This window comes from Pseudomonas siliginis (assembly GCF_019145195.1).
GTDB lineage: Bacteria > Pseudomonadota > Gammaproteobacteria > Pseudomonadales > Pseudomonadaceae > Aquipseudomonas > Aquipseudomonas siliginis.
In genome coordinates this window covers 112684-167757 of the sequence record NZ_JAHSTW010000003.1, presented here as the reverse complement: position 1 = coordinate 167757, position 55074 = coordinate 112684, and the positions used below count along the sequence as shown (strand labels likewise).

General features: G+C 59.5%; 59 protein-coding genes and 1 pseudogene (1 of these 60 only partly in view). 28 read left to right on the top strand and 32 right to left on the bottom strand.

From position 1 onward, the window contains the following. The first annotated feature begins 55 nt into the window (after positions 1 to 55). The 9 genes from xylG (at position 56) to KVG87_RS08150 (ending at position 10561) form a co-directional block, all read left to right on the top strand. Positions 56 to 1612, top strand: coding sequence for a D-xylose ABC transporter ATP-binding protein (gene xylG / locus KVG87_RS08190; protein WP_110599153.1), 1557 nt, complete (start codon positions 56 to 58; stop codon positions 1610 to 1612). Beyond that, on the top strand, positions 1613 to 2749 hold the full coding sequence (locus KVG87_RS08185; protein ID WP_076563313.1) for a sugar ABC transporter permease: 1137 nt from the start codon (positions 1613 to 1615) through the stop codon (positions 2747 to 2749). Positions 2750 to 2956: 207 nt separating this feature from the next. After that, the gene (locus tag KVG87_RS08180) at positions 2957 to 3883 is read left to right on the top strand and encodes a DMT family transporter (RefSeq protein ID WP_217850128.1); all 927 of its coding nucleotides are present in this window, start codon (positions 2957 to 2959) and stop codon (positions 3881 to 3883) included. A gap of 167 nt (positions 3884 to 4050) precedes the next feature. Next, positions 4051 to 5046, top strand: a complete 996-nt coding sequence (gene dctP, locus KVG87_RS08175; RefSeq protein WP_110599143.1) for a C4-dicarboxylate TRAP substrate-binding protein DctP — start codon at positions 4051 to 4053, stop codon at positions 5044 to 5046. Between the two features lie 62 nt (positions 5047 to 5108). Then, positions 5109 to 5741, top strand: coding sequence for a TRAP transporter small permease (locus KVG87_RS08170; protein WP_024012587.1), 633 nt, complete (start codon positions 5109 to 5111; stop codon positions 5739 to 5741). Then, entirely contained in the window at positions 5738 to 7021 is a 1284-nt protein-coding gene (gene dctM, locus KVG87_RS08165; protein WP_041480541.1) for a C4-dicarboxylate TRAP transporter large permease protein DctM, read from the top strand. Before KVG87_RS08170 ends, dctM begins: the two co-directional genes overlap by 4 nt. A gap of 83 nt (positions 7022 to 7104) precedes the next feature. Continuing rightward, a complete protein-coding gene (locus KVG87_RS08160) occupies positions 7105 to 8055 on the top strand; it encodes a TAXI family TRAP transporter solute-binding subunit (RefSeq protein ID WP_217850126.1) in 951 nt (316 codons plus the stop codon). A gap of 71 nt (positions 8056 to 8126) precedes the next feature. Then, positions 8127 to 10154 (top strand): TRAP transporter permease, encoded by a 2028-nt coding sequence (locus tag KVG87_RS08155; protein ID WP_217850124.1) that lies wholly within the window; start codon positions 8127 to 8129, stop codon positions 10152 to 10154. Continuing rightward, the gene (locus KVG87_RS08150; RefSeq protein ID WP_217850122.1) at positions 10151 to 10561 is read left to right on the top strand and encodes a DUF1850 domain-containing protein; all 411 of its coding nucleotides are present in this window, start codon (positions 10151 to 10153) and stop codon (positions 10559 to 10561) included. Before KVG87_RS08155 ends, KVG87_RS08150 begins: the two co-directional genes overlap by 4 nt. Positions 10562 to 10608: 47 nt before the next feature. Here KVG87_RS08150 and dctA read toward each other — a convergent pair whose 3' ends face one another. Next, positions 10609 to 11916 (bottom strand): C4-dicarboxylate transporter DctA, encoded by a 1308-nt coding sequence (gene dctA, locus KVG87_RS08145; protein WP_125926098.1) that lies wholly within the window; start codon positions 11914 to 11916, stop codon positions 10609 to 10611. A 102-nt stretch (positions 11917 to 12018) separates the two neighbouring features. Beyond that, positions 12019 to 13188, bottom strand: a complete 1170-nt coding sequence (locus KVG87_RS08140) for a mandelate racemase/muconate lactonizing enzyme family protein (protein WP_024012582.1) — start codon at positions 13186 to 13188, stop codon at positions 12019 to 12021. A gap of 98 nt (positions 13189 to 13286) precedes the next feature. Between KVG87_RS08140 and KVG87_RS08135 the strand changes: the two genes are divergently transcribed. After that, a complete protein-coding gene (locus KVG87_RS08135) occupies positions 13287 to 14162 on the top strand; it encodes a LysR family transcriptional regulator (protein WP_041480547.1) in 876 nt (291 codons plus the stop codon). 54 nt (positions 14163 to 14216) lie between these two features. Here KVG87_RS08135 and KVG87_RS08130 read toward each other — a convergent pair whose 3' ends face one another. Then, on the bottom strand, positions 14217 to 15185 hold the full coding sequence (locus KVG87_RS08130) for an oxidoreductase (RefSeq protein WP_217850120.1): 969 nt from the start codon (positions 15183 to 15185) through the stop codon (positions 14217 to 14219). 88 nt (positions 15186 to 15273) lie between these two features. Here KVG87_RS08130 and KVG87_RS26105 point away from each other — a divergent pair, with 88 nt between their 5' ends. Together KVG87_RS26105 and KVG87_RS08120 are read left to right on the top strand one after the other, a co-directional pair. Continuing rightward, the gene (locus KVG87_RS26105; protein WP_367616677.1) at positions 15274 to 16194 is read left to right on the top strand and encodes an AraC family transcriptional regulator; all 921 of its coding nucleotides are present in this window, start codon (positions 15274 to 15276) and stop codon (positions 16192 to 16194) included. Positions 16195 to 16245: 51 nt separating this feature from the next. After that, on the top strand, positions 16246 to 16698 hold the full coding sequence (locus KVG87_RS08120; RefSeq protein ID WP_217850118.1) for a thiol-disulfide oxidoreductase DCC family protein: 453 nt from the start codon (positions 16246 to 16248) through the stop codon (positions 16696 to 16698). On the opposite strand, the gene KVG87_RS08115 is transcribed toward KVG87_RS08120, so the two are convergent. Together KVG87_RS08115 and KVG87_RS08110 are read right to left on the bottom strand one after the other, a co-directional pair. Next, positions 16681 to 17178 (bottom strand): DUF2269 family protein, encoded by a 498-nt coding sequence (locus tag KVG87_RS08115; RefSeq protein WP_217850116.1) that lies wholly within the window; start codon positions 17176 to 17178, stop codon positions 16681 to 16683. The genes KVG87_RS08120 and KVG87_RS08115 overlap by 18 nt on opposite strands. Before the next feature lies 1 nt (position 17179). Next, a complete protein-coding gene (locus KVG87_RS08110; RefSeq protein ID WP_217850114.1) occupies positions 17180 to 18307 on the bottom strand; it encodes a saccharopine dehydrogenase family protein in 1128 nt (375 codons plus the stop codon). A 171-nt stretch (positions 18308 to 18478) separates the two neighbouring features. Here KVG87_RS08110 and KVG87_RS08105 point away from each other — a divergent pair, with 171 nt between their 5' ends. Further along, the gene (locus KVG87_RS08105; protein WP_016774306.1) at positions 18479 to 18694 is read left to right on the top strand and encodes a PLD nuclease N-terminal domain-containing protein; all 216 of its coding nucleotides are present in this window, start codon (positions 18479 to 18481) and stop codon (positions 18692 to 18694) included. A 254-nt stretch (positions 18695 to 18948) separates the two neighbouring features. Continuing rightward, complete coding sequence (locus tag KVG87_RS08100; protein WP_217850113.1) at positions 18949 to 19425, top strand: PA2171 family ribosome-binding persister protein; 477 nt, start codon at positions 18949 to 18951, stop codon at positions 19423 to 19425. A 372-nt stretch (positions 19426 to 19797) separates the two neighbouring features. On the opposite strand, the gene KVG87_RS08095 is transcribed toward KVG87_RS08100, so the two are convergent. The 3 genes from KVG87_RS08095 to KVG87_RS08085 form a co-directional block, all read right to left on the bottom strand. Beyond that, a complete protein-coding gene (locus KVG87_RS08095) occupies positions 19798 to 20724 on the bottom strand; it encodes a LysR family transcriptional regulator (RefSeq protein ID WP_217850111.1) in 927 nt (308 codons plus the stop codon). Then, the gene (locus tag KVG87_RS08090; protein WP_217850109.1) at positions 20721 to 21695 is read right to left on the bottom strand and encodes a quinone oxidoreductase family protein; all 975 of its coding nucleotides are present in this window, start codon (positions 21693 to 21695) and stop codon (positions 20721 to 20723) included. Before KVG87_RS08090 ends, KVG87_RS08095 begins: the two co-directional genes overlap by 4 nt. Positions 21696 to 21848: 153 nt before the next feature. Beyond that, entirely contained in the window at positions 21849 to 22337 is a 489-nt protein-coding gene (locus KVG87_RS08085) for an anti-virulence regulator CigR family protein (protein ID WP_217850107.1), read from the bottom strand. Between the two features lie 128 nt (positions 22338 to 22465). On the opposite strand from KVG87_RS08085, the gene KVG87_RS08080 reads away from it, so the two are divergent. Further along, positions 22466 to 22624: a DUF2986 domain-containing protein gene (locus KVG87_RS08080; protein ID WP_024012572.1), complete on the top strand. Its 159-nt coding sequence runs from the start codon at positions 22466 to 22468 to the stop codon at positions 22622 to 22624. A 1-nt stretch (position 22625) separates the two neighbouring features. Here the strand turns inward: KVG87_RS08080 and KVG87_RS08075 are convergent, their stop codons facing one another. After that, complete coding sequence (locus KVG87_RS08075) at positions 22626 to 23837, bottom strand: MFS transporter (RefSeq protein ID WP_437180891.1); 1212 nt, start codon at positions 23835 to 23837, stop codon at positions 22626 to 22628. 131 nt (positions 23838 to 23968) lie between these two features. On the opposite strand from KVG87_RS08075, the gene KVG87_RS08070 reads away from it, so the two are divergent. After that, positions 23969 to 24862 (top strand): LysR family transcriptional regulator, encoded by an 894-nt coding sequence (locus tag KVG87_RS08070; RefSeq protein WP_217850105.1) that lies wholly within the window; start codon positions 23969 to 23971, stop codon positions 24860 to 24862. Positions 24863 to 25769: 907 nt separating this feature from the next. Beyond that, positions 25770 to 26876 carry a M28 family peptidase gene (locus tag KVG87_RS08065; RefSeq protein ID WP_217850103.1) on the top strand — a complete coding sequence of 369 codons (1107 nt, stop codon included), beginning with the start codon at positions 25770 to 25772 and terminating at the stop codon, positions 26874 to 26876. 54 nt (positions 26877 to 26930) lie between these two features. On the opposite strand, the gene KVG87_RS08060 is transcribed toward KVG87_RS08065, so the two are convergent. The 3 genes from KVG87_RS08060 to KVG87_RS08050 are packed head-to-tail and all read right to left on the bottom strand — an operon-like array spanning position 26931 to position 28818. Next, complete coding sequence (locus KVG87_RS08060) at positions 26931 to 27743, bottom strand: DUF3618 domain-containing protein (RefSeq protein WP_217850101.1); 813 nt, start codon at positions 27741 to 27743, stop codon at positions 26931 to 26933. Then, positions 27740 to 28168: a phage holin family protein gene (locus KVG87_RS08055; RefSeq protein ID WP_052392217.1), complete on the bottom strand. Its 429-nt coding sequence runs from the start codon at positions 28166 to 28168 to the stop codon at positions 27740 to 27742. Before KVG87_RS08055 ends, KVG87_RS08060 begins: the two co-directional genes overlap by 4 nt. Continuing rightward, positions 28168 to 28818: a hypothetical protein gene (locus KVG87_RS08050; protein ID WP_217850099.1), complete on the bottom strand. Its 651-nt coding sequence runs from the start codon at positions 28816 to 28818 to the stop codon at positions 28168 to 28170. Before KVG87_RS08050 ends, KVG87_RS08055 begins: the two co-directional genes overlap by 1 nt. Before the next feature lie 298 nt (positions 28819 to 29116). On the opposite strand from KVG87_RS08050, the gene KVG87_RS08045 reads away from it, so the two are divergent. Further along, on the top strand, positions 29117 to 30973 hold the full coding sequence (locus KVG87_RS08045) for an ABC transporter ATP-binding protein (protein WP_056784851.1): 1857 nt from the start codon (positions 29117 to 29119) through the stop codon (positions 30971 to 30973). A gap of 41 nt (positions 30974 to 31014) precedes the next feature. Here KVG87_RS08045 and KVG87_RS08040 read toward each other — a convergent pair whose 3' ends face one another. The 9 genes from KVG87_RS08040 to KVG87_RS08000 form a co-directional block, all read right to left on the bottom strand. Further along, positions 31015 to 32160, bottom strand: a complete 1146-nt coding sequence (locus KVG87_RS08040; RefSeq protein ID WP_217850096.1) for a sensor histidine kinase — start codon at positions 32158 to 32160, stop codon at positions 31015 to 31017. Positions 32161 to 32434: 274 nt separating this feature from the next. Further along, entirely contained in the window at positions 32435 to 33136 is a 702-nt protein-coding gene (locus KVG87_RS08035; RefSeq protein WP_217850094.1) for a DUF695 domain-containing protein, read from the bottom strand. A gap of 164 nt (positions 33137 to 33300) precedes the next feature. Further along, positions 33301 to 33642 (bottom strand): antibiotic biosynthesis monooxygenase family protein, encoded by a 342-nt coding sequence (locus tag KVG87_RS08030; protein WP_217850092.1) that lies wholly within the window; start codon positions 33640 to 33642, stop codon positions 33301 to 33303. 28 nt (positions 33643 to 33670) lie between these two features. Continuing rightward, positions 33671 to 34645: a zinc-dependent alcohol dehydrogenase family protein gene (locus KVG87_RS08025; protein WP_217850091.1), complete on the bottom strand. Its 975-nt coding sequence runs from the start codon at positions 34643 to 34645 to the stop codon at positions 33671 to 33673. Positions 34646 to 34708: 63 nt separating this feature from the next. Further along, positions 34709 to 35011 carry an ArsR/SmtB family transcription factor gene (locus KVG87_RS08020; protein WP_024012559.1) on the bottom strand — a complete coding sequence of 101 codons (303 nt, stop codon included), beginning with the start codon at positions 35009 to 35011 and terminating at the stop codon, positions 34709 to 34711. Between the two features lie 57 nt (positions 35012 to 35068). Beyond that, the gene (locus KVG87_RS08015; RefSeq protein WP_217850090.1) at positions 35069 to 36652 is read right to left on the bottom strand and encodes an EAL domain-containing protein; all 1584 of its coding nucleotides are present in this window, start codon (positions 36650 to 36652) and stop codon (positions 35069 to 35071) included. A 154-nt stretch (positions 36653 to 36806) separates the two neighbouring features. Beyond that, the gene (locus tag KVG87_RS08010; RefSeq protein ID WP_217850089.1) at positions 36807 to 38447 is read right to left on the bottom strand and encodes a sensor domain-containing diguanylate cyclase; all 1641 of its coding nucleotides are present in this window, start codon (positions 38445 to 38447) and stop codon (positions 36807 to 36809) included. 200 nt (positions 38448 to 38647) lie between these two features. Further along, positions 38648 to 39244 (bottom strand): NADPH-dependent F420 reductase, encoded by a 597-nt coding sequence (locus KVG87_RS08005; protein WP_217850455.1) that lies wholly within the window; start codon positions 39242 to 39244, stop codon positions 38648 to 38650. A gap of 7 nt (positions 39245 to 39251) precedes the next feature. Next, positions 39252 to 40004: a 3-oxoacyl-ACP reductase family protein gene (locus KVG87_RS08000; RefSeq protein WP_076563338.1), complete on the bottom strand. Its 753-nt coding sequence runs from the start codon at positions 40002 to 40004 to the stop codon at positions 39252 to 39254. 112 nt (positions 40005 to 40116) lie between these two features. On the opposite strand from KVG87_RS08000, the gene KVG87_RS07995 reads away from it, so the two are divergent. Further along, entirely contained in the window at positions 40117 to 41043 is a 927-nt protein-coding gene (locus KVG87_RS07995; protein ID WP_217850088.1) for a LysR family transcriptional regulator, read from the top strand. A 168-nt stretch (positions 41044 to 41211) separates the two neighbouring features. After that, entirely contained in the window at positions 41212 to 42171 is a 960-nt protein-coding gene (locus tag KVG87_RS07990; protein ID WP_217850087.1) for an EamA family transporter, read from the top strand. A 210-nt stretch (positions 42172 to 42381) separates the two neighbouring features. On the opposite strand, the pseudogene KVG87_RS26200 reads toward KVG87_RS07990, so the two are convergent. The 6 genes and pseudogenes from KVG87_RS26200 to KVG87_RS07965 all read right to left on the bottom strand — a co-directional run. Then, a pseudogene (locus KVG87_RS26200) lies at positions 42382 to 42542 on the bottom strand (DUF2931 family protein); the annotation flags it as partial. 183 nt (positions 42543 to 42725) lie between these two features. Next, positions 42726 to 43085, bottom strand: coding sequence for a DUF6124 family protein (locus KVG87_RS07985; protein WP_217850085.1), 360 nt, complete (start codon positions 43083 to 43085; stop codon positions 42726 to 42728). A 441-nt stretch (positions 43086 to 43526) separates the two neighbouring features. After that, positions 43527 to 43934: a hypothetical protein gene (locus KVG87_RS07980; protein ID WP_217850083.1), complete on the bottom strand. Its 408-nt coding sequence runs from the start codon at positions 43932 to 43934 to the stop codon at positions 43527 to 43529. Further along, positions 43898 to 44377 (bottom strand): NUDIX hydrolase, encoded by a 480-nt coding sequence (locus KVG87_RS07975; protein WP_217850081.1) that lies wholly within the window; start codon positions 44375 to 44377, stop codon positions 43898 to 43900. Before KVG87_RS07975 ends, KVG87_RS07980 begins: the two co-directional genes overlap by 37 nt. Before the next feature lie 41 nt (positions 44378 to 44418). Continuing rightward, a complete protein-coding gene (locus KVG87_RS07970; RefSeq protein ID WP_217850079.1) occupies positions 44419 to 44979 on the bottom strand; it encodes a nucleotidyltransferase family protein in 561 nt (186 codons plus the stop codon). 124 nt (positions 44980 to 45103) lie between these two features. After that, positions 45104 to 45970, bottom strand: coding sequence for a LysR family transcriptional regulator (locus KVG87_RS07965; protein ID WP_217850077.1), 867 nt, complete (start codon positions 45968 to 45970; stop codon positions 45104 to 45106). 143 nt (positions 45971 to 46113) lie between these two features. Between KVG87_RS07965 and KVG87_RS07960 the strand changes: the two genes are divergently transcribed. From KVG87_RS07960 to KVG87_RS07955, 3 genes are all read left to right on the top strand, one after another. After that, positions 46114 to 46581, top strand: coding sequence for a hypothetical protein (locus KVG87_RS07960; protein WP_225930806.1), 468 nt, complete (start codon positions 46114 to 46116; stop codon positions 46579 to 46581). 32 nt (positions 46582 to 46613) lie between these two features. After that, on the top strand, positions 46614 to 46775 hold the full coding sequence (locus tag KVG87_RS25860; protein WP_225930805.1) for a hypothetical protein: 162 nt from the start codon (positions 46614 to 46616) through the stop codon (positions 46773 to 46775). A gap of 143 nt (positions 46776 to 46918) precedes the next feature. Further along, positions 46919 to 47686 (top strand): sulfite exporter TauE/SafE family protein, encoded by a 768-nt coding sequence (locus tag KVG87_RS07955; RefSeq protein WP_217850076.1) that lies wholly within the window; start codon positions 46919 to 46921, stop codon positions 47684 to 47686. Positions 47687 to 47698: 12 nt separating this feature from the next. Here the strand turns inward: KVG87_RS07955 and KVG87_RS07950 are convergent, their stop codons facing one another. After that, positions 47699 to 48643 (bottom strand): GlxA family transcriptional regulator, encoded by a 945-nt coding sequence (locus KVG87_RS07950; RefSeq protein ID WP_056784807.1) that lies wholly within the window; start codon positions 48641 to 48643, stop codon positions 47699 to 47701. Positions 48644 to 48759: 116 nt separating this feature from the next. Here KVG87_RS07950 and KVG87_RS07945 point away from each other — a divergent pair, with 116 nt between their 5' ends. The 3 genes from KVG87_RS07945 (at position 48760) to KVG87_RS07935 (ending at position 50240) form a co-directional block, all read left to right on the top strand. Beyond that, complete coding sequence (locus tag KVG87_RS07945) at positions 48760 to 49524, top strand: SDR family oxidoreductase (RefSeq protein WP_217850075.1); 765 nt, start codon at positions 48760 to 48762, stop codon at positions 49522 to 49524. Positions 49525 to 49700: 176 nt separating this feature from the next. After that, positions 49701 to 49907, top strand: coding sequence for a hypothetical protein (locus KVG87_RS07940; protein WP_400502970.1), 207 nt, complete (start codon positions 49701 to 49703; stop codon positions 49905 to 49907). Positions 49908 to 49991: 84 nt separating this feature from the next. Beyond that, entirely contained in the window at positions 49992 to 50240 is a 249-nt protein-coding gene (locus KVG87_RS07935; protein ID WP_041480580.1) for a DUF6555 family protein, read from the top strand. A 169-nt stretch (positions 50241 to 50409) separates the two neighbouring features. Here KVG87_RS07935 and KVG87_RS07930 read toward each other — a convergent pair whose 3' ends face one another. Together KVG87_RS07930 and KVG87_RS07925 are read right to left on the bottom strand one after the other, a co-directional pair. Then, positions 50410 to 50919: a nucleoside deaminase gene (locus KVG87_RS07930; RefSeq protein ID WP_095179608.1), complete on the bottom strand. Its 510-nt coding sequence runs from the start codon at positions 50917 to 50919 to the stop codon at positions 50410 to 50412. Between the two features lie 33 nt (positions 50920 to 50952). Next, the gene (locus KVG87_RS07925) at positions 50953 to 52293 is read right to left on the bottom strand and encodes a nucleobase:cation symporter-2 family protein (protein WP_217850073.1); all 1341 of its coding nucleotides are present in this window, start codon (positions 52291 to 52293) and stop codon (positions 50953 to 50955) included. Between the two features lie 202 nt (positions 52294 to 52495). Between KVG87_RS07925 and KVG87_RS07920 the strand changes: the two genes are divergently transcribed. Next, positions 52496 to 53410, top strand: coding sequence for a LysR family transcriptional regulator (locus KVG87_RS07920; RefSeq protein ID WP_217850071.1), 915 nt, complete (start codon positions 52496 to 52498; stop codon positions 53408 to 53410). Here KVG87_RS07920 and KVG87_RS07915 read toward each other — a convergent pair whose 3' ends face one another. Together KVG87_RS07915 and KVG87_RS07910 are read right to left on the bottom strand one after the other, a co-directional pair. Continuing rightward, positions 53411 to 53836, bottom strand: a complete 426-nt coding sequence (locus KVG87_RS07915) for a VOC family protein (RefSeq protein ID WP_217850069.1) — start codon at positions 53834 to 53836, stop codon at positions 53411 to 53413. It abuts the gene before it with no gap. Between the two features lie 167 nt (positions 53837 to 54003). Continuing rightward, positions 54004 to 54456, bottom strand: coding sequence for a winged helix-turn-helix transcriptional regulator (locus KVG87_RS07910; RefSeq protein ID WP_217850067.1), 453 nt, complete (start codon positions 54454 to 54456; stop codon positions 54004 to 54006). Positions 54457 to 54563: 107 nt separating this feature from the next. Between KVG87_RS07910 and KVG87_RS07905 the strand changes: the two genes are divergently transcribed. Further along, positions 54564 to 55074 carry the 5' portion of an MFS transporter gene (locus tag KVG87_RS07905; RefSeq protein ID WP_217850065.1) on the top strand. The gene runs 713 nt beyond the window's last position, so the window shows 511 of its 1224 coding nt (coding positions 1-511); it begins with the start codon at positions 54564 to 54566; its stop codon lies off the right edge, out of view.

Here is a 55074-nt window from a genome sequence, read left to right as displayed (position 1 = left end):
CTCGCTCCCACACAGGTTCAGTGGTGTTTGAGTTCCTGGTATACGAGCCTTTTCCATGTCCGACTATCTGCTGCAAATGAACGGCATCGTCAAAACCTTCGGCGGTGTCAAAGCGCTCAACGGCATCGACATCAAGGTCCGGCCCGGTGAATGCGTGGGCCTGTGCGGCGAGAATGGTGCTGGCAAGTCGACGCTGATGAAGATCCTCTCGGCGGTCTATCCCCATGGCACCTGGGACGGCGAAATCCTCTGGGACGGGCAACCGCTTCGGGCGCAATCGATCAGCGAAACCGAGGCCGCCGGCATCGTCATCATCCATCAGGAACTGACCCTGGTGCCGGACCTGTCGGTGGCTGAAAACATCTTCATGGGCCATGAGCTGACGCTGCCCGGCGGGCGCATGAACTACCCGGCGATGATCCATCGCGCCGAAGCGTTGATGCGTGAATTGAAAGTGCCGGATATGAACGTGTCGCTGCCGGTTTCGCAGTACGGCGGCGGTTATCAGCAACTGGTGGAAATCGCCAAGGCCCTGAACAAACAGGCGCGTCTGCTGATCCTCGACGAACCCTCCTCGGCCCTGAGCCGCTCGGAAATCGAAGTGCTGCTGGACATCATCCGTGACCTCAAAGCCAAGGGCGTCGCCTGCGTCTACATCTCGCACAAACTTGATGAAGTCGCCGCCGTGTGCGACACCATTTCGGTGATCCGCGACGGCAAACACATCGCCACCACCGCCATGGCCGACATGGACATTCCGCAGATCATCACGCAGATGGTCGGGCGCGAAATGAGCAACCTCTACCCCAGCGAGCCGCATGAAATTGGCGAGGTGATTTTCGAGGCGCGCCACATCACTTGCTACGACGTCGACAACCCCAAGCGCAAACGGGTCGACGACATTTCCTTCAGCCTCAAGCGCGGCGAGATTCTCGGCATTGCCGGGCTGGTCGGCGCCGGCCGCACCGAACTGGTCACCGCACTGTTCGGCGCCTACCCCGGACGCCACGAGGGCGAAGTCTGGCTGGACGGCCGACCGATCGACACGCGCACGCCGCTGAAAGCGATCCGCGCCGGCCTGTGCCTGGTGCCCGAAGATCGCAAGCGTCAGGGCATCATTCCCGATCTCGGTGTCGGTCAGAACATCACCCTCGCCGTGCTCGAGAGCTATTCGAAAATGACCCGCATCGATGCCGAAGCCGAGCTGGGCTGCATCGACCGGGAAATCTCCCGTCTGCATCTGAAAACCGCAAGTCCCTCCCTGCCGATCACCAGCCTGTCGGGCGGTAACCAGCAGAAAGCCGTGCTGGCGAAAATGCTGCTTGCCAAACCGCGCGTGCTGATTCTCGACGAACCGACCCGAGGCGTGGACGTCGGCGCCAAGTACGAGATCTACAAATTGATGGGCGCGCTGGCCGCCGAAGGCGTGTCGATCATCATGGTTTCATCGGAACTGGCCGAAGTGCTCGGCGTCTCCGACCGCGTGCTGGTGATCGGCGAAGGCCAGTTGCGCGGCGACTTCGTCAACCATGAACTGACCCAGGAACAGGTACTCGCCGCCGCCCTCAGCCAGCCGGGCAGCCATAACAATAATGATCGGAAAACCGCGTAAATGAATCAGGTCAAACAACTGTTCACCCGCTACAAAATGCTCGCGCTGGTATTTGCCGTGGTGCTGATCTGGCTGTTCTTCAGCTGGCAGACCGAAGGCGGTTTCCTCACCCCGCGCAATCTTTCCAACCTGCTGCGGCAGATGTCGATCACCGGAATCCTCGCCTGCGGTATGGTGCTGGTGATCATCAGCGGCGAGATCGATTTGTCGGTGGGTTCATTGCTCGGCCTGCTCGGCGGCCTCGCGGCGATACTCGACGTGGTCTATCACATTCCGCTGCTGGCGAATCTGAGTCTGGTCGCCCTGTGCGGTCTGGTCATCGGGCTTGCCAACGGCTACATGGCGGCGTACTTGCGCATACCGTCATTTATCGTCGGGCTCGGTGGCATGTTGGCGTTTCGCGGCATTTTGCTGGGGATCACCGGCGGCACCACCATTGCCCCGGTATCGCCGGAGCTGGTCTACGTCGGCCAGGGTTATCTGCCCCACGCGATCGGCACCGGCCTGGGTGTGCTGCTGTTTGTGCTGACGGTGTTCCTGACCTGGAAACAACGACGCAATCGCGCCCTGCATGGCCTGGCGGCGCATTCGCTGGTGCGTGATGTTGTGCGCGTGCTGGTGATCGGCGCGGTGCTGGCCGGTTTTGTTCAGACCCTCAACAGCTATGACGGCATTCCCGTGCCGGTGCTGCTGTTGCTGATTCTGCTCGGCGTGTTCAGCTACGTCACCAGCCAGACCGTGTTCGGCCGCCGGGTCTATTCGGTCGGCAGCAACATGGAAGCGACCCGCCTGTCCGGCATCAATGTGCAAGCGGTCAAGCTGTGGATCTTCGGCATCATGGGCGTGATGTGCGCACTCGCCGGCGTGGTCAACACCGCACGCCTCGCCGCCGGCTCACCGTCCGCCGGCAGCATGGGCGAACTCGACGCCATCGCCGCCTGCTTCATCGGCGGCACCTCCATGCGCGGCGGCTCCGGCACCGTCTACGGCGCCCTCCTCGGCGCACTGGTGATTACCAGCCTCGATAACGGCATGTCCATGCTCGACGTGGATAGCTACTGGCAGATGATCGTCAAGGGCAGCATTCTGGTGTTGGCGGTCTGGGTGGATGTGAGTACGCGAACGGCGCGGCGTTGAACGCGGGGCCAATCTGGAGGATTCCAACGGTTTTGTTCGGGAAGTCGCTGTTCGAGAGCTTTGCAGGCAGCAGTCCGGCGAGGCGTTGTCGCTGTTGATCCAACCACTGAAAGATGGAGTTCCCCTGGTTCGCGAATTGACAGCGGCGGGCATCAAGCATTACTTGTCACAGGATCGCAATTCACTGACGGAACAGGAGCACGGTGCGTGAGCAAGCACAATGCGAGCAGCGACAGCGTTTCCAAGGGCATAGTGCTGATCAGCGCTGCTGTCTTTCTGCTCTCGCTGGCCGATGCAGGGGTCAAATACTTCAGCGCACGCCTACCGCTCTGGCAGCTGTTCCTCCTGGTGTCTTGTCTGTCGGTTCCCGCCCTTGGAGTCTGGCTCGGCAGGCGCATCAGATCGGGCCGCCAGGGGATTGCTTCGGTGTACTGGGTGACCGTCCGGAGCATCCTGCTGTTGTTGATGTGGGTGACGTATTACGCGGCATTACCGCTGATTCCATTATCAGTCGCTGCCGTGGCGATCTATACGACGCCCCTGTTCATTGCGCTTTTTTCCACCCTTTATGGCGGTGAACCGTTATCACTGCGTGGCTGGATGGCGATAGGAACAGGCTTTGCGGGTGTCGCAACGGTGTTACGTCCAGGCTCGGACATCTTCGTTCTCGCAACGCTGCTGCCCGTCATCGCTGCTGTGTTCTACGCGCTTGCGATGGTAGTGACGCGCCGACATTGTCGCAGTGAACATCCACTGGTATTGGCTCTGGGATTGAATACTGCTTTTCTCGTCGCCGCCAGCATCGGCGGTATCGCTTCGCTGATGGTCAGTGACGCGGCTGCCACAAGTGGCGGTTTTCTACTCTCCCCATGGCAAACGCTTGATTGGCAAGTGACGCTGTTCATCTTCTGTTACGCCTGCGCTCTGATCTTCATCAACACCGCTACCGCCAAGGCTTATCAAATCGCGCCCGCGGCACTTATCGGAACGTTTGATTACGCCTACCTGGTTTTTGCCTGTCTTTGGGGTTACGTGCTGTTCCACGAGGTCCCGGATATTTTTACATGGGCAGGAATGGCGTTGATTTTGATTGCCGGCTTGCTGGTAATCCGCGCCGAAAAAGATGGCCAGTAACTTTACCTGAGAAAGTTGGCAGTCCGGCCTTCTGACAGTGTTTTGCCCTTTCTCGTCAATTCCCCGGCAAATCAGATATTTCTGCCTAGACTTGAACATGTCCCGGCACTTGAACGCGTTCAGCGCGTCGAGCGGTCATCACAATAAAAACAAGAGGAATCACCCAGATGCTCAGATCTCTGTTCAGCGCACTTGCCTGCGCTTTGGCGGTAAGCAGCATGAACCCGGCCATGGCGGCAGACCCGGTGATCATCAAGTTCTCGCATGTGGTCGCTGACCAGACGCCCAAGGGGCAAGGTGCGTTGCTGTTCAAGAAACTGGTCGAGGAACGCTTGCCGGGCAAGGTCAAGGTCGAGGTGTATCCCAACTCCTCGCTTTTTGGTGACGGCAAGGAAATGGAAGCCCTGTTGCTCGGCGATGTGCAGATGATTGCGCCATCGCTGGCCAAGTTCGAGCAGTACACCAAGTCCGTGCAGCTGTTCGACCTGCCCTTCCTCTTCAATGACATCAACGCTGTCGACCGCTTTCAACTGAGCCCGCAGGGTCAGGGCCTGCTCAAATCCATGGAAAGCAAAAACATCACCGGCCTGGCTTATTGGCACAACGGCATGAAACAACTGTCGGCCAACAAACCACTGCGTGTACCGGCGGATGCGCGCGGCCTGAAGTTCCGGGTGCAGGCCTCGGCCGTACTGGAGGAGCAGTTCAAGGCGGTGCGCGCCAATCCGCGCAAGATGAGTTTTGCCGAGGTATACCAAGGCCTGCAGACCGGTGTGGTCAACGGGGCGGAGAATCCTTACTCGAACATCTACAGCCAGAAGATGCATGAAGTGCAGAAGTACATCACCGAATCCAACCACGGTGTACTGGACTACATGCTGATCACCAACACCAAGTTCTGGAACGGCCTGCCGCCCGACGTGCGCAGCGAACTGGACAAGATCGTCGTGGAAGTCACCACCCACGTGAACAAGGAAGCCCAGCAACTGAACGAGGGGGACAAGCAGCGCATCCTTGCCGCCAAAACCACGGAAATCATCACGCTTACGCCAGAAGAACGTGGGCAATGGCGCGATGCGATGAAACCGGTGTGGAAGAAATTCGAAGGCGAAATCGGCGCTGAGCTGATCTCTGCCGCCGAAGCCGCAAACCAGGCGCAATAATCCCAAGGCAGGCGCCGCTGCGTCGGCGCCTGCCCGTCTTCACTCGACGTGAGATGCCATCCATGAAAGCGCTTCGGCGAATCTGGGAACACTTCGAGGAAGGCTTCATCGTCTTCCTTCTGGCGGCCATGACCCTCGTCACGTTTGTCTACGTGATCCTCAATAACTTCTACAGCCTGTTTTACTGGCTCGCCGATCATTGGCCGGCAGCGAGTGTCCCGTTGTTCGCCGTTGGCGATCAGATCATGGGCATGGCGCAGGCCATGACCTGGAGCACTGCCCTGACCAAAGCGCTGTTCGGCTGGCTGATTTTTTTCGGCCTGGCTTATGGCGTGCGCACCGCCGGGCATATCGGTGTCGACGCACTGGTCAAACTGGCGCGCAGATCGGTACAGCGCTACATCGGCATTTTGGCCTGCCTGTGCTGTCTGGCCTACGCGGGGCTGCTCGCCGTCGCCAGCTTCGAATGGATTGAAACCTTGATGAACGCCGGTATCGGTGCCGAGGATCTCGGCCATTTCGGCGTCATGCAGTGGCATATCGGGTTGATCGTGCCGCTGGGCTTCGCGCTGGTGTTCATCCGCTTCGCTGAAATTCTCCTGCGCATCCTGCTTAACCGTCAGACCGGCCTCGGGCTGGCCGATGAAGCGGCCGACGCGCTGAAACTTGCCGAACACGAGGATGACAAGCCATGACCATTGCCTTCCTGTTCGTGGCCCTGTTCGCCTTGATGTTCATCGGCGTGCCGATCGCCATTTCGCTGGGCCTGGCCGGCTCCTTGACGATCATTTTCTTCAGTCCCGACTCGGTGCGCTCGCTGGCGATCAAACTGTTCGAGACCTCGGAACACTACACGCTGCTGGCCATTCCGTTTTTCCTGCTGGCCGGGGCCTTCATGACCACTGGCGGCGTCGCCCGCCGGCTGATCGACTTCGCCAACGCCTGTGTCGGGCATATTCGCGGCGGCCTGGCCATCGCGGCGGTGCTGGCCTGCATGCTGTTCGCCGCCCTCTCCGGTTCAAGTCCCGCCACGGTCGCTGCGGTGGGCTCGATTGCGATTGCCGGGATGGTCCGTTCCGGCTACCCGCAGGCGTTCGGCGCAGGGATCATCTGCAACGCCGGTACGCTGGGCATCCTGATCCCGCCGTCGATTGTGATGGTGGTTTACGCCGCTGCTACAGAAACCTCCGTGGGCAAGCTGTTCATGGCCGGCGTGGTGCCTGGCCTGCTGCTGGGCACGGCATTGATGGTGGCGATCTACATCGTCGCGGTGAAGAAAAATCTCCCCGCCTTGCCGCGTGCGACGCTTCGCGAGTTTCTGAGTACGGCACGCCAGGCAATATGGGGCCTGTTGCTGATGGTGATCATCCTCGGCGGCATCTATTCGGGCATGTTCACCCCGACCGAAGCTGCCGCAGTGGCAGCCGTCTATTCGGCCTTCATCGCTTTGTTCGTCTATAAGGATCTGACCTTTCGCGAGACCCCCAAGGTTCTGCTCGACTCGGCCAAGCTGAGCATCATGCTGATGTTCATCATTGCCAACGCCATGCTGTTCGCCCACGTGCTGACCACCGAACAGTTACCTCAACAAATCACTGCCTGGGTGATCGACGCCGGCCTGACGCCGGTGACGTTCCTGCTGGTGGTCAACATTGTGCTGTTGATTGCCGGCGCGTTCATGGAACCGTCAGCGATCATCCTGATCCTGGCGCCCATCCTGTTTCCCATCGCGATGAAACTGGGCATCGATCCGATTCACCTCGGCATCATCATGGTGGTCAACCTTGAGATCGGCCTGATCACGCCACCGGTGGGCCTGAACCTGTTCGTGACCTCGGCGGTGACCGGCATGTCCTTGCCCGCCACAGTCAAAGCCGCGATGCCCTGGTTGTCGATTCTGCTGTTGTTCCTGATCCTGATTACTTACGTGCCATGGATCTCACTGGTGCTGCCGAACTGGCTGGGGATGAACTGACGTCGTGACGATCACGTTCAGCCGGGAACGGCTAGAGTGCAATCACTCTGCTTAAAACCATAACAAGACGGAGAAGTGCCCCCATGCGAGTCAAAACACGTTTTGCCCTGCTGGCCGCCGCCACGCTGACCCTTAGCAGTGCTGCGCAGGCCGCGCCCGTGTTCATCAATATCCTCACCGGCGGAACCAGCGGGGTTTACTACCCGATCGGGGTCGGTCTATCGCAAATCTACAGCGACGGTATTGCCGGTTCGAAGACATCGGTGCAGGCCACCAAAGCGTCGGTAGAAAACCTCAACCTGCTACAGGCCGGTCGCGGCGAATTGGCCCTGGCTTTGGGCGACTCAGTGGCCGACGCCAAAAACGGCGTGGAAGACGCCGGTTTCAAAGCGCCGCTGACCAAATTGCGCGCCTTGGGCGGTGCCTATCCCAATTACATTCAAATCGTCGCCAGCCAAGAGTCGGGGATCAAAACCCTCGCCGATCTCAGGGGCAAGACCATCTCGGTCGGCGCCCCCAAATCCGGCACCGAACTGAATGCGCGGGCGATATTCAAGGCGGCCGGTCTGACCTACGAGGACATGGGCAAGGTGCAATATCTGCCGTTTGCCGAATCGGTGGAATTGATCAAGAACCGGCAACTGGATGCCACCCTGCAATCGTCGGGACTGGGCATGGCCGCCATTCGCGACCTGTCGTCGGTGATGCCGCTGAACTACGTGGCTATCCCGAGTGAAGTGGTGGCAAAAATCGGCAATCCGGCCTACCAGAGCGCAATGATTCCGGCCAACACCTACGACGGACAGGCCGAAGCCGTGCCCACCGTGGCAATCACCAATATTCTGGTGACCCGCGCCGACCTGCCGGATGACGTCGTCTATGACATGACCCGCCTGCTGTTCGACAACCTGGGGCGCTTGGGTAACTCCCATTCGGCGGCCAAGGACATCAAGCTGGAAGCGGCCGCGAAAAACCTGCCGATCGCGCTGCACCCCGGCGCCGAGCGCTACTACAAGGAAAAAGACGCTTTATAAGCGCTTGTGCGCAGTGGCGTGACGGCCACTGCAGCGTCGATTCCTTTGCGTGTTCATGAGGAAGGCAGCCAATGAGTGACGAGCATCACGGTATTTCCGCGAACCCACGGGACTGGCCGAAAACCCTGTTTTACGTAGCGTTGCTGTTCTCGATTTTCCAGATCATCACCGCAGCCTTTTCCCCCCTCTCCAGCCAGGTGCTGCGTGCGGTCCACGTCGGCTTCCTGCTGTGGGTGGTGTTTCTAAGTTATCCGGCACACGGCACAGACCGTCCGTGGCAACCGCTGGCCTGGCTGCTGAGCCTGGCCGCCATCGCTACCGCGCTGTATCAATGGGTGTTCGAGGCCGACCTGATCCAGCGCTCCGGTGACCTCACCTCGGCCGACCTGATGATCGGCATCGTATTGATTGCCCTGGTCTTCGAAGCTGCGCGACGGGTCATGGGCATTGCGCTGCCGGTGATTTGCGGGCTGTTCCTGGCGTACGGCCTGTTCGGGGAATACCTACCCGGCGAACTGGCCCATCGCGGCTACGGTTTCGACCAGATCATCAATCAGCTGTCGTTCGGCACCGAAGGGCTGTACGGCACGCCGACCTATGTGTCGGCGACCTACATTTTCCTGTTTATCCTGTTTGGCGCATTCCTCGAGCAGGCCGGCATGATCAAATTGTTTACCGACTTCGCCATGGGCTTGTTCGGTCACAAGCTGGGAGGCCCGGCAAAAGTGGCCGTGGCCTCGTCGGCGCTGATGGGGACGATCACCGGCTCCGGGATCGCCAACGTCGTGACCACCGGGCAATTTACCATTCCGCTGATGAAGCGCTTTGGTTATCGCGCCGCGTTCGCCGGCGGCGTGGAAGCCACCTCCAGCATGGGTAGCCAGATCATGCCTCCAGTGATGGGCGCGGTCGCCTTCATCATGGCTGAAACCATCAATGTGCCCTTCGTCGAAATCGCCAAGGCGGCGCTGATTCCGGCCCTGCTGTATTTCGGCTCAGTGTTCTGGATGGTCCATCTGGAAGCCAAGCGCTCCAACCTCAAGGGCTTGCCCAAAGACCAATGCCCCAGCGCTTGGGGCGCGGTAAAAGCCCGCTGGTATTTACTGATTCCTCTGCTGGTTCTGGTGTACCTGCTGTTTTCCGGGCGCACACCGCTGTTCTCCGGCATGGTCGGCCTGGCATTGACTGCCATCGTGATTCTCGGCTCGGCGATCATTTTCCGGGTGCACAGCTTTGGCCTGCGCTGCGCGTTCTGGATTGCCCTGGGCGTGCTCTGCACAGGTTTTTTCCAGCTTGGCATCGCGGTGATTTTCGCGGTCATTGCCGTCCTGGTGCTGGTCTGCGCTTTCATCAAGGGCGGTCGCGAAACGCTGCTGATCTGCCTGCACGCGCTGGTCGAGGGCGCCCGCCACGCGGTACCGGTGGGCATCGCCTGCGCACTGGTCGGCGTCATTATCGGCATCGTTTCACTCACTGGCGTCGCTTCGACGTTCGCTGGCTACATTCTCGCCATCGGCCGCGACAACCTGCTGCTGTCACTGATCCTGACGATGATCACCTGCCTGGTGCTGGGGATGGGCATTCCGACCATTCCCAACTACATCATCACCAGCTCGATCGCCGCGCCTGCCCTGCTGGAACTGGGCGTGCCACTGATCGTGTCGCACATGTTCGTGTTCTACTTCGGCATCCTCGCCGACCTGACCCCGCCGGTCGCCCTCGCCTGTTTTGCCGCCGCGCCGATTGCCAAGGAAAGCGGCTTCAAGATCAGCCTGTGGGCCGTGCGCATTGCGCTGGCCGGTTTCGTCATCCCGTTCATGGCGGTCTACAACCCGGCGCTGATGCTGCAAGGCGACAACTTGTGGGCGACTGCCTACATGCTGATCAAGACTCTTCTGGCGGTTGGTCTCTGGGGCATGGCGTCGACCGGTTTTCTGCAACAGAAAATGCTGCTTTGGGAACGTTTGCTCAGTCTCGGTGCGGGCGCCCTGCTGATCGTGGCACTGCCCGTGACCGATGAAATCGGCTTCGCACTCGGGATTCTGGTAATCGTGCAACACGTCTGGCGCTCGCGGCGCGCCGCAGCGGCCAATGCATGATCGGCTTGTGCCTGGGTCTGGCCGGCAGCATTTGGGCACAGTTGCCGGTAGCGAACTTCACCCTGGCATGGAACCACAGCATCGAAAAGATCCGCTGGGAGGAAGACTACCGCGTCACGGCCCAAGGTCTGGTTCTTGAACAGGCCAGGGTTCGCGGCAACGGCGCAGGCATGGAGATACCCGACGATGCCCGGCTGGAGAACGGTAGTTGGCATTTCCGACGCCACTTGCCGCCGCTGCAACCACTGCAATTAGGCCGAACCCCGGAGGCCGGTGATTACCAGTTATGCATGGATGGCAGGTGCGAACTGGTCAGCCGATGGGTTGGGCCGGCCAATATCAGCCAGCCGTTTTTGCAGTTGTGGAGTTGCGAAATGACTTCGCTATCGCCATCGCATGATGGTTAGCCAGGAAGCCGTGGCGAGCTGTCGCCAACATCGCCACGTTTCGCGGATTACTTGTGCGCCAGCAACGATTTACGTTCGGCCTTGGCGTGCTTCATGGCAGCGATTTCCCGCTCGCACGCTTCGACATCGAAGGAGTTGTCCCACTTGGCAATGGCAATGGTGCCGATGCCGTTGCCAATCAGATTAGTCACCGCCCGAGCTTCATTGAGGAAGCGGTCGATGCCCAACAGCAACACCAGGCCCACCAGAGGTATCGAGTGAATGGTGGTGAGCGTGGCCGCCAAGGTCACGAATCCTGCCCCCGCCACACCGGCCGAGCCCTTGGAGGTCAGGAGGAACACGCCGAGCAGAATCATCTGATCCATGAAGGTCAGCGGCGTGTTGGTCGCCTGGGCGATGAAGATCGCTGCCATGGTCAGGTAGATGCAGGTGCCGTCCGCGTTGAAGGTGTAGCCCGTCGGCAGGACCATGCCGACCACGGATTTCTTGCAGCCGAGCTTTTCCAGTTTGACCATCATTCGCGGCAGCACCGCTTCGGTCGAGCAGGTACCCAGGGTGATCAGGATTTCATCCTTGAAGTAGCGCAGGAACTGCATCAGCGGCATGCCCGACCATCGCGCCACCGCGCCCAGTACCACGACGATGAAGATCAGCGTGGTGATGTACAGCGCGACCAGCAACTGCCCCAGCGACAGTAAGGTGCCGATGCCGTATTTACCGATAGTGAACGCCATGCCGGCCCCCGCGCCCAGCGGCGCCAAACGCATGACCATCGCGACGATTTTGAACAGGCCTTGCAGGAACAGATCGATGGTGTTGATCAGCGGTTTGCTGGTTTCGCCCATTTGCACCAAGGCGACGCCCATCAGCACCGACAACAGAATCACCTGCAGCATCACGCCGTTGGAGAAGGCGCCGAGGAAGGTATGCGGGATGATATTGAGGAAGAATTCGACGAGGCCGCCCTGCTCGCTCGCCGCCTGGCTGTATTTGTTGACAGCGCTGCCATCAAGGGTGCCGGCGTTGATGTTCATGCCGGCGCCGGGCTTGACCACGTTGACTACGATCAGGCCGACCACCAGTGCGATGGTGGAAAGAATCTCGAAGTAGATCAGCGCTTTCACACCGATGCGGCCGACCTCCTTGATGCTGCCCATCTTGGCGATACCGACCACTACCGTGCCGAAGATGATCGGCGCCAGCAGCATCTTGATCAGCTTGATGAAACCGTCGGCAAACGGCTGCAGCTTGGCGCCGATGTCCGGCACGAAGTAACCGATGGCAGCGCCAATGACGATGCCGATCAGCACTTGCACATAGAGCTGGCTGTACCAGCGCGATTTTGAAGTTTCCACGGAAGCACCTCATTTTATTGTTGTGGTGGGCATGTGGCTTTGGCGTCGAGGATGACGCCTGAAGGTGCGGCCTCGGAAATCGAGGCCGCAGATAAAACCGAATCAGCCCTCGCCCAGTTCGCGCATGACGGCATACAGCGCAGATTTGGCTTCGAAGCCGACGCCCGGAATATCCGGCAGCCCGACGTAGCCGTTTTCTACGCGGATGCCATCGGCAAAACCGCCGAAGGGCTGGAACACGTCCGGATACGATTCGTTGCCGCCCAGGTGCAGACCAGCGGCGATGTTCAGCGACATCTGGTGACCACCATGTGGCACCACGCGGCGCGAAGACCAACCCAGCTCTTCCATCACTTTCAAGGTGCGCATGTACTCAACGAGCCCGTAGGACAGCGCGCAGTCGAATTGCAGGTAATCGCGGTCAGGGCGCATGCCGCCGTGGCGCAACAGGTTGCGGGCGTCCTGGTGAGAGAACAGGTTTTCGCCGGTGGCCATCGGCAGTTCGTAGTGATTGGCCAACTCGGCCTGGAGCGCATAATCCAGCGGATCGCCGACTTCTTCGTACCAGAACAGGTTGTACTTCTTGATCGCTTCGGCGTAGGCGATACCGGTCTGCAGATCGAAACGGCCGTTGGCGTCGACCGCCAGGCGCTGGCCGTCGCCCACCACTTCGAGCACCGCTTCGATGCGGCGGATATCTTCGTCCAGCGGCACCGCGCCAATCTTCATCTTGACTACGTCGTAGCCACGATCCAGGTAGCTCTGCATTTCCGCCTTGAGCTTGCTCTGGTCCTTGCCCGGGTAGTAATAACCACCGGCCGCATACACCCAGACTTTGTCATCGGCCACACCGTTGCGATAACGATCGGCAAGCAGGCGATACAGTGGCTTGCCTTCGATCTTCGCCACCGCGTCCCACACCGCCATATCGATGGTGCCGACCGCTACTGAACGCTCGCCATGCCCGCCCGGTTTTTCGTTGGTCATCAGGGTTTTCCAGATGGCGAACGGATCGAGGTTATTGTTCTCGTGATCGATCAGGGTTTCCGGGTCGGCCTCGGTGATCCGCGCCAGAAAGCGATCGCGCATCAACGCGCCCTGGCCGTAGCGACCGTTGGAGTTGAAGCCGTAACCGATGACCGGTTTGCCGTCGCGAATCACGTCGGTAATGACCGCGACGACCGAGCAGGTCATCTTCGAAAAATCGATGTAGGCATTGGCGATCGGGGAAGCAATGGAGACGGTTTTTTCACGGATATCGACGATACGCATGACGGGTTCCTCTTGTTGTGGTGACCCAACGTTATGCGTTGCGACGACACCCGCCCAATGCTATTAATGCCGCGCCCTATGCACAGGAGGCATTGCCCTTGGAACTGGTTTGGCTTGAGGATTTTTCAGCGCTGGCCGAATACGGCAGCTTCGTCCGGGCCGCTGAAGCGCGCCATGTAACGCAGCCGGCATTCAGTCGTCGGGTGCGTTCACTGGAGAACTGGATGGGCGTGGAATTGTTCGTGCGCACTCCGCAGGGCGCGACGCTGACCGAGGCCGGCAGGCAGATTTTGCCCAGCGCTCAGGAAGCGGCCAGACGCCTTTACCGCATGCGCTCCGAGGCTCAGGAAGTGGCCGGCATGGCGGCGAAAACCTTGCAGTTTGCTGCCACTCACTCGCTGTCATTCACCTTCTTCCCACGCTGGTTGCGCAGCGCCGAAAGTGGCGCGCCGATCGATGCGGTTCGCCTGCATTCCGACAGCATGGCCGTGTGCGAACAGATGCTGATTCATGGCCAGGTGCAGTTCCTGCTGTGCCATCGCCATCCTGACGTTCCGCCGTTGCTGGCGCCTGATCAGTTCATTGGCAAGAAGGTCGGCGAGGACGTCCTTGTGCCGCTGGCGAGTGCTTCCGCCCAGTTCGGCACGTCGCCTGAAACCCTGCCCTATCTGGCCTACACCCACGAATCCGGCTTGGGCCGAATCGTCGCCCACAGGTTGCATGGCAAGGCTGATTATCTGCACCTGAAACCGCTGTTCAGCAGCCACTTGGCCGCAGTGCTGATGTCGATGGCGCTGGAAAGCAAAGGCGTGGCCTGGCTGCCGAAAAGCCTGACCGAACAGGAAATGGCTGACGGGCGTCTGGTCAGGGCACTGGATGAAAGTTGGGATATTCCACTGGAAATACACCTGACTCGCCCGACCGCACCGATCAGCCCTTCGGCGGAGGAATTCTGGGCGAAGCTGGGTGGGTGATGTTGACTCAGGCTAGTGTGAGGGGCTTTCGACTGTTGAGCTTTTTATTTCCAGTCATGCCACGGTCAGCCCCGTCCATAGCTCCGAAACCGCCCAAAGTCGCTCAGCCAGCTCAGCATCCGCCGCCCATTGCGCAACGCCCTTGCGGTCCGCTTCAGGTTGATTGATCGGCGCAACATTGCAATCTTCGCAATACACACCACCCAAATCCGCAAGCAATGCACTGGTCGCACACCACAACCCCGTCGCCGCGCCTTGCTCGACAGTTTTCAGTCCATTGTGCGCATCCAGCCGTGGCCGACCATGCTCATCCAGCGCGTCGAACGCGGCAAGTTCCGCCGTGCTCAAGTGCCGTGCCAGATCCGTCAGAATCTGCCCCGGATGCAATGAGAACGCACGAACGCCGTGGCCACGCCCACGCTGATCCAGTGCAATCGCGAACAAGGCATTGGCTGTTTTCGACTGGCCATAGGCGACCCATTTGTCATACGGCCGCTGCGAGAAATCAATGTCGTCAAAGTCGATCCCGGCAATCTGATGCCCGCGCGAGGACACTGACAGCACCCGCGCCTGCCCGGCCTTGACCAGCGCCGGCCAGAGGCCGCACGTCAGGCGATAGTGGCCCAAGTGATTGGTCGCGAACTGGCCTTCATGGCCATCGGCATCGCGCAGCAACGGCGCGGCCATGATTCCGGCGCAGTTGATCAGCAATGACACTGGCTGACCCGCGCTGACCACGCTGTGGCTGAACGCCGCCACCGATTCAGCCTGCATGAGGTCCATGGGCATCACGCTGACTCCGTCAACACCGGCCAATGCCGACTCTGCCCGTGCCGTATCTCTGGCCGGCACCATGACCTGCGCTCCTGCCGCAGCGAGGCTTTTTACCGTCAGCAGACCGAGGCCGGAATAGCCGCCGGTGACCACAGCGAGCTGCCCGCGCAGATCAATGCCGGCCATGACTTCAGCCGCTGTGCTGGCGGCGTTGAACGGTGATTGCACAGGTTGTTGAGGCATGGTCATGAGCGTTAATCCTGAGTGAGCTATCGAAGGCTTTCATTCTTGGCTAAGCTCTCGGGACGAACCAGTCTGATAAATCCAGGTTTCTGTCGTGATCATCCAAAATCCTGCTGGCGATCCCCTCTCTGCGGTGTTGGCGCTCTCCGAGTTGCAAGCTGCCTGCTCGGTGCGTTTGCAAGCGGGCGGTGTCTGGGCGCTGCGTTTCCAACCCATCGAACTGAAATTCAACGTGGTGCGACGAGGCGAATGCTGGTTGCGCATGCAGGGTATGCCGGCGCGCCTGTTGCAGGCCGGCGACTGTTTTGTGGTATCGCGCACGCCGTTCATTCTGGCCAGCGGCCCCGACGTCGAGGCGGTGAATGCAGCGGAGGTTTTCGCCCAGGACGGAACCTCGGCGACCTTTGGCGTCGGCGAGGAAGTCGAGCTGCTTGGAGGCAGCGTGTCGCTGTCGGGACCCGGCGCAACTGAACTGCTCGACGTGCTGCCGACCTCGCTGATCATTCGTGCCGAAACCGCAGGCGCTTCGTCGTTCGGCTGGCTACTGGATGAACTGGACCGCGAGTGGCCGTCGCATCAGCCTGGCTCGCAGGCGATGTGCAACGACCTGCTGCGGCTGATCTTCATCCATGCGCTGCGCCATCACATCAACAGTGCCGATGCCGAACAACTGTCGTGGCTGGGCGGACTGCGGGAACCGGCGATTGCCGGCGTGTTGCGCGCCATTCATGCTGCTCCGCAGATGCCTTGGCGACTGACGCAAATGGCCGAGATTGCCTGCATGTCGCGATCGGGTTTCGCCGCGTTATTCAAAACTTGCATGGGTGTAGCGCCGGTCGAGTACGCCACGCGCTGGCGAATGCGCGTGGCCGCGTTCCGCTTGCGCAATGGTCGGGACAATGTGGCCACTGTCGCCGCGTCACTGGGCTATCTGTCCGACGCGGCGTTTGGCGCTGCATTCCGCCGCGTGCACGGAATATCGCCGGGGCAATACCGGCGCGATCCACTCTTATAGTCCGATGATCAAGGTTATGATCGCGACAACCGCCGCCAAGGACACCCGCCGATGCCTGCCATGAAAACCCTCCCAACCCCCGCGCCATTGCTCAAGCCCGGCGAAACCGTGGTGCTGTTCGACGGCGTGTGCAAACTGTGCAACGGCTGGGCGCGTTTTCTGATTCGGTATGACCGTCAGCGCCGCGTGCGGCTGGCGACCGTGCAATCGCCCGAGGGCCAGGCTTTGCTGGCGTGGGCCGGTTTGCCGCTGGACGAGTTCGACACCATGGCGGTGATTCGCGACCGCAATTATTGGGAGCGATCAGATGCATTCCTGGAAGTGGTCGGGCAACTGCCAATGCGCTGGCAGCCGCAGAAACTGCTGCGGATCTTTCCGCGTCGTCTGCGCGACTGGGCTTACGATCGCATCGCGCTGAACCGCTATCGGCTGTTCGGCAAGTACGACACTTGCCTGTTGCCGACTGCGGATCATGAAAGCCGCTTTCTAAAAGCCCACGGCTGACCCGATCAGTTGCAGCGGCGTCATCTTCGTCACCATCATCAGCACGATGACAAACATCCCGGCGAACCCGGCGACGCCCATCCAGAACCACCAGCGGTACGTGCTCGCGTAGCGATCATCCAGAGGCAGGCCGCCCTCGCCCGCGCTCAGCGCCATCTTCTGCAAACGCTTTTGCAATACCAGCACCGGCAGCCACAACGCGCCGACACAGAAGAAAATGATCAGCGAAGTCAGCAGCCATTCGGTGCTCATCGAAAGCCCGGAAAGCCGCATCAGCAGATAGCCGGTAATGACCTGCACAAACCCGGCCGGCGTGGTGATCCACGTATCAAAGCGCACCACCATTCGTGCGACATGGGCGATCACTTGCGGGTTGCCGCTGCGGCTGGCGGCGATCAGGTAGAGGTAGGAACCCATGCCGAAACCGAAGAGGAAAATCGCCGCGATTACATGCAGGTACTTCAGGCAGAGATAGAGCATCTCAACGCTGCCCATCGGAGAATTGAACCGACAGGCTCAAGTTGGCCGGATCGTTGATCGCCGCCAGATATTCATCGACGCTGATTTCGCCAACACACGGCCGCGCGCCAGGTTGCGGTGCATAACCCCGCGCCATTTTGATTGCCAGGGCGACGGCGGCGCAGCTGGGGATTTCCGGGCCTTTGTCATTCAGTGCGGTGAGTTGCGCGGTCATGCTCAGCGGCTGATCGTCAACCCCGATGCCTTGAACATCGATGTACATCGCGCTCTTGCCATCACCGAAGCGTTCGAACCACGTTCCCAGTCGATGCAGACGCGCCGCCCAGCGCACGTGATCGCGCACCAGACCAAAGCGCAAGGCTTGCGCCAGCAAGGCATTGGCGACGCCGCCGAGCTTCAGGCCGGCGCCGGCCTTGAAGCGCAGCGTCTGTGCGCCATAGCGGCGCGCGAAAATATCTATGTCCGGCACATCGACATTGGCCAGCACTCGCTTGCCCAGTTGCGGCATGCTGCGCAGGGTCAGGTCGAGCCAGCCCAATACTTCGTGAGCCTGGCCGTTCTTCAACTGTTTGATCGGTTTGCCGGCATAAGCGAGCACGCCTTCGACCGTGGACAGCCCCGGCATCTTCGCCGAGGAAGAAATGCCATGCTCGATCGAGTCGATTCGCGCAAAACGCGGGCGCTGCTCATCGATGATCGCCGAAGACAAGGTCGGCACCGAACTGCAACCGCTGAGCACGGCCAAGCCAGCCTCCCTGGCGCGGGCGTCGAGCACATCAATGCCGTTGACGAAGGTGCGGCAGTCAGCCAGATCGCAATAATTCACACCGGCATCGATGCAGCTTTGAGCAACTGCGTAGGATTGCCCCTGAAACGGCCCGCCGGTGTGCACCACCAACTGAATATTCAACTCTCGCAACGCCGCTTGAAAACCTGCGCCCATCGCATCACCGCACCAGCCTTCGCACGGACGGCCTGATTGCGCTTGCAGCTCAGCGACCTTGATTTGCAACTTGCGTGCATCGCGGCCCGACAACAGCAGTTCAATCTCTGGCATGAGCGCCAGATGCCGACAAACGATACTGCCGAAATTGCCGTAGCCACCGACGACCATCACCCTGAATGCCATTGCCCTGTCCCTTTTCCAGCCCATACGTGTGGCGCAGAGGATATAGGGCGCAGCGGCGACCAGACATCTATTTTGCAACCGGGTATCACCGCGTCCGCTCGTCCCAGGCAAAAAGAATGAACCCAACGCCCCACTCGTCGCCTAACGCACAGACCATCAGGAGTTAAGCCTATGCAAATCGAAACCGTGTGGATCGTATTGGCGGTCATTCTCGTGCTGATCGAGCTTTGGGCCATCAACCGGGTGCGCAAAAGCGAGGGAAAATCGAGCAATAAAGGCGTGTGGATCGTGCTGATCGTGTTCGTGCCGCTGTTCGGCCTGATCGCCTGGGCGTTGGCGGGGCCAAAGCATATTGGTCGCGGCTCGCCTTCCCAGGCCAGCCGTTGAGCAACGACGCAGGCCCGTCTCAAGCATCACCCGCAGCCCGGCTTTTGCCGGGCTTGTTATATGCAATGCCCGCCGCGCGGATTTCTTGCAGGCTGCACGAAAGCATTGTGCCTGCTTCGATGCCAGCCCTTGATTTAGAAGGGTTGCGCTTGATCGGCGAGTTGGCATGAGTCCTGCGATAGCCTCTTCCTGAATACACAGCAGCGCGAAAAAGAACGCTGTGTTCAATCCGTGAAAAGCAGAGGCCTCAAAAAATGAATGCCATCGACCTTCTCAAAGCCGACCATGAAAAAGTCAAAGCCATCCTCAGCCAACTGAGTGAATCCACCGATCGCGCGCTGAAAAAACGCGTCGAGTTGCTGGGCAAACTGGAAATGGAAATCACCATCCACACCCGCCTCGAAGAAGAGATTCTCTACCCTGCGTTCAAGGAAGCCGGCAGCAAGGAAGAAGACATCATGTACTACGAAGCCAAGGAAGAGCACCGCACCGTGGATTCGCTGGTGCTGCCTGATCTGAAAGAAACCGATCCAGGCAGCCCGGAATTCGCCGGTCGGGTCAAAGTGGTCAAGGAGCTGCTGGAGCATCACATCGAAGAGGAAGAACAGGAAATGTTCCCGAAAGCGCAGAAGCTTCTGGGCAAGGCCAAGCTCGAGGAGCTGGGCGCACAGATGGAAGCGATGAAGACCAGCCACAAAAAGGAAATGGCGGCCAACAAAATCGCCGCTTGAAGTGCTGAAGACACCGAAGCCCGGCAGCAATGCCGGGCTTTTTTTGTGCGCCCAAACTGGCCCTCGCTACCACATTGGATATACGTGCGTTCGGAAATTCCTGAACAAGCCACGAAACCTGTGGGAGCGAGCCTGCTCACGAAGGCGTCAGGTCAGCCACATCAACTATGACTGACACTGCGCTTTCGCGAGCAGGCTCGCTCCCACACTGGATATACGTATGTCCGGCAATTCCTGAGCAAGCCACGAAACCTGTGGGAGCGAGCCTGCTCGCGAAGGCGTCAGGTCAGCCACATCATCTATGACTGACACTGCGCGTTCGCGAGCAGGCTCGCTCCACAGGGCCAGTGTCGGTCTTGAGGAAGGTTGTTATCAAACCGCCCAAGGTGGCCCGGTCTCGAATTTCGCTTCGATCCACTCCTTGAACGCCACCACTGCGGCCGCCGGAAATCGCGATGACGGTCTGACCAGATAGACGCCGCCCGCCGAATCCAGATGCCAGTCGGGCAGCACGTGAATCAGCCGCCCTGCCGCCAGATCGCGGCTCATCAGCCAGTCGCCGGCACCGAGTATGCCGGCGTCGGCGCGGGCGGCGGCGAGCAGGGATTCGCTGTCGCTGGCGGTCAGGTTGCCGTGGGGCGTGATGGTCTGCACCTCGTTGCCGCGATGCAGGCGCCACAGCGGGAACGACGCCAGCCCGCTGAAGCGCAGGCAATTGTGCTGTAGCAGATCCTGTGGTGTCTGCGGCATGCCGTGGGCCTCGATGTAGGCCGGCGATGCGCAGAGAATCCGGCGATGGTCACTGAGCTTTTTTGCAATCAGGCGATTGTCCTCAAGCTCGCCGATGCGAATAGCCGCGTCGAAGCCCTGCTCGATGATGTCGACCAAGCCTTCGCTGTAATCGGCAACCAGCGAGACCTGCGGGTGAGCCTTGAGAAATTCCGGCAGCAGCGGCCCCAGCCATAACCGCCCCATCGCCGCCGGCAACGCCAGGCGCAGGGTGCCGCGCACTTCGCTGGCGCCCTGCACCGCTTGCTGCTGCGCTTCGTTCATCAACTCGACGGCTGCGCGCAGGCGCTGTTCGAGTTGCAGGCCGGCCTCGGTGATACGCACGTGTCGCGTCGAGCGTTCCACCAACCGCACGCCCAGTCGCTTTTCCATCGCCGCGAGGCGCTTGGAAACAATGGTCGGATGACGCTGCAACAAACGCCCCGCCGCGACAAACGAGCCTTGCGCGGCGACGGCCAGGAAAGCAGCGATCTCATCGCTGTGCGGGTTGCTCAGAACATCCAGATTCATGGTTTTAAAATGATCGCCCCTGATGATCGGCCCGATTCAAGATCGGCGTGCGCTTGTGCCGCGTCGGCCAATGAATAACGCGCGCGAATTTGCGGCGTGATGATACCGGCGGCCACGGCGGCCAGCACATCTTGTGCGCGCTCCTGATATTCGGCTGTCGTAGCAGTGTGCGCGGCCAGCGATGGACGGGTCAGGAACAGCGAGCCCTTGGCGTTCAGCGTGGCCATGTCCACCGCCGCCGGCGCGCCGGTCTGCGCGCCGAACGAGACCATCAGCCCGCGTGGGCGCAAGCTGTCCAGCGAGGCTTGAAAAGACACTCGGCCAATCGGGTCATACACCACGTCGACCTTGCGCCCCTCGGTGATGCGCAACACATCGGCGGCGAGGGTCTCGGCATTGAACACCAGCACTTCGTCACAGCCCGACGCGCGCGCCTTGTCGACACTGGCCTGCTTCGACACAACGCCGATCACCGTTGCGCCAAGGTGTTTGGCCCACGGCACCATGATTTCCCCCAGACCACCCGCGACGCCGTAAACCAGCATGGTCGTGCCCGGCCCGACCGGGTAAGTCGCCTTCAGCAAATACTGCGCGGTGATGCCTTTGAACAATACCGCCGCCGCGTCTTCGAACGCCAACTCTTCGGTAATCTTCACCAGACGCTCTGCCGGAAACAGCCGCGCCGAGGCATAACCGCCCAAGGGACCGGTGGCATAAGCAACTCGATCGCCGACGCGGACATTGCTCACACCGGCACCGACCGCTGCCACCCGACCCGCGCCTTCCAGCCCCAGCCCCGAGGGCAACGCCACGGGCACTGCACCTTTGCGCTGGCTGACATCCAGGTAATTAACACCCACCGCCGCTTGCTCCAGCCAGACCTCACCGGACCCGGGGGCCTGTTCGCTGACAGTGTGCAATTGCAGGACGTCCGGTGCGCCGGTTGCGGTGAAGCGGATTGCATTGGCCATGGTCATCTCCATTCGTTCGTTAGCCGTTGAGCTCAGTCTGAAAGCTCAGCATTCAACGAACAACCCAGCCTGAATGCAGTTTATTGCTGCGCACGATGCAGCAATACCCACATAAAAAAGGAGCGGCACGTGCTGCCGCTCCTCCCTCAATAATCAATCGAACGCGCCGTTGAGCACCTCGTAGATCAACCCGGTAGCCAGCGCGACGAGGATCAGGTCGGTGCCAACCTGTTGCCATTCGTAGCCGTCGTAATGAGGCAAATGGCCGAGCAGCCGCCCGTCCAGCTTCTTGGCGATGCCCGGAGGCAGCGGTTTGCCCCGCGCCAGATTCTTTTGAATGCCCGGCGGCAGTGCTGGCCCCGGATTCCAGTATTCGCCGCGATAGCCGCCGACGATGCCGAGAATATTGCCGCGATCAATGCTCGGCCCGCCGCCATTGCCAGAGTGTTGCTGGCCTTTGTTGCCATTGCCTTGGCCGCCCCCACCCTGTTTGCCGTGATCCTGCATGTTCTGCGGTTTGCCCTTGCCGTTGCCCTGGCCGCCTTGGCCCTTGCCATTGCCGGGGTCGGCCAGTGCCGTCGTGCTGCCGACTACAAGCGCGAGGCAAGACAACGCGCCAATCAATCTGCGAGCTTTTCTCATGTGCGATTCCTTCGGTTGGGGGATGCTCTTGAGTATGGGCGAATGTGCTCAGCTTAGTGGATTTCTTCTTGCTGACCACTCGGCCTTGCGTCAGGATTCCCACCCTCTCCACCCCTGATCGAAAAATCATGAATCGTCAAAAGAAGCTGCAGCAGTTGTTCAAAGAAAAGGCCAAAAAGGCCAATGCCAAACTGGCGCCGAAAAAGCCCAAATACATCTGCAAGGCTGATCGCCTGAAGCTGGAAGCCGAAGCCGCGCAGGCGGCGGCCGAAAACAGCGAAAGCTGATTCAGGCCGTCTGCCGCGACGTCAGCCAGGTCATCAGCGCCGCTAGCACGAGCAATGCCGCGCTGGCGTAAAACGTCAGCCGATAACCGCTGCCGTCGAACAGCAGACCACCGATGGTAGAACCCGAGGCAATCGACAACTGCACCACCGCCACCATCAGCCCGCCGCCGGCTTCGGCATCGTCAGGCAGCGTTCGCGCCAGCCACGACCACCAGCCCACCGGCGCGGCGGTCGCGATCAATCCCCACACGCCCAGCAACACGAACGCAGCCACCACTGAACTGCCCAGCCCAATGAGCGCCACTGCGATCATCGCCATCAACAGCGGGATGGCGATCACCACGCGATACAACCCCTTCTTCAACACCGAACCGATGACCACGGTGCCGATAAACCCGGCCACACCAATGACCAGCAGGATGATCGACAGCATCGAAACGTCGACCCGGGTCACGGTCTCCAGAAACGGTCGCAGGTAGGTGAACAGCACAAACTGGCCCATGAAGAACAGACCTGCGCCGAGCATGCCCAACGCCACCCGGCGGCTTTTGAACAACGCAAAAACATTGGCTGCGCTGGCTTTGCGTGGCGCGGCCGGCAACGCGGGCAAGCTTATCCACTGCCAGAGCAGCGCAATCAACGCCACCGGTATCAGGCAGAAAAACGCCCCGCGCCAGCCAATCACGCTGCCGAGATAACTGCCCAGCGGCGCCGCGACCACCGTGGCCAAAGCATTGCCGCCGTTAAAAATTGCCAATGCCTTGGGCACGCTGGCGGAGGGCACCAGACGCATGGCCAACGCCGCTGACATCGACCAGAAGCCGCCAATCACCACGCCGATCAATGCGCGACCGATCATGTAAACCGTGTAGTTGGGCGCCAGGCCCACCACCAGCCCGGACGCGCACATCAGCGCCGTCAACAGCAGCAACAGGCGCTTGCGATCCATCGAGCCGGCGAGCCTGGTGATCGTCAGGCTGGTCAACACCGCGAACGCGCCGGAGATGGCGATGCCGTAGCCGGCCAGGCCTTCGGTGATGTGCAAATCCGTTGCCATGGGCGTGAGCAGACTGACCGGCATGAACTCGGAGGCGATCAGGGCAAAGACACACAAGGTCATGGCGAACACGCCGCTCCAGTACGCCGGTTGCTCGCCGGCCGTGGACGCTTCCATGGGCTGGTTTGTCGGGTTGTCGATTGCTTGGGCCGTCATGCAAAAACCTGTCTGGAAGAACAAATGGTCGAGGCACTTCTGCCCCGCTACTCAGGCTGCAAAGCTTGACGGATCGGGCTTAACTTGATTAGTAGCGGTAATCTTCATGTGCTTTTGAGAAAAATTCAGCAATGAGCAACGCCAAAGTCAATGACCTGCAGGCCTTTCTGGCGGTGGCGCAGGAGCAAAGCTTCACCAAGGCTGCCGCCCGCCTCGGCGTCACGCCGTCTGCGCTGAGTCATACGGTCCGCGCGTTGGAGCAGCGTCTGGGTATCCGCTTGCTGGCTCGTACGACGCGCAATGTCTCGCCGACCGAGGCTGGCGAACGCTTGATGCATTCGATTGCGCCGCTGTTCGAGCAGATCAGCGCCGAGCTCGAAGCCCTCGGTGAACTGCGCGACAGGCCCAGCGGTACGATCCGGATTTCCTGCACGGACGATCAGATTGAGTTGTGCATTCGGCCGATGCTTGCAAAGTTTTTGCAGGACTATCCGGACATCACCCTGGAGTTTTACGTCGATTATGGTTTCACCAATGTGGTCAAGGAACGCTTCGATGCTGGTATCCGTCTCGGTGAGTCGATCAGCAAGGACATGATCGCCGTGCGCATCGGCCCGGACTGGCGCCTGGCCGTGGTGGCCTCGCCGGATTACTTCGCTCGCCACCCGAAACCCGCCACGCCGCATCAGTTGATGGAGCACACCTGCATCAACATCCGCCATCAACCGGCCGGCGCGATTTACGCCTGGGAGTTTGCGCACAAGGGTCAGGATTTCAGCGTGAAGGTCGATGGGCAACTGGTGTTCAACAGCATCATGCATGTGCTCAACGCCGCCGTGGATGGCATCGGCGTGGCGTACGTGCCCGAGCAATTGGTCGCGCCGTATCTGGCGGACGGACGACTGGTGGAGGTGCTGGAAGAGTGGTGCCCGACGTTTCAGGGCTATCACCTGTACTACCCGAACCGGCGCCAGGGCTCGGCAGCGTTTGCAGCGTTTGTCGAAGCACTGAAATACAACCGCTGACAAACGCAACTCTTCAATCCAACCCAAATTCCTGTGGGAGCGGGCTTGCCCGCGAAGGCGTCGGCACGTTCAACCTCATCATCGCCTGACCCACCGCTTTCGCGAGCAAGCTCGCTCCCACAATGGTCCGGGGCAAATCAACGATCTTTGTCGCACCCCAAATCCCCTGTGGGAGCGGGCTTGCCCGCGAAGGCGCCGGCACAGTCAACATCATCATCGCCTGTCACACCGCTTTCGCGAGCAAGCTCGCTCCCACAATGGTCCGGGGCAATGCCACAATCTTCAGCCCAACCCAAATCTTTGTGGGAGCGAGCCTGCTCGCGAAGGCGTCGGCACATTCAACCTCATCATCGTCTGTCACACCGCTTTCGCGAGCAAGCTCGCTCCCACAATGGTCCGGGGCAGATCCACGATCTTTGTCGCACCCCAAATCCCCTGTGGGAACGGGCTTGCCCGCGAAGGCGTCGGCACGTTCAACCTCATCACCGCCTGACCCACCGCTTTCGCGAGCAGGCTCGCTCCCACAATGGTCCGGGGCAGATCAGCAATCCTTGTCGCAACCCAAATCCCCTGTGGGAGCGGGCTTGCCCGCGAAGGCGTCGGCACATTCAACCTCATCATCGTCTGTCACACCGCTTTCGCGAGCAAGCTCGCTCCCACAATGGTCCGGGGCAAGGCCACAATCTTCAGCGCAACCAAAATCCCTGTGGGAGCGAGCCTGCTCGCGAAGGCGCCGGCACAGTCAACATCATCATCGCCTGACACTGCGCTTTCGCGAGCAGGCTCGCTCCCACAGGGAATGCAGGTGAATCAGAAGGCTTCAACCCATCTGAATTTTCCCGCCAACCTGCCCCCTAAATCCTGAGCGGTCGATATACGTCCGCCGATGCAAGGAGGGTAAATACGCATGTCGGATAATCAGGCGCCTTCGCCGCGCAACTCAGAGGAATCTACCCAGGCGCTATTGAGCCGCTTGCTCATGGCGCGCGGCCCCGGCGGGCAGGAAGACGAGGTCCGGGCGATCTGCCTGGAAGAACTGCGGCGCCATTGCGACGAGGTCTGGACCGATCGGGCCGGCAATGTCATCGGCCTGCTCAAGGGTCACGAGCCCGATCCGGACGGCGAGCACGCTGTGCGCATCATGGGCCACATGGACGAGATCGCCATGCTGGTCAAACGCGTCGAGCCGGACGGTACGTTGCGGGTAGTTGCCCTCGGCGGTGCGAACCCGGTAAATTTCGGTGTCTGTCCGGTGGATATTCTCGGCGACGCGCAAACCCTGCCCGGCGTGCTCTCATTCGGCTCGATGCACGCCACCACAGGTTCGCCGCAGGGCCAGGATGTGATGAGCGGCGCGGTGGAGTGGAAAGACGTGCACATCATCACCCGCCACGACCCGCAAACCTTGCAAGACATGGGCGTGCGTCCCGGCACCCGCGTCGTGCTCAGCCAGCACTGGCGTAAGCCGTTCCGGGTGGGCAATGCCACCGCTGCGCATTTTCTCGATGACCGCGCGCCCGTCGTCGCCATGCTCCAGGCCGCCGCGCAACTCAAGCACAGCACTACCGAATTGCGGCACGACACCTACTTTGTCTTCACCACCCTTGAGGAAGAAAGCAACGCCGGTGCGATGTATGCCGCTGCGCACCTGCCCGGTGACACCACGATTGCCGTGGAGGTCGGCCCAGTGATGAGCGAATACGCAACGCGATTGGGCGTCGACCCGATCATCGATACCGGCGACCAGAAAGGCTATTACTCGCGCGGCGTGGTCATGGCCTTGGCCGACGCAGCAAAGCGTTGCGGCTTCGATCCGCAGTTCGCCCTGCTGGTGGATTTCGCCTCCGACGCCAGCGCGGTGATGAGCTCAGGCATCAGCGCCCAGGCCGGATGCATCGCAATCCCGACCGAAAATACTCATGGTTTCGAACTGGTAGTCGACGGCGCAATTGAAGCCTGCGCACAGACGTTGGTCGAATATTTGAAAGGCTTGCAGAATGAGGTATCGACCTGACCCGCAGTCCAATAAAAAGGGAGGCCCATTGCAGGCCTCCCTTGTTTTTCACCATCAAGAAGTACCCAACCCCTGCGACAGATCCGAAGAAGACGGCCGCGCCGGATCAGGCTTGGTTTCAACCTCGGTCTGTTCAGTGGTCCGAGTCACCGTGTCACGCACGGCCTCGTAGCCTTCCTGAGCTTTTTGCTTGGCCTTGTCGACCATGCCAGCGCTGGTACGGCCCATGTAGCGCTGCTCAGTTGAAGTGGTCGGCAACGCCGCGCCGAGCAAGGCACCCAAGGCGACCCCAGCGGCAGCCACCATCAGCGGTTGTTCCTTGAGCAAGTGACTGAACTGCTGGCCGAGCACTTGCGAATTACGCGACAGTCGATCACTGGCGTCATGCATCGCATGGCTTAGACTCTCCTTCGCCGCACCGACGTTTTCCCCGACGTGGCTGGCCTTGCCTTTCAGCGACTGGTAGCCGTCCTTCAGCGAGTCAGTAGTCGAGTGCAAATGCGCGCGGGCGCTGTCGATGCCGTCGGCCAAACCGTCGGCCCACTCGCCGGCCTTGTCCTGATCCGGCCCGCTGCGATAGGTCGGCTGCGGCACCGGTGGGCGATTCTGGCTGATCATCAACCAGAGCAGGCCCACGGAAGTCAGCACCGCTGGCACCGGATTATTGCGCACGCTGGTGCCGAGATTGGTGAAGAACGTCGAGCCGTTGCTCTGCATCATTCCCCAGGCCTGATCGATCATTTGCCCGGGAGTGAATTTGCTCTCGAGTTGGTCGACGATGTTGCCGATGCTCGCGCGTTGCGCATCGATTTCGCGTTCGATCTGCTCCGGGCTTTTTTCCGCTTCGATATCCAGTTCGCTTTTCATGAGACTTTCCTCCGCAGCGCTTCCTGATCCTTGTTCAAGGCGTCGAGGGTGCGATCAGGTTTGAAGTGAGATGGCTCGAATTGTTTCTTCCCGGATTGCAGCATGGCGAAGCCGATGATCATCACCACCACGCCGACGATCAGCGCGGCCAGCCATGGCGCCATGAACATGCTCAGGCCGTACACCGCCGACATCAGCAGAATGATGAAGCCAGCGAGGAACACGATCGCGCCGCCGGCCACCGCAGCGATGCCCGCCTTCAGCGTGCTGAGGCTGTTGTGCAGTTCGGCTTTTGCCAGTGCCAGTTCCTTGGTGAACAAGGCCGGCACCTCGCGCGACAGTTGTCGCAACAGGCCGACCACCGAAGCGTCATCCGTTTGGCCGAGGGGCCTTGCTCCGCTCAGATCAGATTCATCTCTGTTCATCACAGTTCTCCTTTGGGGTCGGGTGCGTGCGGTACGGAAGCCGCGGCAAAATCAGAGGGGTGATCGCTGTCACTGGGTGAGGTCGGAGTGATGCCGGTGGCCAGTCCCGGATTAGCGTGGGTCGACGACGGCATCGACGATTCATAGGGCCGCTGCGCGCCGTAATCGGCTGGCGGTGGCGTCGATGTCGTGCCCGCCGCCGGATCATGTTCGGCGCTGACCGTCGCTGCTGCGGCCGTGCCGGCTTTGAGAAAGCGCGACAGGCCGAAACCGATGGCAATGCTGCCGGCGATGAACAATCCCGGATTGCTGCGCGCCAGATCCGCCGCATCGTGCAGTAACTGCTCGGCACTCTTGCCGCGCAGGTTGCCCGCCAGCCCGGTCATGGAATCAGCCATGTCGGTCAGGTAGTCGGACATACCCAGCGTGTCCTTGTCCTGCAGTTCCGAGACAAAGCTTTTCGCCCCTTGCGCCAAGGCTTCGACCTGCTCGGCCGCCGTGTCGCGATACTGGCCGAATTGTGCATCGGCCTGCTGCCGCGCACCGCCCAGCGCTTCGCTGACGTTGTCCTTCAAATGATCAAAACTTTGCTCAGGCTTGCCGTTGGGATCACCTGATTCATACCCTGACCTGCTGTCTGAAGTATTCATGTCGCCCCTCGCCTTCTCACTGAAAACGCAAAAACGGAGCTACACGGCAACATTGCCTCGAGCCCCCACATAGGAGATGACGGAGCAGCTTGCGCGAGAGTTCAAAGAGGTTGATGAGCGTGCGACATCAGGTCTGGATCGGCGACGAAAGGTTGCGCTTGGCACGATTGCGTTGAGCTTCTGCGCCTGGCTGCGGTCAAGACAAGGCACAAGCAATTATCTGCAACACGACGCTGAAACCCGCAACAACGCCGATAGATGGCAGAATCCCCACACCCTGATCACTTCGGAGACCGCAATGCTTCGCCTGTTTGAAGAAAGGCTCGACCCCTTCCCGCCCGACGAGGCGCCGCCACCGCCAGTCGGTCTGATGCGCTTCTTGTGGGCCTGCACCCGGGGCGCGCGCGGCTACATTCTGGCCTTCGCCCTGCTCAGCGCCAGTGTGTCGATCTATGAGGCGTGGCTGTTTTCGTTCCTCGGGCAAGTGGTGGATCTGCTCTCGACCTGGCAATCCGGCGGCGCTGCCGGTGATGAGGAAAGCCGCGTGTTGTGGGGCATCGGCATTGTGCTGGTGGTCAGCATCGGGCTGGTGGCGCTGCGCACGATGGTCCAGCACCAGATCCTCGCGATCAATCTGCCGCTGCGTCTGCGCTGGGACTTTCATCGGTTGATGCTGCGGCAAAGCTTGTCGTTTTTCTCCGACGAGTTCTCCGGCCGGGTCACGACCAAGGTCATGCAAACTGCGCTGTCAGTGCGCGAGGTGCTGTTCACCCTGATCGAAATCCTCCCCGGCATCGGCGTGTACTTCATCGCGATCATTGCGCTGGCCGGTGGCTTTGCGCTGAAACTGATGCTGCCGTTCCTTGCCTGGATCGTTTTGTTTGGCCTGGCGATGGTGTATTTCGTCCCGCGTCTGGGCAAGGTCGGCCAGGAACAGGCCGATGCTCGCTCCTCGATGACCGGGCGGATTGCCGACGCCTACACCAACATCACCACGGTCAAACTGTTCTCTCACTCCAAGCGTGAAGCGCATTTTGCCCGTGCGGCGATGGAAGATTTCAAGCTCACCGGGTTCCGCCAGATGCGTCTGGTCAGCCAGTTCGAAATCGTCAATCAGGCGCTGGTGGTCGCGCTGATTCTCGGTGCCGGCGGTTATGCGTTGTGGCTTTGGCATCAGGGCGAAGTCGGCACCGGCGCTGTCGCGGCGATCACCGCCATGGCGTTGCGCATCAACGGCATGTCGCACTGGATCATGTGGCAGATGACTTCGCTGTTCGAAAACATCGGTACCGTGCAGGACGGCATGGCCACGCTGACCAGCGGCCCGAAAGTCCAGGACGCGCCGGATGCCAAGGTGCTGGAGCCTGCCGGCGGCGAAGTGGTCTTCGACAATGTCAGCTTCAACTACAACGGCGAGCGTCAAGTGCTCGACGGCTTGACCCTGCACATTCGCCCCGGCGAAAAAATCGGCCTGGTCGGCCGCTCCGGTGCAGGTAAATCGACACTGATCAACCTGCTGCTGCGCTTCTATGACGTTGATCGCGGCGAGATTCGCATCGATGGGCAGAACATCGCCGAGGTCACCCAGGACAGCTTGCGCAGCGTGATCGGCATGGTCACCCAGGACACGTCGCTGTTGCACCGCTCGATCCGCGACAACATCGCCTACGGACGCCCGGACGCCACCGACGAAGACATCCACCGCGCTGCGGTGAACGCCCAAGCCGATGGTTTCATCAGCCAGTTGAGCGACAAACAGGGCCACAGCGGCTACGACACGCTGGTCGGCGAACGCGGTATCAAGCTCTCCGGCGGCCAGCGCCAACGCATCGCCATCGCCCGGGTAATGCTGAAGAACGCGCCGATCCTGCTGCTCGACGAAGCCACCAGCGCACTGGACTCGGAAGTCGAAGTGGCGATCCAGGAAAGCCTCGATGAAATGATGCAGGGCAAAACCGTGATCGCCATTGCTCATCGCTTGTCGACCATTGCAGCGATGGACCGGCTGATCGTCATGGACGAAGGCCGCATCATCGAACAAGGCACCCACGCGCAATTGCTGGAGAAGAACGGCACCTATGCGCGGCTGTGGCAACACCAGAGTGGCGGGTTTCTCGGTGAGGATCGCGGTTTGGTTGAGGTGATGGAGGAGTGATCAGGCTGGAGGGCCTGAGGCTAGGCTCTCCATCGATTCGCCTACAGGCTGACCGGGCTTTCGGCACTAACCGGAAGCTTTACGCGGAACACGGTTCCACCGTCCCGGTCAGAGCTGACCTCAATCGAGCCGGCATGCGAGGCGACGATTTCCGAGGCGATGAACAGGCCCAGACCGAGCCCGGCAACCGGCCCGTGATCAACCACGGAGCGCTGCGAGAACCGCCCCATCGGGTTGAAGATGAACGGCAATACATCCTCCGGAATCGGTTCACCGCCGTTATGTACGGTGAACACCGCGCAATCCTCGCGGACCTGCAACTTGACCGATACCGGAAACTTATTGTCGCCGTGGGTCACCGCATTGCTGATGATGTTGGAAAAGACCTGTTCCATCCTGGCGCCATCGAAGGCTCCCATCACCGCTTCCTTCGCATCGAAACGCACGTTGGCCTGCGGATGAAAGGCGCGGATTTCCTCGATCACCCGCTCGCACACGGGGCTGAGATCGATCAGGGATTTTTTCACCGGAATCCCCGGCCCCATCTGGCAGCGCGTCAGATCCAGCAGGTCGCCAACGATCTCGCTGGCGCGCTGCACGCTGGCGTAGATCTGCCGGGCCACCTTGCTGGTGCGCGGGTCGGCAGTCTCTGTACGCCGCAACATATCCGCACCAAGCAGAATCGCCCCCAGTGGCGTGCGCAAGTCATGGCCGAGAATCCCCAGAAACACATTGCGCGACGCCTCGACGGCGCGTGAATAGCTGGCAATCGACTCGGCCAGCGCCTGGTCGATGGCTTCGTGAAAGCGTGTCATGTCGTCGACATTCACTGATTTGCCATCTTTGACCTGACGCAGCCACTGGCTCAGCACACTAGTGCGCAGCGCGCGGTATTCCGACACCATCTGATCGATGGTAAAACCGGCCATCAGCCGCGTCACCGCGTGGGTTTCCGCAGCCGTTTCTTCATCGTCGCGCGGCGCATGCCCCTGGGCCTTGGCGATTTGCTCGCTGATGGTCTGCTTGCTCCGCAGATCGATAACGATGGCGCGCAACATCTGCTCGGCGTGATCGCGCAGTGCGACGTTATCGAGTTCCGCACCTGGTGTCTCGATGGTGCGGGCGAAATCTTCCCAGGCCTGCAGGATCGGCTCTAGGTTTTCGACAATGAAATCTGGCAGGCGCATGGCTGTAGTCCGCAGGGGAAATCCATCAACGCCAGCAACTGAGCCGGCGCAGAATTCGGAAAGGGCAATTCAGGAGTACAGAAGGTACGGCTGAGGGGATGCAGCCTACCACCAAAGCGCTGGGCTAACGTTGGAGGAAAATCGGTGTGCTGAAGAGGTTGCGGTCGGCATGAGATGATCGCTGCGCCCGCAACGAACGTCTCTGAAGCGACTACGGCTACGGACTCCTTGCGATGAGAGAAGTCCGTTTCAAGAGGTTATCCGTCGAGAGTCTTCACTCCAGGCATCGCTTGGGCGTCAGTCGAGTTTGCTCGGTGTTCGGCACCTCAGCACTGACATCTGCCTGTTTACGGCTGCTGAATTCAATCGGATAAGGCCCGGTCTGCGCCAGAGCTGCCTGCACACGGCTGACAAAGGCCGCGTCGTCCAGGGTGTAGAAAACCCATTCCATGCGTTGTCCGCCAGTGACCGTGCACCCCCACTTTGCCGAACTATCCGTTGCGACGGCTGCCTGGATCAGACGGTCCATTTGCATCATCCGCGCGGATTCCTTTGAACTCGGCAGGAAGCGATCCGACACGTATTTCCAGCTGATGCGAGCCTTGTAAGGAAACGCCTGGGTATCCTTGAGATTCAAATTGGAAGGCATGCGAAAACTCGCTGGCATTGGGTCGTCAGGAAAATCAGACGGTTGGAAATCGCTGTCGCCTGTCACGGCCACTTGCCGTTGCGGATTGTCAGAAGGATCATCACTGAGCAGTATTCTGAGCGCTTCAGCTTGGCGCTCTTTCCGCTCGCTCATGCATTTGGCGTAGGCCGTTGTATGCGCTGGACCGGCATCCAGACAAGGATCGCGTTCCACCGGTCTTGGAGAATGGGAGCGCGTGCAACCGGTCGTGATCAGGCTTGCCAGCAGCAATAGAACAACGGCTGGCCAGATTTCAGGGCGCAGGGAAGCGTGGGGAGTGACTTTCAAGTGGCCTTCCTTGGATGAGCAGCAATACGAGACATATGGAAAACGGCGCATTTTGCCTGCCACCCCTGCCCCATGAACAGGCCAGAGAGGAATTAAAGGGGCAATTCATCACAAGCAGTGCTCGACCAGCCACAGCCGCTTGTGACGAACAGCCACATACTCCCTCAGATGCCTACGCTGGAACCGTTGCCCGGTACGCCAAAATCGCCCCCCGGAAAAGCACCACCCTCAATGTGGTAGACCTTCGGTTCTGCGGAGAAATATTCCTCCAGCCCCAGCATGAAGCGCTGGTGGTCTTCACTCTGCTCAAACCCCGGCGAGTGATCCTCAAGCGATTGCCAGCGCACGATCAAATTGAACTGCTCGGGGGTTTCAATACCTTGCGCCAGCAAGTGGCCGCCGTATCCCTTGGCGCGGGTGAGCAACGGTTCGACTTCGGCAAATGCCCGTCGGAAGGCTTCAGTCTGATGCGGGTGAACGGGCAGCACAGCGATTTCGTAAACCATGATGTATCTCCAAAATCAGTGGGCGGATTCAGACGGTGAGTGAAGGCTCGACGGCGATGGCGATTTTTCCCAGCAGACCGTTGTTGGCGCTCTCCAGTCGAGCGTGGGCGAGCGGGATGTCGGCGAGCGAATAGACCGCGCCAACGTGGGGCCGCAACTGGCCGCGCTCGACCAACGCGCTCAGTTCATCGAGCTTGCCGCGATTCTGCCGGGTGAAAACGAAGTGGTAGCTGGCGTTCTTGCCCCAGGCCTGAACGAGGTTTTGTGGCTGCGCGATGTCGACGATCGAGACCACGCGGCCAAGCTGGGCGAGCACGTCGGCGCTGCGAGACAGGGTATCGCCGCCGATGGTATCGAACACCACATCAACGCCATGCCCGGCGGTTTCGCGCATGATCGCTTCGACGTAATCCTCTTGGGTGTAATCGATCACCACGTCGGCGCCCAGGCTGCGGACGAAATCGGCGTTGGCCTCGCGCACGGTGGTGAACACTCTGGCGCCCATGGCTTTGGCCACCTGAATCGCCACATGGCCGACCCCGCCCGCGCCGCCGTGGATGAGAATGCTTTCGCCTACGCGGAGTACGGCGCGCACGGTCAGCGCTTCCCAAACCGTACCGCCGACCAGACTCAGACTGGCCGCCTCAAGGTGGCTCAGCGAGGCAGGCTTCCTGGCGATGATGCTTTCGGCTGCGACGTGGTACTCGGCATAACTGCCCTGCCCGTCGAATATCTGCGGGGTGTACCAGACCTCGTCGCCTGGCGCGAAAGCGCTGACGCCCGGCCCGATGGCTTCAACCACACCCGACACATCGTGACCGGTAATGGCTGGCAGCGGCACCAGGTCGGGATAGTCACCGCGCCGAACCTGGTAATCCAGCGGATTGATGGAAGTGGCGTGCACTCGGACTAGCACTTGGCCGGCTTGCGGAACCGGTTTGGGCACGTCGCTGAGTTCGAACGAATCAGGACCGCCGAAGGATTTCAGAATCATCGCTTTCATGGCAAAACCTCGTATCGATAAAGAGGGATATCGGGATTTCTCGATATCCTAGAGTAAAAAAATTTACAGCTCTTTCCCTATGATCTCTGCAAGCGCGCTGATTGCTGCCTCATTGCGTTTGTAGTAGGTCCATTGACCGATGCGCCGCACTTCAACCAGCCCCACCCGCTGCAACGTGGCCAGATAACTCGACACCGTCGACTGCGACAGGCCGATACCTTCCTGGATGCTGCTGACGCAGACACCCTCAACAAGAACGTCACCCTCATCCTGCGGGGGGAAGTTCTTGACGGGATCCTTCAGGCCTTCAAGGATCTTGAGGCGCGTCGGGTTCGAGAGGGCTTTGAAGATTTCGATCAGTTCCATGCGCCGAGGATATCGAGATTTTTCGATATGTCAATGTGGTTTTTTGACTCCTTTCTTTCAGGAAACGATCGGGTCCTGGAGAATACGCGCGTCGGTGCAAGGCCGACCGTCCAGATAGAGCTGTTTGAACTGAGCGCTTTCCATGGCTTTCGCGAACAGCCATCCCTGCGCATATCGCACCTGGTTGGCGCGCAGGAAGTCGAGTTGCGCCGGCGTCTCGACGCCCTCAGCGACAAGTGTCAGCCGCAACGCGTGGCCCATCTGGATGACGTGAGTGACCAGCAAGGTCTTCTCCTCTGCTTCGCTGATTTGCTCAACGAAGGATCGGTCGATCTTGAGCACGTCCAGTGGTAATTGCTGCAGGTATTGCAGACTCGAATAGCCGGTGCCGAAGTCATCGAGCGCGACAACGAATCCGGCGTTTCGCGCGTGCTCCAGTGTGATTTTCGCTGACGCCAGGTCGACAAGGCTGCGCTCTGTCACTTCAAGCCATATCTGCGCGGGCTGCACGTCGAGGCGACGGCTTTCATTCAACAAAGCAGGGATCAGTCGCCCAGAGCTGACGTCGGCTGCGGCCAGATTTAACGCTACGTGCAGTGAACGATCACTGGCCAGCATGGCGCCAAGGTCTGCGAATACGCGGTGAACCACTTGGTCAGTGATCGCTTCGATCAAGCCACTGGATTCGGCCAGCGGGATGAACACGTCCGGGTAGACCAGCGTGCCGTTGGGTTTGCGCCAGCGGATCAAGGCTTCGGCGCCGATGCAGCGCCGGGTCTCAATTTCGATGATCGGCTGATAATGAACCACGAACTCCTGTCGCTGCACCGCGCGCTCCAGTGCCGCCAGCGGGGACAGCTTGCGACGCCACCAGCGCAGGCTCGCAATGACCAGGCCTACGCTGATGACAAGACCGATCGGCAGCAGATAAAGCACGTGTTGCCCGAGGCTGCGCAGCAGTTCCTGTCGCGGGATTGCGGCAATTACGGTGAAGTTGCCCTGGGCCACCAGTGTGTAGAGAAAGCCGTCCTTGAGGCCATGCGTCGGCCCTTCATGTACCAAGGCGAGGAAGCTCGCCAGGTTCGGGTCTGCCGGCCCCAGCAAGCGGCCTTGACGTGTGCCGACGGCCAGCCTGACGCCTTCATCAAGCACGACTTCGCGAAATTGTTCCGGGTCGACCAGCACGTTGAATGCAGCAAACTGCAACGCCAGCATCGGTTTGATCAGTTCGTTGTCATCCCGCGCATCGATGGACACCTTCACCCCGTCATCAGTGACGAAATCCTCCGCCCATTGCTTCGACCGCGGCGGCGTGGCACCCCATGACGTGCAGGCAAACACATCCTCTTCGTAGCCCACCGTCTCGACCGAAAAGGTATTGATGGCAATCATGCGCATCTGCTCGATGCCTTGTGGCGAGCAGGGTTCGAGGTCGGTCACGGCGACACTCTTCAGCGCCTGGGAGGCCTGCGCGAATGTCTGGCTGGCGCGATCATTGGCGATGGCGGCGAGCGTCTGAAGGCGGTCATGAGCCGCATAGATCGACAGCATCCAGCCAGCCGCGAGGGTCATGCCCAACGGGACGATCACCGCAAGGGCCGTCAGCAATATTCCCCGCCGCATGATTTTGGAACGTTTCATTTCACCGCCCGAATGATTTGGCCCGTGACGTCTTCGCAAATACTGGACCCGCCGTTTGCTCGGCACCTAGCGCTGCTTTTAGCGTGGAATCGACGGAGAATCAACACGCCAGTCCGCTGATTGAAGGATCGCTGACGTGCGTCAATCGCGCGGCTCATGTGCAAGTATTCAAGGTCGTGCGCGCGGACGATTCCACTCGATTTCGCCCGCCCTGTTTGGCGCGGTAGAGGCATTCATCGGCTTTCTTCAGGACGATTTCTGCATTGGTCGGCGAGTGTTCACACGTTGCCACACCGATCGAAGCGGTAATGCGCCCGACGGTTGGAATATCACTGGTCGCAATGGCGTGACGAATCCGCTCAGCGATGGCGCTGGCTGACTCGACATCGGTTTGCGGCAAAATCAGCAGGAACTCCTCTCCTCCGGCTCGGCACGCCAAGTCGCCGACGCGGGAATAGGTTTGCAGCGTATGCGCGACCTGTTTGATCGCCAGATCGCCCTTGTCGTGGCCAAAGGTGTCGTTAACCCTTTTGAAATGGTCGATGTCCAGCGATAACACCGAATATGTCTGCCCGGTGCGCTCAAGGCGGCGCAACTCTTCATCCATGGCTCTGCGATTGGCCAGTCCGGTCATGGGGTCGGTCAGCACCTGCTGGTTAAGGTGGCCCAGCTTCGCTTGCAACAAATGCACGCCGGCAAGCATCGCCTGGCGGATGGAAAACGCCTCGTGATACCAAGCCTTGACGTGGCGAAGTTGCTCGCTGGCCTGGGGCGCTGACAACTGCCGGGCAATACGCGACAGCTGATTAAGCGGGCGACAGATCAGCAAGGTGCCAAACCAGATCAGTACGAAGCCGATCAGGGCGGCAGGCAGCATTCCCAGCAGAACATCGCGCATCAAGGTATTGAGCGGCGCCAGACTGACCTCGCGCGGCTGCTGCGCGACGACGGCCCAACCGACGCCCGGCACTTGAGCATATCCGGCCAGCATCGGCACGCCCTTGTAATTACGCACGCTCATCGAGCCGCTCTCGCCACGCAACGCCGCATCCACGGTTTTGCTCCAGCCCAGGGTGTCGCCAATGCGCGTCGCCTCAGGGTGAAAAAGCAGTTGGCGATCTTGATCCGCTACAAAAGCAAAGGTGCCTTCGTGCTGGAAATGGCGGCTGATCAGGGTATGCAGTGCATTGTCTTCGCGCAGATAAACCGAACCGCCAATGATGCCCACGTAACGCTCAGCAGAGTCGTAAACGGGTTCGGAGATAAATATGACGAGATTGCCGGCGGCCGATGTGTACGCCGAGCTGATGAACGGCCGCCTCGCCTCGATGGCTTTGAGAATGGCATCCGAACGCAGCGTTGAACCGTTGATTTGCAGTGTGTCCGGGTACGCTTCCAGCACCTTGGCAGTGCTATCGATGATGGCGATCGAGTTGAAATCGCCATCCTGTTTTTGCAGGCGCAGCGCTTCGGCGCGCATGACGCTGGGGGCACCCCAGGCCTTGCCCAATTCACCGGCGCTGTAGCGCAGATGATTCTGTGCCGAGTGAATGAATTCAGCGAGGCTCGAGGCGACCTTAGCTGCATAAGCACTGTTCGATTGCAGCGCATGATCAACCAAGGCATCGCGCTGCACGCGGTAGGCTGTGACAAGGCTGTTGCCCAACGTCGCCAGAACAGACAGCAGTACAAGGGAGAGAATCAGCCAACGCAGATTCAGCGCAGTTACGGGCTGCGTGGCACCCAGCGTCTCGTCGCTGGCCGATTCATTCGGGGGGTCCGTTCTGTCGATCATCGTCTGCCCTGACAGGTCTCTTTGGGAGTTCGCAGCGAAAGCGCCTCAGCGAGTATATGCGCTTGTGCGTGACATGCCTGAGCGGGCTTGTATTCCTGCATCGAATCGCCTGCTACGTTTCAGTGTTTGGCGAATTCGAGCCAGACATTTTGATACCTCAAATTGTATGTGTGCGAAGCCCGGTTGCCCGGGCTCAGCGATTAACCATGTTTGACCAGGTTCAAGGCTGGCAGCGGTCCGCCCGGAAACTGCGCAAGCATTCCTTGCTGCACACCGCCCAGATCGATGCCGTAAAAACCCAGTTGAGTAATCAGCTCTGCAACCTTGGTTTTGCTCGTGGCATCTTCACCGGAATAAAACAGCACCCGCTTGCCGCCCTCGGCGGTGGGATCGCTCAGCAGAGCCGCGAGCAAATGGTTGAAGGCCTTGACCACGTGCGCACCGGGCAGCATCTGCGCCACCACTTGCGAAGACGGCTGGCCGCCCAGATCGAACGGTTTGAACAGTGGCGCCTCGATCGGGTTGTTGGCGTCGATCACGATGCGCCCATTCCAAGGCCCGAGATCGCGTACCGCGTCGGGGATTTTCGACCAGTTCACCGCCAGAAAAACAATGTCCGCCTGACTGGCTTGCTGAGCCGTCACCGCTTGCGCCAGTGGGCCCAATTCGCCGACCAAATCGGCAAGGCTCTGCGGCCCGCGGCTGTTGGCCAGGCTGACCGGCAGGCCCGCGTTGACGAGCAACCGAGCGATAGCGGTGCCGATGGAGCCTGTACCGATGATGCTGATAGTCATGATGCTCTCCTTACGCTGTGAAGCCGCCGTCGACGATTAATTCTGCGCCGGTGACAAACCCTGCCTCTGCACTGGCCAGGTACGCCACCGCGCTGGCAACATCCTTGCCCTCGCCGTACCGCCCCATGGCGATGTTCGGGCGTAGGAAGTCCGCAATAGGCCCGTCGGCCGGGTTCATGTCGCTGTCGGTCGGGCCAGGATGGACGGTGTTCACAGTGATACCGCGCGGCCCCAGATCGCGCACCAGTCCACGACTGAAACCGGTCAGCGCACCTTTGCTCAGGGTGTAGACGGAGGCGGTAGCGAACGCAGCGTATTGCACCATCGAGCTGCCGATGTGAATGATGCGACCGCCCTGCCCCATGTGTTTGAGCGCTTGCTGAGTGGCGACGAAGACGCCGGTCACGTTCACCGCAAGGATGCGTTGAAAGTCCTCAAAGGCGATGTCCTCGGGGGCACCGAGCAGGCTGATACCAGCGTTGTTCACCAGAATGTCGATCTTGCCAAAACGCTGTGCAACCTCGGCAATCGCTGCACGTACAGCCTCGGGATTGCCCGCATCGGCCGCCAGCGCCACAGCCTGGCCGCCCGCCGCAACGATTTCCTGCACGACCGCTTCGGCGCGATCTGGCGATGCGTTGTAGGTGATAGCGACGGTGGCTCCATCTGCCGCGAGCCGTTTGGCGATTGCTGCGCCGATGCTGCGTGAGCCACCGGTAACGATGGCGATTTTGCCGGTCAGTGGAAGCGTGGAAGTGTTCATGGTCGAGCCTCTGGGTGGTTGAAGTTGATGAGGCTATGAGACGCCTTTTGATCTTCCACCAGTAGTGGAAGCCACCTAGAATCACTTTCAATCATTCATTGAAGGTGCGCAGATGGAAACCTTAGGCAATTTGCTCTCATTTGTGCGCAGCGCCGAGGCGGGAAGCTTCTCTGCGGCGGCGCGGCGCCTGGGTCTGACGCCCGCGGCGGTCAGTCGCAATGTCGCGCAGCTGGAGGCCAACCTCGGCGTACGCTTGTTTCAGCGCAGCACGCGCAAACTCACGCTGACCGAAGCGGGAGAACGCTTTCTGGCCAACGTCGGTTCGGGACTGGAAAGTGTTCAAGCGGCGATTGCCGATGTGGCCGGCAATGCCGGAGAGCCTTCAGGGCTTTTGCGTCTGAGCGCAGCACCCGGTTTCGCCAGGGATTTTCTGCTGCCGCTGATGCCCGAGTTTCTCAAGCAATACCCCGCCGTGACCCCTGAATGGCACGTCGACAATCGCCAGGTCGATCTCATCGCGGATGGATTTGATGCGGCCATCGGTGGCGGCATTGAACTCGCACAAGGTGTGGTCGCCAGAGCCATCGCCCCGGCGCATCTGATTCTGGTGGCATCGAAGGAATACCTCTCGGCACACAAGCGCATCCGGCACATCGAAGAGCTGGCGACGCTGGATCATCTGGCCATACGCTCGGTGCAGACCGGCAAGGTGCGCAGCTGGATGCTGCAAGGGCCCGACGGGCAACGGGCACCGCTGGAGTTGGCGCCGCGCCTGTTGGTCAACGATCCGCAAGCGCTGTGTCAGTGCGCCCGACTGGGGTTGGGGGTTGCGCTGTTGGCAGTTCCGGATGTTTTGCCTTATCTGCAGGACGGTACGCTGGAAAGGGTTTTGCCCGATTGGTATGTCGATGCAGGGCAGATCTATTTGTACTTTTCCAGCCAGAAACTGTTGCCGGCAAAAACCCGGGCTTTTGTGGATTTTCTGGTCGGTCAGGCTCGAGAGGATGGGTGGGCAACTCGCCTCGATGCTCGTGCCTAGCAGGCAGGTTATACGATCTCTTAAACTCAAACAGCATCACGCCCAAGCGGTTTATCAAGCCCTTCAAGCTTGCCGCCCCTGCTCAATTACGGTACAAATCTGGCAGTTGTACGACAACATAATAAAAACCTGAGCCACCCCGAGTGGCTATCATTTTTGAGACCTGCCATGTCCCGTCCTGAGTTTGCGCCAACCGTATCGCCGCCCTTCCCCCGTTATCTCGCCGTGATCATTCTGTTGTGCATGGGTTGTGCGTTCGCCGGCAACCACGTCGCGGCACGGGTGGCTTTTGATGATGGCGCGGGCGTGTTGCTGGCGATTCTGATGCGCTCCGGCGGGACCCTGCTGGTGCTTGCCATTCTGGTGCTGTGGCAACGACAAAGCCTGCGCCTGCCGGCGGGCGCCTGGCGTTGGCAATTACTGTTGGGGCTGTTGATCACCGCGCAGAGCCTGTGCCTGTACTCCGCCGTAGCACGGGTGCCGGTTGCTTTGGCGCTACTGGTGGCCAACGTGTTTCCGATCCTGCTGGCCTTGCTGACCTGGGCGCTGGGCGGCCCACGACCAAGCGCACGCACCGCGATGTTGATGGGCTTGATTCTCGTGGGATTGGTGTTCGTACTGGACGTCCCCGGACGTCTGTCAGACAGCGCGAGTGTCGGCCCGGAATGGCTACTGGGCGTTGCACTCGCCTTCTGCGCGGCCAGCGTATTCGCCTGCGCGCTGTGGATCACTGATCACAAGCTGTCGCAAGTGCGCGGCTCGGTGCGCAGCCTGCTGACCATCTTCATCGTGTTCAGCAGCGTTAACCTGGCCGGCCTGACCGGCGCCCTCCCCGGCGGACTCAACCTCCCCGCCACCTCAACCGGCTGGCTGGCCCTTGCCACGCTCGTCGTGCTCTATGGGACCGGCTTCATTGTGTTGTTCATTTCCGTGCCCAGGCTGGACATGCCACGCAACGCACCGGTGATGAACATTGAGCCATTGGCGACGTTGTTGATGGGCTGGATTGTGCTGGATCAGATGCTCAGCAGAGGACAGATCATCGGTGGCGTGATTGTGGTGAGCGGGATTGTTCTGCTGACGTATCGCAAAGCGCCGGTGAAGGTTGGGGTGAAGGCTGAGGTTTGAGGGGATGTGGTGGCGGGACTCTTGGTTGGCGAGTCCTGCTTATCGCCCCCGGCTCGATACCGGATCAGCAGAATTGCAGGCTCTCGAGGTCTACCTGGGCATAGCTTCCTATTTCACCCTTGTAGAGATAAATCGCAGTTACCTCCAGCTCCGTTCGTAAGAATTCCGCCAGCGTCCTGAGTCTGGTGCTTGTGGTCATGGCAGGGCGTACATAGATTGCCAGCGTACGAAAATTCGCTTGAGCAGATCTGCGCCAATAACCTGTTTCCCCGTACCTCCCAACCTACCCAACCGCGCGCGGATTCTTTGTCGTCATTTGGTTCAGCGCCGCTGGCGCTCCCTCCCCCGGCTCGCAGAAACGTTCGACCTTGTTCGTAGCGGTAGTTTTTCGGCGGGTTTGGAACGTAACCACTCAATCCTTGATTCCTTGTTCTGATCCTTGAAGAACGGCCCGAAGGGTGACAGTCGAGCCCGGGTGGTGCAAGCCGTGGCCGTGTGCCAGCCATGGCGCGCCCGGGGATTGCGATGAGGTTTTGCGCTCGTCGCATTGCGGGTTATTTGGCTATTTCGACTTTGTCCAAAGCCTGATTGACCGCGATTTCGCCGAGCATGACGACCTGGGCAATGCCCAGCAGCGTCTTGCGGCGCGGGTTGTCGAGCAGCGCGGCGAAGTCGTGGAGCAAGGTGGTGGCCGAGCCGAGGGATTCGCTGGCGTTGGCCAGCAGGGATTCGGTGTCGTATTTCGGATTGGCGAGGAACATCTGTTCCGGAGTGTTGGTGCTGGCCAGGATTTCGGCGGGGCCGAGGTAGTGATCGAGGGCGCGTTCGGCGGCTTCGTGAAGCTTTTTCGAGGCGCTGGATTCGTTGGGCGATGCGGGGTCGGTGGTTGGGGGATTGGGTGTGACTTTGAACATGGTGAAACTCCTAGTTAGCTAAAAGGAGCCTTCACATTCGCTACCAAACGAAGGTGGCGGCCATACGCGGGTTGGTAGACCGGTAACTAGGAACCGGCACACCCGAAGGTGTCCTGCGCATGGCCACCATTGAGCAGCGACCTGAAGCCGGTCTGCGAACGGTGCGCGATGCGACTAGTTATGGCGGGCTACCAAACCCGATCACTGTTTTTCAGCGACCGACAGACGATAGAACCCGCGACCTAGACGCACAAGCCGGCGGATTCTGGCGTAGTCGTAGGGAATGACGCAAGGCGTTGTAGCCGTTTGCTTAAGGCTGGAGTTACTGTTTAAACGGGCTGAGGGTTTTCTGTTTATGTGGCTGTGAATGGGCTGGCGTCATCGCGAGCAGGCTCAGTCCTACAAGGGGATTGTGCTTAGGTTACCGGCGATCCTTGCCTGTCACGATCCTGAAATTTCCCGTCTGACCTGAAGAGCAATTACAGCGAAACCTCTACCAGTGCCGCGCTGGGAAACTGCATGGTTCTGAATGGAAGTTACATCTTCCCATCGCTCTACAGTTTCCACGCATTGGTGATCACTGTCGGTGTCAATTTCAAAGGCTATGAACCGTTCTGCCTGATTCAGGATCAAGCCATACAGCCGTGGCATGCCGGGGAAATCGACTTCCAGTTCAAGTACCACGGTGCCCGCCCAGTCGATGCCCTGGCTTTCGCCATAACCAACCAAGGCAACGGGAAGACCGGCGTTACGCCAGAATTTTGCAGTTGTCATCAGGCGATGGGCCGTCACGGCATTCTGTTCCTGCACATTCAACTGTCGCTTCTTAAGCAGCCGGTCAATCTCCATTTTGCTCCTCGGTCGTGTGCCGCTAGTTGTCCCTGGTACTTCAAAGCCTCAATCAAAAACCCGAGCGCTCGACGAAAGACAGGATGGCAATCGTCATACGGCAGGTGATCGAGCGAAGCCCAGAAAAAATCGAAAACATGGCCGTGATCATCCAGTGTCTGATGAGACCATCGCTCTGGCTGTGGCTCACGCACCTCGCAAAGTTGGAACGACCAGACTTGTCCGTGGTGGCAAGACTCCCAGCATCCTAAATCTTCACTGATTGTCGCATTGTGGATACCGGACTCTTCCGCCAGTTCTCGCAAAGCGGCCTCGGCGGGTGTTTCTCCGCGCTCAATGGTTCCTTTTACTAACTGCACCCCAGCCTGTGGATGTCGAAACAACAGGATTCGCGGGCGCTGTGCGAAACAAAGCACCACAGCACAGGCCTTGTCGGGATGCATAAAGATTTCCTTATCGGTTTAAACGATCAATCGGGATGGCATCAACCCTGCGTTAGAAGCCTCAACTTCGGCCAGATCTCGAGCCATCTCTTCGACTGCACGCGCTCCAGAAACACCGCGTTTTTATCACTTTCAAATCGGGCGGTTGGCCGCACTTTCAGCGCAAACAAATCCTCCAGCCCCAACGGCGCCGAAACCTTTATCGCACCATGCCGATCAAGCCTGACACCTACTGCCGTAGCAGTTTCCGGCCAGAACGTCATTGCATCCGCAGCCGCCCCATAAGGCGCATCGGCGTTTCGCTGGTGCATGCGTGCCTGGTTTTTCACCGACCAGTTCAAGCCACTGCACAGTGCTGCAAGCTCGACCTCCAAGGCTAAATCCGTTTGATCACCGGGACGTGTTCTGTCGAACCATATGACATCAATGTCCTCGGGCAACGGCGAAGGTTGGCGCTGATGCAGATGATCCCAAACCAGGCTGCGCACAAAACCTGCGGCAACCCAGCAGTCCGGCAAGTTGAGATCTCTGACTATTCGCAAGATGTGCATGCGGACGGGATCTTCAGCAATCAGATACCGCAGTTGCGCTTCCAGATTCATTTATTTCAATCCAATGACCATGGTTGCGAGAGCCTATCAGTGATCTCTGTAAGCGCTCGGTCCCTTGTGCTGAATGACGAGTGCAGGCGAACTTTGCAGGATAGGGCCAACTGCCGACCACTTCTCAAACCTTGAACTCTTCCTTAAGCAAATCGGCAAACTTGTCTTTTGCGCGATGAGATTCAACGTGCCTGTTCCAGATAAAATAATTCTGCACAGGCTTTAAGTCATTGAAGAAGAATCCTTGAATACCGCCGAGCTGGCGGAACTGTTCAAACATGCCTCTCGGCACCAACGATATCCCGGCGCCTGAACTTACGCAGCCAAGGATGGTGCCATAACTGGCTATGCTTGTTATCGGGTTGAAAACTTTGTACCGCTCCAGCCAGGTTAACAAAGCCTTTCTGTAGGGACATCCTTCAGGCCACATGAATAAATCCACATCGCGCAGGTCCTCTGGCTGGTTTATCACCCCCGCGGACGGCGAGGCAATCACCACTAGATCCTCTTCATAGATCTCCAGACTCTCGATGTCCGGATGTTCTGGCCTGACGGCAATTATTGCCCCGTCCAACGTGTAGTTGACCACTTCTGCGGATAATTGTGACCAATCGCCAGTGCTGAATTGCATTTGTACAGCCGGATAAAGTTGATGAAACCTGGATAGCACTTTGGGTAACCGGCCGGTAGCGGATGATTCTATGGCACCAATCCTGAGTTCTCCCGAAGGAGCTGACGACGGATCAAGCGCTCGTTGCGATTCTTCGCACAAAGACAGGATTTTGTTGGTATAGCCGAGAAAAAGCCGACCTGAAGGGCTGATGATCAATCCTCTGCCTTTCCTAATAAACAGGTCAACTCCAAGCTCACGTTCCAGAAGCTTGATGCGGTTGGTGATGTTGGACGGCACGCAGTGCAATCGCTCCGAGGCACGGACGATACTGCCCAGATCGGCTACTGCCTTGAACATGACCAGTTGCGAAAACTCCATGTAAACGCTCATTAAAAATGAATAATTGAGTCAGTATAAGTCACTTGTCACAGGTCAACAAATCGGGCTAATTTCGCCGCTGCAAGGCAAGAAAGTGCGTTAGAACCAAACATTTCATAGGTCTTTAGGGAGAAGGACACATCATGAGCTCAGCATCGCCACAGAGTCGTTTGGAACCGCTTGAACATAAATCCATGCAAGAATTTGGCGAGACATTTATCCAAGCCCTGCCCAAGCACATACGCAACTTGAAAATTCCCGGACGTACCTTAGAAGAAAACCAACGGCGTCAACCGTTGCTGGCCTGCGTCGGAAACGTTGCTGAGGTACAGGACGCCATGCTTGAGGTACTCAATCATTCCATCACGCAAGACGCGCAACTGGCGGCTGAAAGCGCATTCAGGGCGTTCCTCGATAAGCCAGTGATAGATTCGTCGGTATTGAGCTTTTTCAATGGGTGGAATGAAACCCATAAAACCACCAGCCTTGTCTCGGCAAAAATCATCATGCGCCTGTCGGCGGATGCGATATCGGTATCTGCCGACAGACGTGAGGGTTACCACAATGTCATGGCGCATAGCATGAAGTGGCGAAAGATGATTTCGGTTTAGGACATCAGGGCCATAACGGAATGTACAACTACATGACCGCAGCTTTTGGTGCGTCAGCCTGGGTTGAAGAACAATTAAAAATTGCTGAATGCAATGACTTCGCGGACTTCCTATACAACAAGGGCATCATGCTCAATTACAATGAAAGAGTCGGCAATGCATTCTCCGCCATGCATCGGATTATGACCTGTTGATCTCTATTGATTAACGAAGCATGCCGATGAACTCTCATAATGTGAGCTTGGAGAATGATCGGCATGTTTTGACGACATTTAAACCAAACCACGAGCGACTCATGAACCTTCCGGCCAAATGACGTTCCGCAGGGATCTATCGCATGGATGTTGAACACGCTGTTCTTGCATTGGGTTTCTTCGCGTTTTGTGGTGGCCTGATAGACGCTGCGGTCGGTGGCGGAGGCCTGGTACAGGTGCCGGCACTTCTACATGCCCTACCCCAGTACAGCCTTGCCACCATTTTCGGCACCAACAAACTGGCCGTTCTGGCAGGCAATATTTCATCAATATCGGGTTACCTGAAGCGCATAAAAATCCGCTGGAATTTAATGCTTCCGACCATGCTCGCCGCTTTTTTATTTTCTTTTCTCGGAGCTCTCTCAGTATCCCTTGTCCCTAAAAGACTGATGGAGATCGTTGTCTTTTTCATATTGATAGTCATGACTATCTACACGTTTATGGAAAAAAAACTTGGTTTGGCAGGCAAAGACCGCCACTTCGGAACGAAAGACATTTGCCTTGGAGTTTTCTTCGGCAGCCTGATCGGTTTCTACGATGGTGTCTTCGGACCGGGCAGTGGCAGCCTGCTGCTGTTTATCTTCGTCAAGGTCTTTGGCTTTGATTTCCTCAATGCATCAGCCTCTGCAAAACTGGTCAATCTGGGGACGTTCAGCGCTGCGCTCATATTTTTTATCCCCTCCGGTAATGTCTTGTGGGCGATTGGCGGCATAGTTGCTTTATGCAATATGGCCGGTGCACTGACCGGTGTCTTTCTGGCATTACGTTATGGAAGCAGTTTCATCAGAGTTTTTTTCCTGATTCTGCTCGTATTCCTGATCGGCAGAATGGGGGTCAACATTTTTTCGTAGACCCTGGTCACGTCATACCATCCGCCGCGAATCCCGCCGTACCGCCTGCGGCGGCACGCCAAACCCGCGCATGAACACCTCGCGCATGTGCCGGCGGTCACGAAACCCGGTTTCTCTGGCGACCACATCCAGACTGTGACTGCTTTGCTCGATCAGCAAACGCGCTGCTTCCAGCCTTAGGCTCTCTATCGCCTTGGCCGGAGACTGGCCGGTTTCGGCGGTGAACACGCGGGTGAATTGCCGCGGACTCAGGTGCACCACTTCGGCCAGTTCTTCGACGCTCAGCGGGCGATTGAGGTGCTTACGCGCGTAATCCAGTGCACTCTGAATGCGGTCGGATTTGGGTGACAGCGACAGCAATTCCGAGTGCTGCGACTGCCCGCCCGAGCGGCGCTGATGCATCACCAGTCGATGGGCCACCGAGCGCGCAATGTCGCTGCCCAGATCCTTCTCGACCATGCCCAACGCCATGTCGACACCAGCGGTCATGCCCGCCGACGTCCACACCGGGCCGTCGATGATGAAGATGCGGTCGTCCTCGACATTCACCGAGGGATGCATCCTGCGCAGCGCCGGGGCGAACGCCCAGTGCGTGGTCACGCGGCGGTTGTCCAGCACGCCCGCCTGCGCCAGTACGAACGAGCCGGTGCAGATGCCGGCCACGCGGCGTGCGCCGTCGGCGAGCCCGCGCACGCTGTGCAGCACGTCAGCATCGGGCGGCGTCAGCGGTGTCAGCGTTCCCGCCACCAGCCAACTGTCGGCCAGCCCCGCTTGCGTCAGCGGTAACGTATCGACGTGCAAGCCCAGCGAGGAACTGACGATGCCGCCGGCCTGGGAAAAGTTCTGCACCTTGTACACGGCTTTGCCCGTGACGATGTTGGCGAACTCGAACACCGACTGGGTCGCCAGCGCCATGACCTGAAAACCTTCCGTGAGCAGATAGCCGACTCGATGCATGGTCGCGCTCCGTTTGTTGAATGTCCTGAAACACTACCACATACGTCATTCAGGTCGGATCAGGTTTTCTCCATCATGGCTCACATACCAATCAATCCACTTGCGGGACGCAGCTCATGAAACTTGAAGCCAACACGATTTTCATCACCGGCGGTACTTCCGGCATCGGCCGCGCACTGGCCGAGGCCCTGCATCAGCGCGGCAATAAAGTCATCATCGCTGGCCGTCGCCAGGCCCTGCTGGCAGAGATTGCCCAGGCGAATCCGGGCATCGACACCGTGCAGCTGGACATCAACGATGCGCAGCAGATCAAGGACGTCGCCGCCGAAGTCATCCGCCGCCATCCGTCGTTGAACGTGATCATCAACAACGCCGGGATCATGCCCTTCGACAACGCGGGTTCCGGCGCCTACGACGATGAGCAGGCCGTCGGTCTGTTGCAGACCAACCTGCTCGGCCCGGTGCGCGTCAGCGCCGCGTTCGTCGAACACCTCAAGCGCCAGCCCGAGGCCTACATCATCAACAACAGCTCGGTGCTGGCCTACCTGCCGCTGGCGACCACGGCGCTGTATTCGGCGACCAAAGCGGCGATCCACTCCTACTCGCTGTCGCAACGCTTCATGCTGCGCGACACCAGCGTCAAGGTCCTGGAAATCGCGCCACCTTGGGTCGATACCGATCTGATTCACAAGAGCGGCGACGAGCGCGCCATGCCGCTGGGCGAGTTCATCGAGGAAACCCTGATCAAGCTGGAAACCGCCACTACCGAAGTGCTGGTTGATCGAGTCTTGCCGCTGCGAGCCAACCAGGGCGCGAACGAGCACGGGTTGATCGAGCAGTTCAACCTGTCGCTGCTGGAGAATCCTATTCCGGTGGCTTGATTACAGCGCCGAATACTTCCGACCACTTGGGTTTCTGATCCAAGTGGTTTTTTTTGGGACAAGATCCAAGGCTCATCGGTGACCCACAATCGGTTGCTGTGTACCCTTTCTGCATCAGGCAAATCCATGCAGAGGACAGGGTGTTGGCATATCTGGATTGGGTGCAATGGCCGGCGATGCTGGTCACCGTTCTGGCCGCCTGGCTGATCGGTTCGCAACGACCGCAACGGCGCATGAGCGGCTTCGTTTGTTTCAGTCTGAGCAATTTGTTGTGGGTGATCTGGGGCGTCTACGCCGGGGCTTACGCGCTGATCGTTCTGCAGCTTTGCCTGTTCCTGATGAACCTGCGCGGCTTCATGAAGAACCGCGTTTCAGAGCGCTGAGTGACGCTGATCATCTGGCCAGAAAATCCTTTGAATTTTTCTTGTCGGACAAAATCATTTACGTATGAGCGTAAGGAGGAACTCATGCGTAGCACCGATATTTTCGTCATCGAATACAAACATCACGACCAGCCAAAATCATTCGTCATCCGCGCCAAGAGTATGCGCAACGCCGACGCTTGGCATTGGGCGAGCTGTGACGCCGGTATTGCGCCGATTCCGAAACCGGGTAAACCACCGTTGAAAGTGGTTTCCAAACCCCAGGCCGAGCGCTATGGGATTACGGAGGTGAAGTGGCGCGAGACGGCAGCGCTGGACTGGACGGAGGCTTAGGCAAATCGGGTCGCCTGGCTGAGCTTGCACGTCAGCCAGGCGCCCCGCAACAGACCATGGGAGGCATTCCGCTGGGGAATGTGCGGTTGTCGTCCCGGTGAAGTGACCAGTACCTGACCGCACGAAACTGATCGTTCCTCACGCTCCGCGTGGGAACGATCAATAACAACTAAGACCAGAACCCTTTATGCGGCTCAGCCGCCTCCTCCTCCAGCATCGGCCCGAAGACACTGACCGTGCGCTGCCCTCTGGCAAACACTTCGCGACACGGCAACGAGAACGTCGGGTTCTCCGGATGATCGCCGGTCAGTCCGAGCAAAGCATGCTCCGACAACGCATACACCACTCGCCCGACACCGGTCCAATACACCGCGCCCGCGCACATGCAGCAAGGTTCGGCGCTGGTGTACAGCGTGCACGCCTCCAGCTCCGTGGGTGACAACCGCTTCGCCGCCGCAGCCACCGCGACCAGTTCGGCGTGCTGGGTGGGATCACCTTCCGGCGGCATCGAATTGTTGCCCGCTTCGGCAATGACGTTGCCGTCGCGGTCCGCCACCAGCGCCGCAAACGGGTGCCGGCCCCGTTGCTTCGACGCCTGCGACAGAGCGATGGTCTGGCGCAGCAATGCCAGGTCCAGATCGCTGACGCCGGCCGGAACAAGCTGAGTGAATTGATTCATGGGTAACTCCTGGGCAGTGAGAAAAGACAACGGTCAGTCGGCCAGTTCGGCCGCGGACGCGCCGACGGCGTCGGTCGATGATTTTTGTTTGTTGAGCAAGAGGTTGAGCAGAATGGCGGTGATCGCACCGAGGAAAATGCCGCTGTCGAGCACCAGTTTCAGCGTCGGGCCGACGTGTTCGAACAGGGCCGGAAACGACATTGGCAAGACGCCGACGCTGACCGACACCGCAACGATGATGGCGTTGCGTGTGCCTTCGAACTGCACCCGTGACAGTTCCTGAATGCCCGCCACCGTGGTCATGCCGAACATGACGATCGCGCAGCCGCCCAGCACTGGAGTGGGCACCGCCGCAATCAACGCGCCGAGCTTGGGGAACAAGCCCATCAAAACCATGATCGCGCCAGCGGCGGCAACGACGAAGCGGCTCTTGATGCTCGAAAGCGCAATCAGGCCGGTGTTTTGCGTGAAGGCGTTATAGGGAAAGCTGTTGAACACACCACCGAGCATGGTCGACAAGCCGTCGGCGCGGAAGGCGTTGCCGAGGGTCTGCTGCGTAGTCGGTTTGCCGACCAGTTTGCCGATGGCCAGGCAGTTGCCAGTGGTCTCGGCCATGATCACCAGCATCGCCAGGGTCATGATCAGAATCGGTACCAGAGAAAATTCCGGCGGACCAAACGCCATTGGCGCGCTCAACTCGAACCACGCCGCCTCGCTGACCCGATTGAAGTGCGTCATGCCGCAGGCGGCAGCGATCAGGCTGCCGACAAACAAGCCGATGAGCACACTGAGGTTACCGATGAAGCCGCTGAATTTCGCATAAATCACCAGCGTCACACTGACCGTGGCCAGACCCAGCAGCAGATTGGCCGGGCGACCGAAGTCAGGCGAATCGGGATTGCCACCACCCAGCCAGATTGCCGCCGCCGGCATCAGTGAAATACCGATGATGGTGATCAGGCTGCCAATCACCACGGGCGGAAAGAATCGCAGCAAGCGGCTGAACACCGGCGCCAGTGCGATGGTCAGGAAGCCGGCGGCGATCACCGCCCCAAAGATCTGGCTGAGGCCGAACTCCTTGCCGATCATGATCATCGGCGCCAGCGCAATGAACGAGCAGCCCTGAATCAACGGTAAACGCGCGCCGAACTTCCAGAAGCCGAGGGTCTGAATCAACGTCGCCACACCGGTCGTCAGCAGGTTGGCGTTGATCAGTAAAACCACCTGAGCCGACGTCAGCCCCATCGCACTGCCGAGAATCAGCGGCACCGCCACCGCTCCCGCATACATCACCAGAACATGCTGCAGACCGAAGGTGAAAAGCTGCCGCAGGGGCAACACCTCGTCGACCGGGTGAACGCGTTGTGTAGTCATGGCACAAGCTCCTGAAGGGGCAGCGTTGGGTGTAATCGCGGGCGCTCAGGGGCAGATGCACAGAAAGAATCGGCCCCGGCGTTCGAAGACGCGGGGTCATCCTTGAATGTTTTCAACGATGAAACAAATTGGCAACCATCGCTTTTTTCGATGGCAAAGACGCGGCACAATCGCCGTCTCGCTCAAGCTCGGAGTACACCGCGTGCGCTTCTCACTCGATCAGTTGCTGATGTTCGTCCAAGTGGTGAAAAGCGGCTCGTTCTCCGCCGCCGGGCGCAAGTTGGGCAAGACGCAGTCGACCATCAGCGCAGCGATCGCCAATCTGGAAACCGACCTTGGCGTCGAGTTGTTCGACCGCAGCAATCGCAGCCCTGCCCTCACCGCCAGCGGGCACAAATTGCTGGTCCAGGCAGATGCGGTACTGGAGCGCTGCATGACCTTCGAGGCCCACGCTGATTGCCTTTCCGATAGCGTCGAACCGAGCCTGACCCTGGCGATTGAAACGCCATACGGCCCGATCATGCCGGTGCTGCAAGCGTTCGAGCAGGCCTTCCCGTTTGTCGATCTGATCATTCGCCACCCGGTCTACGGCGATGTCAGCGAACTGGTCAGCAGTGGCGAGGCGGTGCTGGGCGTGGCGTTTTCGCAGCCGGGCTATCCTCGGGAACTGGCGTTTCAGCAACTGGGCAAACTGATCATGCTGCACGTCTGCCATCCGGATCATCCGCTGGCGCAACTGGACAATGTCACGTTCGACGATTTGCACGTGCACCGGCGCCTGGCGTTCAGTGCGCACGCCACCAAGCTGCCGAGCAGTGAATACCTGCGTTCGACGCAACTGTGGCAAGCGGAAAGCTATCTGGCCCTGCTCGAAATGGTCCGCGCCGGCCTCGGCTGGGCGACCTTGCCGCGCCAACTGATCCAACGTGAACTGGGCAATGGCGAACTGGTCGAGTTGCAGCTGTCGGCGTACCCGCATACCGACTGGCAAATCGGCGTCGATCTATTGTGGGCGCGCCGACGGCCCTTGGGCACGGCCGAGCGCTGGCTGAAGGAAAAGCTGCAGGCCAACAAGGTTTATGAACGCGATCGCAACGGCCAGACCACTACGCTGTGATCACTTGGCAAACACCTGGCCCATGTCCTTGAACGCCTTGAATTCCAGCGCATTGCCGCAGGGGTCGAGCAGAAACATGGTCGCCTGTTCGCCGACCTGCCCCTTGAATCGAATGTAGGGCTCGATCACGAATTGCGTGCCGAATGACTTCAGTCGCTCGGCCAGTGCCTCCCATTGCTGCCACTCTAAAATGATGCCGAAGTGCGGGACCGGTACGTCGTGACCGTCTACCGGATTGCTATTAACGCTTTCCTGGGCAGCCGTTTTCGGCTGTTCGTGGATGACCAATTGGTGGCCGTAGAAGTTGAAGTCGACCCACTGCGCGCTGGATCGGCCCTCCTCCAGGCCGAACACTTCACCGTAAAAACGCCGGCAAGCGGCGAGGTCGTAAACCGGGATGGCGAGGTGGAAAGGTGAAAGGCTCATCAGGCACTCCGGTAATCGCGTTGCTGGAAATATGGCAACGGCGCACCGCTGCTGATCGAGGATCGAAAACAGCCTAGATCAAAAACCCTGCGAATGCCGGCTCGACTTTTCATGCCATGGAGATAGCGCGGCTGTGAATACGCGCCACGACTATCTGCTCGGCTTCCTTACCGGCGCGTCACCACTTTTCGGTGACAGTCCGCCGGGGCCAGCACCGCGCCCGCCCTGGAGCGCACGACGATAGTCTCGACGGGCTCGGCCCGTTCGTTGTCGAGCAGGATCGAGTGCTCCTCGCCTTCCGTAAACAGAAAACGCTCGCCCCACTGCCGCAGGCTGACGACGATGGGGAACACCGCGCGGCCCATGTCGGTGAGCACGTATTCCTTGTAGGCGCTGCCATCGGACGCGGGCTGAATCTGCAACACGCCGAGCTCGACGAGCATTTTCAGTTTGACCGTGAGGATGTTCTTGGCCAGGCCCAGACGTTTCTGGAATTCACTGAAACGGCGCACGTCATCGAACGCATCGCGAATGATCATCAAGGCCCAGCGATCGCCAATGGCTTCGAGTGTTCGGGCCACCGGGCATTCGCTCTGCGCCAATGTTTGTTGTCGGGCCATGTGATTCCTGATGGATCGGCTATTGAATGTGGTTGCATTTAACAACCCGAATGAATAAAGATCAACGTATCGGTTTCAATTCAAAACCACACTACGAGGAAGCAAGGATGCCGTGTCAGACGCAAACCCTGATCAATGCGCAAGCCGCAGCTGACAGCGCAACGACCGGGCTGAGTCGTTTGCAGACTTTTCTCTTTGCAATCACCTGCGCGATGGCAGTGGCCAATGTTTATTTCGCACAGCCATTGTTGGAATCGATGGCCGCCAGCCTCGGGGTTTCACCGGGGGCGATCGGCGTTGTGATCACGGCCACGCAAGCCGGGTATGCCGTGGGGCTGCTGTTCATTGTGCCGCTGGGTGATCTGCTCGATCGAAAGAAACTCATCGTCAGCCAACTGCTGTTGTCTGCAACGGCGCTGTGTGCCGTGAGCCTGTCCGAGAGCTGGGGAGTGCTGCTCGGCGCCATGATGCTGGTGGGTCTGCTGGCGGTGGTGGTGCAAGTGGTGGTCGCCTGCACCGCCAGCCTTGCTCGCCCGGAGCAGCGCGGCGCCGCCGTAGGCACGGTCACCAGTGGCGTGGTACTGGGCATTTTGCTGGCGCGTTTCGTTTCCGGCGTAG

Coding starts and splice junctions, on each gene's coding strand:
- xylG (WP_110599153.1), top strand. CDS start 56: ATGTCCGACTATCTGCTGCAAATGAACGGCATCGTCAAAACCTTCGGC.
- KVG87_RS08185 (WP_076563313.1), top strand. CDS start 1,613: ATGAATCAGGTCAAACAACTGTTCACCCGCTACAAAATGCTCGCGCTG.
- dctP (WP_110599143.1), top strand. CDS start 4,051: ATGCTCAGATCTCTGTTCAGCGCACTTGCCTGCGCTTTGGCGGTAAGC.
- KVG87_RS08170 (WP_024012587.1), top strand. CDS start 5,109: ATGAAAGCGCTTCGGCGAATCTGGGAACACTTCGAGGAAGGCTTCATC.
- dctM (WP_041480541.1), top strand. CDS start 5,738: ATGACCATTGCCTTCCTGTTCGTGGCCCTGTTCGCCTTGATGTTCATC.
- KVG87_RS08160 (WP_217850126.1), top strand. CDS start 7,105: ATGCGAGTCAAAACACGTTTTGCCCTGCTGGCCGCCGCCACGCTGACC.
- KVG87_RS08155 (WP_217850124.1), top strand. CDS start 8,127: ATGAGTGACGAGCATCACGGTATTTCCGCGAACCCACGGGACTGGCCG.
- KVG87_RS08150 (WP_217850122.1), top strand. CDS start 10,151: ATGATCGGCTTGTGCCTGGGTCTGGCCGGCAGCATTTGGGCACAGTTG.
- KVG87_RS08140 (WP_024012582.1), bottom strand. CDS start 13,188: ATGCGTATCGTCGATATCCGTGAAAAAACCGTCTCCATTGCTTCCCCG.
- KVG87_RS08130 (WP_217850120.1), bottom strand. CDS start 15,185: ATGACCATGCCTCAACAACCTGTGCAATCACCGTTCAACGCCGCCAGC.
- KVG87_RS08120 (WP_217850118.1), top strand. CDS start 16,246: ATGCCTGCCATGAAAACCCTCCCAACCCCCGCGCCATTGCTCAAGCCC.
- KVG87_RS08115 (WP_217850116.1), bottom strand. CDS start 17,178: ATGCTCTATCTCTGCCTGAAGTACCTGCATGTAATCGCGGCGATTTTC.
- KVG87_RS08110 (WP_217850114.1), bottom strand. CDS start 18,307: ATGGCATTCAGGGTGATGGTCGTCGGTGGCTACGGCAATTTCGGCAGT.
- KVG87_RS08105 (WP_016774306.1), top strand. CDS start 18,479: ATGCAAATCGAAACCGTGTGGATCGTATTGGCGGTCATTCTCGTGCTG.
- KVG87_RS08100 (WP_217850113.1), top strand. CDS start 18,949: ATGAATGCCATCGACCTTCTCAAAGCCGACCATGAAAAAGTCAAAGCC.
- KVG87_RS08095 (WP_217850111.1), bottom strand. CDS start 20,724: ATGAATCTGGATGTTCTGAGCAACCCGCACAGCGATGAGATCGCTGCT.
- KVG87_RS08090 (WP_217850109.1), bottom strand. CDS start 21,695: ATGGCCAATGCAATCCGCTTCACCGCAACCGGCGCACCGGACGTCCTG.
- KVG87_RS08085 (WP_217850107.1), bottom strand. CDS start 22,337: ATGAGAAAAGCTCGCAGATTGATTGGCGCGTTGTCTTGCCTCGCGCTT.
- KVG87_RS08080 (WP_024012572.1), top strand. CDS start 22,466: ATGAATCGTCAAAAGAAGCTGCAGCAGTTGTTCAAAGAAAAGGCCAAA.
- KVG87_RS08075 (WP_437180891.1), bottom strand. CDS start 23,837: ATGACGGCCCAAGCAATCGACAACCCGACAAACCAGCCCATGGAAGCG.
- KVG87_RS08070 (WP_217850105.1), top strand. CDS start 23,969: ATGAGCAACGCCAAAGTCAATGACCTGCAGGCCTTTCTGGCGGTGGCG.
- KVG87_RS08065 (WP_217850103.1), top strand. CDS start 25,770: ATGTCGGATAATCAGGCGCCTTCGCCGCGCAACTCAGAGGAATCTACC.
- KVG87_RS08060 (WP_217850101.1), bottom strand. CDS start 27,743: ATGAAAAGCGAACTGGATATCGAAGCGGAAAAAAGCCCGGAGCAGATC.
- KVG87_RS08055 (WP_052392217.1), bottom strand. CDS start 28,168: ATGAACAGAGATGAATCTGATCTGAGCGGAGCAAGGCCCCTCGGCCAA.
- KVG87_RS08050 (WP_217850099.1), bottom strand. CDS start 28,818: ATGAATACTTCAGACAGCAGGTCAGGGTATGAATCAGGTGATCCCAAC.
- KVG87_RS08045 (WP_056784851.1), top strand. CDS start 29,117: ATGCTTCGCCTGTTTGAAGAAAGGCTCGACCCCTTCCCGCCCGACGAG.
- KVG87_RS08040 (WP_217850096.1), bottom strand. CDS start 32,160: ATGCGCCTGCCAGATTTCATTGTCGAAAACCTAGAGCCGATCCTGCAG.
- KVG87_RS08030 (WP_217850092.1), bottom strand. CDS start 33,642: ATGGTTTACGAAATCGCTGTGCTGCCCGTTCACCCGCATCAGACTGAA.
- KVG87_RS08025 (WP_217850091.1), bottom strand. CDS start 34,645: ATGAAAGCGATGATTCTGAAATCCTTCGGCGGTCCTGATTCGTTCGAA.
- KVG87_RS08020 (WP_024012559.1), bottom strand. CDS start 35,011: ATGGAACTGATCGAAATCTTCAAAGCCCTCTCGAACCCGACGCGCCTC.
- KVG87_RS08015 (WP_217850090.1), bottom strand. CDS start 36,652: ATGAAACGTTCCAAAATCATGCGGCGGGGAATATTGCTGACGGCCCTT.
- KVG87_RS08010 (WP_217850089.1), bottom strand. CDS start 38,447: ATGATCGACAGAACGGACCCCCCGAATGAATCGGCCAGCGACGAGACG.
- KVG87_RS08000 (WP_076563338.1), bottom strand. CDS start 40,004: ATGAACACTTCCACGCTTCCACTGACCGGCAAAATCGCCATCGTTACC.
- KVG87_RS07995 (WP_217850088.1), top strand. CDS start 40,117: ATGGAAACCTTAGGCAATTTGCTCTCATTTGTGCGCAGCGCCGAGGCG.
- KVG87_RS07990 (WP_217850087.1), top strand. CDS start 41,212: ATGTCCCGTCCTGAGTTTGCGCCAACCGTATCGCCGCCCTTCCCCCGT.
- KVG87_RS07985 (WP_217850085.1), bottom strand. CDS start 43,085: ATGTTCAAAGTCACACCCAATCCCCCAACCACCGACCCCGCATCGCCC.
- KVG87_RS07980 (WP_217850083.1), bottom strand. CDS start 43,934: ATGGAGATTGACCGGCTGCTTAAGAAGCGACAGTTGAATGTGCAGGAA.
- KVG87_RS07975 (WP_217850081.1), bottom strand. CDS start 44,377: ATGCATCCCGACAAGGCCTGTGCTGTGGTGCTTTGTTTCGCACAGCGC.
- KVG87_RS07970 (WP_217850079.1), bottom strand. CDS start 44,979: ATGAATCTGGAAGCGCAACTGCGGTATCTGATTGCTGAAGATCCCGTC.
- KVG87_RS07965 (WP_217850077.1), bottom strand. CDS start 45,970: ATGGAGTTTTCGCAACTGGTCATGTTCAAGGCAGTAGCCGATCTGGGC.
- KVG87_RS07960 (WP_225930806.1), top strand. CDS start 46,114: ATGAGCTCAGCATCGCCACAGAGTCGTTTGGAACCGCTTGAACATAAA.
- KVG87_RS25860 (WP_225930805.1), top strand. CDS start 46,614: ATGACCGCAGCTTTTGGTGCGTCAGCCTGGGTTGAAGAACAATTAAAA.
- KVG87_RS07955 (WP_217850076.1), top strand. CDS start 46,919: ATGGATGTTGAACACGCTGTTCTTGCATTGGGTTTCTTCGCGTTTTGT.
- KVG87_RS07950 (WP_056784807.1), bottom strand. CDS start 48,643: ATGCATCGAGTCGGCTATCTGCTCACGGAAGGTTTTCAGGTCATGGCG.
- KVG87_RS07945 (WP_217850075.1), top strand. CDS start 48,760: ATGAAACTTGAAGCCAACACGATTTTCATCACCGGCGGTACTTCCGGC.
- KVG87_RS07940 (WP_400502970.1), top strand. CDS start 49,701: ATGCTGGTCACCGTTCTGGCCGCCTGGCTGATCGGTTCGCAACGACCG.
- KVG87_RS07935 (WP_041480580.1), top strand. CDS start 49,992: ATGCGTAGCACCGATATTTTCGTCATCGAATACAAACATCACGACCAG.
- KVG87_RS07930 (WP_095179608.1), bottom strand. CDS start 50,919: ATGAATCAATTCACTCAGCTTGTTCCGGCCGGCGTCAGCGATCTGGAC.
- KVG87_RS07925 (WP_217850073.1), bottom strand. CDS start 52,293: ATGACTACACAACGCGTTCACCCGGTCGACGAGGTGTTGCCCCTGCGG.
- KVG87_RS07915 (WP_217850069.1), bottom strand. CDS start 53,836: ATGAGCCTTTCACCTTTCCACCTCGCCATCCCGGTTTACGACCTCGCC.
- KVG87_RS07910 (WP_217850067.1), bottom strand. CDS start 54,456: ATGGCCCGACAACAAACATTGGCGCAGAGCGAATGCCCGGTGGCCCGA.